This is a genomic window from Micromonospora sp. NPDC049523, assembly GCF_040676775.1.
In the GTDB taxonomy this organism is placed as follows: Bacteria; Actinomycetota; Actinomycetes; order Mycobacteriales; family Micromonosporaceae; genus Micromonospora_G.
The window spans coordinates 339,621-395,587 of sequence record NZ_JBFAPP010000006.1; the positions used below are offsets into that span (position 1 = coordinate 339,621).

The 55,967-nt window shown below is 69.6% G+C and carries 56 protein-coding genes, 1 pseudogene and 1 riboswitch (1 of these 58 only partly in view); of the genes and pseudogenes, 42 read left to right on the forward strand and 15 right to left on the reverse strand.

What is annotated here, in order from left to right; translation table 11 throughout:
- The 7 genes from egtC to AB0J90_RS12030 form a co-directional block, all read left to right on the forward strand.
- On the forward strand, positions 1-74 hold the 3' end of the coding sequence (egtC, locus tag AB0J90_RS12000) for an ergothioneine biosynthesis protein EgtC (RefSeq protein WP_363594906.1). Its footprint begins 676 nt before the window's first position; the window shows 74 of its 750 coding nt (coding positions 677-750); the start codon falls outside the window, past its left edge; its stop codon occupies positions 72-74.
- The gene (gene egtD, locus AB0J90_RS12005; RefSeq protein WP_363594908.1) at positions 71-1,036 is read left to right on the forward strand and encodes an L-histidine N(alpha)-methyltransferase; all 966 of its coding nucleotides are present in this window, start codon (positions 71-73) and stop codon (positions 1,034-1,036) included. Before egtC ends, egtD begins: the two co-directional genes overlap by 4 nt.
- Positions 1,037-1,285: 249 nt before the next feature.
- Complete coding sequence (locus AB0J90_RS12010; protein ID WP_363594911.1) at positions 1,286-1,873, forward strand: TMEM165/GDT1 family protein; 588 nt, start codon at positions 1,286-1,288, stop codon at positions 1,871-1,873.
- 100 nt (positions 1,874-1,973) lie between these two features.
- A complete protein-coding gene (locus AB0J90_RS12015) occupies positions 1,974-2,357 on the forward strand; it encodes a DUF1622 domain-containing protein (protein ID WP_363594913.1) in 384 nt (127 codons plus the stop codon).
- Positions 2,354-2,665, forward strand: coding sequence for a hypothetical protein (locus tag AB0J90_RS12020; RefSeq protein ID WP_363594915.1), 312 nt, complete (start codon positions 2,354-2,356; stop codon positions 2,663-2,665). Before AB0J90_RS12015 ends, AB0J90_RS12020 begins: the two co-directional genes overlap by 4 nt.
- A 136-nt stretch (positions 2,666-2,801) precedes the next feature.
- Complete coding sequence (locus AB0J90_RS12025) at positions 2,802-3,026, forward strand: hypothetical protein (protein ID WP_363594917.1); 225 nt, start codon at positions 2,802-2,804, stop codon at positions 3,024-3,026.
- Positions 3,027-3,203: 177 nt separating this feature from the next.
- Complete coding sequence (locus AB0J90_RS12030) at positions 3,204-4,730, forward strand: polysaccharide biosynthesis tyrosine autokinase (protein ID WP_363594919.1); 1,527 nt, start codon at positions 3,204-3,206, stop codon at positions 4,728-4,730.
- On the opposite strand, the gene AB0J90_RS12035 is transcribed toward AB0J90_RS12030, so the two are convergent.
- A complete protein-coding gene (locus AB0J90_RS12035; RefSeq protein WP_363594921.1) occupies positions 4,711-5,325 on the reverse strand; it encodes a low molecular weight phosphatase family protein in 615 nt (204 codons plus the stop codon). The two genes, AB0J90_RS12030 and AB0J90_RS12035, sit on opposite strands and share 20 nt — an antisense overlap.
- 277 nt (positions 5,326-5,602) lie before the next feature.
- Here AB0J90_RS12035 and AB0J90_RS12040 point away from each other — a divergent pair, with 277 nt between their 5' ends.
- The 5 genes from AB0J90_RS12040 (at position 5,603) to AB0J90_RS12060 (ending at position 10,755) form a co-directional block, all read left to right on the forward strand.
- Complete coding sequence (locus AB0J90_RS12040; protein WP_363594923.1) at positions 5,603-7,378, forward strand: DUF4012 domain-containing protein; 1,776 nt, start codon at positions 5,603-5,605, stop codon at positions 7,376-7,378.
- A gap of 14 nt (positions 7,379-7,392) precedes the next feature.
- Positions 7,393-7,992, forward strand: coding sequence for a hypothetical protein (locus AB0J90_RS12045; RefSeq protein WP_363594925.1), 600 nt, complete (start codon positions 7,393-7,395; stop codon positions 7,990-7,992).
- 178 nt (positions 7,993-8,170) lie between these two features.
- Positions 8,171-8,638, forward strand: coding sequence for an HAD domain-containing protein (locus AB0J90_RS12050; RefSeq protein ID WP_363594927.1), 468 nt, complete (start codon positions 8,171-8,173; stop codon positions 8,636-8,638).
- Between the two features lie 144 nt (positions 8,639-8,782).
- Positions 8,783-10,414 carry a sodium:solute symporter family protein gene (locus AB0J90_RS12055; protein ID WP_363595037.1) on the forward strand — a complete coding sequence of 544 codons (1,632 nt, stop codon included), beginning with the start codon at positions 8,783-8,785 and terminating at the stop codon, positions 10,412-10,414.
- A 14-nt stretch (positions 10,415-10,428) separates the two neighbouring features.
- Complete coding sequence (locus AB0J90_RS12060; protein WP_363594929.1) at positions 10,429-10,755, forward strand: hypothetical protein; 327 nt, start codon at positions 10,429-10,431, stop codon at positions 10,753-10,755.
- Between the two features lie 90 nt (positions 10,756-10,845).
- Here the strand turns inward: AB0J90_RS12060 and AB0J90_RS12065 are convergent, their stop codons facing one another.
- A complete protein-coding gene (locus AB0J90_RS12065; protein ID WP_363594931.1) occupies positions 10,846-11,253 on the reverse strand; it encodes a MerR family transcriptional regulator in 408 nt (135 codons plus the stop codon).
- Between the two features lie 83 nt (positions 11,254-11,336).
- Here AB0J90_RS12065 and AB0J90_RS12070 point away from each other — a divergent pair, with 83 nt between their 5' ends.
- Both AB0J90_RS12070 and AB0J90_RS12075 read left to right on the forward strand, forming a co-directional pair.
- Complete coding sequence (locus AB0J90_RS12070) at positions 11,337-12,239, forward strand: NAD(P)-binding domain-containing protein (RefSeq protein ID WP_363594933.1); 903 nt, start codon at positions 11,337-11,339, stop codon at positions 12,237-12,239.
- Positions 12,236-12,667, forward strand: a complete 432-nt coding sequence (locus tag AB0J90_RS12075) for a PPOX class F420-dependent oxidoreductase (protein ID WP_363594935.1) — start codon at positions 12,236-12,238, stop codon at positions 12,665-12,667. The genes AB0J90_RS12070 and AB0J90_RS12075 overlap by 4 nt, the downstream gene beginning before the upstream one ends.
- Before the next feature lie 139 nt (positions 12,668-12,806).
- Here AB0J90_RS12075 and AB0J90_RS12080 read toward each other — a convergent pair whose 3' ends face one another.
- A complete protein-coding gene (locus AB0J90_RS12080; protein ID WP_363594937.1) occupies positions 12,807-14,099 on the reverse strand; it encodes a cytochrome P450 in 1,293 nt (430 codons plus the stop codon).
- 621 nt (positions 14,100-14,720) lie between these two features.
- Here AB0J90_RS12080 and AB0J90_RS12085 point away from each other — a divergent pair.
- From AB0J90_RS12085 to AB0J90_RS12095, 3 genes are all read left to right on the forward strand, one after another.
- Positions 14,721-15,521, forward strand: coding sequence for an inositol monophosphatase family protein (locus AB0J90_RS12085; RefSeq protein WP_363594939.1), 801 nt, complete (start codon positions 14,721-14,723; stop codon positions 15,519-15,521).
- Positions 15,522-15,671: 150 nt separating this feature from the next.
- Positions 15,672-18,044, forward strand: coding sequence for a glycoside hydrolase family 95 protein (locus AB0J90_RS12090; RefSeq protein WP_363594941.1), 2,373 nt, complete (start codon positions 15,672-15,674; stop codon positions 18,042-18,044).
- A 260-nt stretch (positions 18,045-18,304) separates the two neighbouring features.
- Positions 18,305-18,907, forward strand: coding sequence for a hypothetical protein (locus AB0J90_RS12095; protein WP_363594943.1), 603 nt, complete (start codon positions 18,305-18,307; stop codon positions 18,905-18,907).
- Positions 18,908-18,942: 35 nt separating this feature from the next.
- Here AB0J90_RS12095 and AB0J90_RS12100 read toward each other — a convergent pair whose 3' ends face one another.
- Positions 18,943-21,093 (reverse strand): beta-L-arabinofuranosidase domain-containing protein, encoded by a 2,151-nt coding sequence (locus AB0J90_RS12100; RefSeq protein WP_363594945.1) that lies wholly within the window; start codon positions 21,091-21,093, stop codon positions 18,943-18,945.
- Positions 21,094-21,623: 530 nt separating this feature from the next.
- On the opposite strand from AB0J90_RS12100, the gene AB0J90_RS12105 reads away from it, so the two are divergent.
- On the forward strand, positions 21,624-22,334 hold the full coding sequence (locus AB0J90_RS12105) for a VOC family protein (protein ID WP_363594947.1): 711 nt from the start codon (positions 21,624-21,626) through the stop codon (positions 22,332-22,334).
- Here AB0J90_RS12105 and AB0J90_RS12110 read toward each other — a convergent pair.
- Positions 22,322-22,936 (reverse strand): SMI1/KNR4 family protein, encoded by a 615-nt coding sequence (locus tag AB0J90_RS12110; protein ID WP_363594949.1) that lies wholly within the window; start codon positions 22,934-22,936, stop codon positions 22,322-22,324. The genes AB0J90_RS12105 and AB0J90_RS12110 overlap by 13 nt on opposite strands.
- Positions 22,937-23,065: 129 nt before the next feature.
- On the opposite strand from AB0J90_RS12110, the gene AB0J90_RS12115 reads away from it, so the two are divergent.
- Positions 23,066-23,635: a dihydrofolate reductase family protein gene (locus tag AB0J90_RS12115; protein ID WP_363594951.1), complete on the forward strand. Its 570-nt coding sequence runs from the start codon at positions 23,066-23,068 to the stop codon at positions 23,633-23,635.
- Between the two features lie 330 nt (positions 23,636-23,965).
- Complete coding sequence (locus AB0J90_RS12120; protein ID WP_363594953.1) at positions 23,966-24,529, forward strand: NUDIX domain-containing protein; 564 nt, start codon at positions 23,966-23,968, stop codon at positions 24,527-24,529.
- On the opposite strand, the gene AB0J90_RS12125 is transcribed toward AB0J90_RS12120, so the two are convergent.
- Positions 24,526-25,614, reverse strand: a complete 1,089-nt coding sequence (locus AB0J90_RS12125; protein ID WP_363594955.1) for an XRE family transcriptional regulator — start codon at positions 25,612-25,614, stop codon at positions 24,526-24,528. The two genes, AB0J90_RS12120 and AB0J90_RS12125, sit on opposite strands and share 4 nt — an antisense overlap.
- Positions 25,615-25,948: 334 nt before the next feature.
- On the opposite strand from AB0J90_RS12125, the gene AB0J90_RS12130 reads away from it, so the two are divergent.
- The 3 genes from AB0J90_RS12130 (at position 25,949) to AB0J90_RS12140 (ending at position 26,971) form a co-directional block, all read left to right on the forward strand.
- Entirely contained in the window at positions 25,949-26,233 is a 285-nt protein-coding gene (locus tag AB0J90_RS12130; RefSeq protein WP_363595039.1) for a hypothetical protein, read from the forward strand.
- Positions 26,234-26,290: 57 nt separating this feature from the next.
- A complete protein-coding gene (locus tag AB0J90_RS12135) occupies positions 26,291-26,587 on the forward strand; it encodes a DivIVA domain-containing protein (protein ID WP_363594957.1) in 297 nt (98 codons plus the stop codon).
- A 150-nt stretch (positions 26,588-26,737) separates the two neighbouring features.
- Entirely contained in the window at positions 26,738-26,971 is a 234-nt protein-coding gene (locus tag AB0J90_RS12140; RefSeq protein ID WP_363594959.1) for a hypothetical protein, read from the forward strand.
- 99 nt (positions 26,972-27,070) lie between these two features.
- On the opposite strand, the gene AB0J90_RS12145 is transcribed toward AB0J90_RS12140, so the two are convergent.
- Complete coding sequence (locus AB0J90_RS12145; protein ID WP_363594961.1) at positions 27,071-27,472, reverse strand: YciI family protein; 402 nt, start codon at positions 27,470-27,472, stop codon at positions 27,071-27,073.
- A 197-nt stretch (positions 27,473-27,669) separates the two neighbouring features.
- Between AB0J90_RS12145 and AB0J90_RS12150 the strand changes: the two genes are divergently transcribed.
- The 16 genes and pseudogenes from AB0J90_RS12150 to AB0J90_RS12225 all read left to right on the forward strand — a co-directional run bounded on the left by AB0J90_RS12150 (position 27,670) and on the right by AB0J90_RS12225 (position 44,463).
- Positions 27,670-29,673, forward strand: a complete 2,004-nt coding sequence (locus tag AB0J90_RS12150; protein ID WP_363594963.1) for a beta-galactosidase — start codon at positions 27,670-27,672, stop codon at positions 29,671-29,673.
- Between the two features lie 37 nt (positions 29,674-29,710).
- Entirely contained in the window at positions 29,711-30,487 is a 777-nt protein-coding gene (locus AB0J90_RS12155) for a DeoR/GlpR family DNA-binding transcription regulator (protein WP_363594965.1), read from the forward strand.
- 167 nt (positions 30,488-30,654) lie between these two features.
- Positions 30,655-31,503, forward strand: a complete 849-nt coding sequence (locus tag AB0J90_RS12160) for an alpha/beta hydrolase (RefSeq protein WP_363595041.1) — start codon at positions 30,655-30,657, stop codon at positions 31,501-31,503.
- A gap of 126 nt (positions 31,504-31,629) precedes the next feature.
- Positions 31,630-32,793: an acyl-CoA dehydrogenase family protein gene (locus tag AB0J90_RS12165; RefSeq protein WP_363594967.1), complete on the forward strand. Its 1,164-nt coding sequence runs from the start codon at positions 31,630-31,632 to the stop codon at positions 32,791-32,793.
- Positions 32,790-33,872, forward strand: coding sequence for an acyl-CoA dehydrogenase family protein (locus AB0J90_RS12170; RefSeq protein ID WP_363594969.1), 1,083 nt, complete (start codon positions 32,790-32,792; stop codon positions 33,870-33,872). The genes AB0J90_RS12165 and AB0J90_RS12170 overlap by 4 nt, the downstream gene beginning before the upstream one ends.
- A gap of 120 nt (positions 33,873-33,992) precedes the next feature.
- On the forward strand, positions 33,993-34,826 hold the full coding sequence (locus AB0J90_RS12175) for an ATP-binding cassette domain-containing protein (protein ID WP_363594971.1): 834 nt from the start codon (positions 33,993-33,995) through the stop codon (positions 34,824-34,826).
- Positions 34,823-35,548: an ABC transporter ATP-binding protein gene (locus AB0J90_RS12180; RefSeq protein WP_363594973.1), complete on the forward strand. Its 726-nt coding sequence runs from the start codon at positions 34,823-34,825 to the stop codon at positions 35,546-35,548. The genes AB0J90_RS12175 and AB0J90_RS12180 overlap by 4 nt, the downstream gene beginning before the upstream one ends.
- Positions 35,549-35,597: 49 nt before the next feature.
- The gene (locus AB0J90_RS12185; RefSeq protein WP_363594975.1) at positions 35,598-36,476 is read left to right on the forward strand and encodes a branched-chain amino acid ABC transporter permease; all 879 of its coding nucleotides are present in this window, start codon (positions 35,598-35,600) and stop codon (positions 36,474-36,476) included.
- 47 nt (positions 36,477-36,523) lie between these two features.
- On the forward strand, positions 36,524-37,555 hold the full coding sequence (locus AB0J90_RS12190) for a branched-chain amino acid ABC transporter permease (RefSeq protein WP_363595043.1): 1,032 nt from the start codon (positions 36,524-36,526) through the stop codon (positions 37,553-37,555).
- A gap of 86 nt (positions 37,556-37,641) precedes the next feature.
- A complete protein-coding gene (locus tag AB0J90_RS12195) occupies positions 37,642-38,931 on the forward strand; it encodes an ABC transporter substrate-binding protein (protein WP_363595045.1) in 1,290 nt (429 codons plus the stop codon).
- A 418-nt stretch (positions 38,932-39,349) separates the two neighbouring features.
- Positions 39,350-39,762: pseudogene (locus AB0J90_RS12200) on the forward strand (ATP-binding cassette domain-containing protein); the annotation flags it as partial.
- Positions 39,763-39,842: 80 nt separating this feature from the next.
- Complete coding sequence (locus AB0J90_RS12205; protein WP_363594977.1) at positions 39,843-40,514, forward strand: class I SAM-dependent methyltransferase; 672 nt, start codon at positions 39,843-39,845, stop codon at positions 40,512-40,514.
- A gap of 245 nt (positions 40,515-40,759) precedes the next feature.
- Positions 40,760-41,557, forward strand: a complete 798-nt coding sequence (locus AB0J90_RS12210; protein WP_363594979.1) for an SDR family oxidoreductase — start codon at positions 40,760-40,762, stop codon at positions 41,555-41,557.
- Complete coding sequence (locus AB0J90_RS12215) at positions 41,554-42,573, forward strand: phosphotransferase family protein (protein ID WP_363594981.1); 1,020 nt, start codon at positions 41,554-41,556, stop codon at positions 42,571-42,573. Before AB0J90_RS12210 ends, AB0J90_RS12215 begins: the two co-directional genes overlap by 4 nt.
- Positions 42,573-43,790 carry an acyl-CoA dehydrogenase family protein gene (locus AB0J90_RS12220; RefSeq protein WP_363594983.1) on the forward strand — a complete coding sequence of 406 codons (1,218 nt, stop codon included), beginning with the start codon at positions 42,573-42,575 and terminating at the stop codon, positions 43,788-43,790. The genes AB0J90_RS12215 and AB0J90_RS12220 overlap by 1 nt, the downstream gene beginning before the upstream one ends.
- 64 nt (positions 43,791-43,854) lie before the next feature.
- Positions 43,855-44,463, forward strand: coding sequence for a TetR/AcrR family transcriptional regulator (locus tag AB0J90_RS12225; RefSeq protein ID WP_363594985.1), 609 nt, complete (start codon positions 43,855-43,857; stop codon positions 44,461-44,463).
- A 16-nt stretch (positions 44,464-44,479) separates the two neighbouring features.
- Here the strand turns inward: AB0J90_RS12225 and AB0J90_RS12230 are convergent, their stop codons facing one another.
- The 3 genes from AB0J90_RS12230 to AB0J90_RS12240 form a co-directional block, all read right to left on the reverse strand.
- On the reverse strand, positions 44,480-45,460 hold the full coding sequence (locus tag AB0J90_RS12230) for a LysR family transcriptional regulator (protein WP_363594987.1): 981 nt from the start codon (positions 45,458-45,460) through the stop codon (positions 44,480-44,482).
- Between the two features lie 43 nt (positions 45,461-45,503).
- A complete protein-coding gene (locus AB0J90_RS12235) occupies positions 45,504-46,238 on the reverse strand; it encodes an SDR family oxidoreductase (protein WP_363594989.1) in 735 nt (244 codons plus the stop codon).
- 196 nt (positions 46,239-46,434) lie between these two features.
- On the reverse strand, positions 46,435-46,833 hold the full coding sequence (locus AB0J90_RS12240; RefSeq protein WP_363594991.1) for an alpha/beta fold hydrolase: 399 nt from the start codon (positions 46,831-46,833) through the stop codon (positions 46,435-46,437).
- 68 nt (positions 46,834-46,901) lie between these two features.
- On the opposite strand from AB0J90_RS12240, the gene AB0J90_RS12245 reads away from it, so the two are divergent.
- Positions 46,902-49,694, forward strand: coding sequence for a LuxR C-terminal-related transcriptional regulator (locus AB0J90_RS12245; RefSeq protein ID WP_363594993.1), 2,793 nt, complete (start codon positions 46,902-46,904; stop codon positions 49,692-49,694).
- Between the two features lie 123 nt (positions 49,695-49,817).
- On the opposite strand, the gene AB0J90_RS12250 is transcribed toward AB0J90_RS12245, so the two are convergent.
- The 4 genes from AB0J90_RS12250 to AB0J90_RS12265 all read right to left on the reverse strand — a co-directional run bounded on the left by AB0J90_RS12250 (position 49,818) and on the right by AB0J90_RS12265 (position 53,366).
- Positions 49,818-50,609 carry an ABC transporter permease gene (locus AB0J90_RS12250; RefSeq protein WP_363594995.1) on the reverse strand — a complete coding sequence of 264 codons (792 nt, stop codon included), beginning with the start codon at positions 50,607-50,609 and terminating at the stop codon, positions 49,818-49,820.
- Complete coding sequence (locus tag AB0J90_RS12255; protein WP_363594997.1) at positions 50,606-51,559, reverse strand: ATP-binding cassette domain-containing protein; 954 nt, start codon at positions 51,557-51,559, stop codon at positions 50,606-50,608. Before AB0J90_RS12255 ends, AB0J90_RS12250 begins: the two co-directional genes overlap by 4 nt.
- 311 nt (positions 51,560-51,870) lie before the next feature.
- On the reverse strand, positions 51,871-52,731 hold the full coding sequence (locus AB0J90_RS12260; RefSeq protein ID WP_363594999.1) for a DUF4097 family beta strand repeat-containing protein: 861 nt from the start codon (positions 52,729-52,731) through the stop codon (positions 51,871-51,873).
- 83 nt (positions 52,732-52,814) lie between these two features.
- Positions 52,815-53,366: a hypothetical protein gene (locus AB0J90_RS12265; RefSeq protein ID WP_363595001.1), complete on the reverse strand. Its 552-nt coding sequence runs from the start codon at positions 53,364-53,366 to the stop codon at positions 52,815-52,817.
- 178 nt (positions 53,367-53,544) lie between these two features.
- Positions 53,545-53,619, forward strand: a riboswitch (S-adenosyl-L-homocysteine riboswitch).
- Between the two features lie 117 nt (positions 53,620-53,736).
- On the opposite strand from AB0J90_RS12265, the gene ahcY reads away from it, so the two are divergent.
- Complete coding sequence (ahcY, locus tag AB0J90_RS12270; protein ID WP_363595003.1) at positions 53,737-55,197, forward strand: adenosylhomocysteinase; 1,461 nt, start codon at positions 53,737-53,739, stop codon at positions 55,195-55,197.
- Positions 55,198-55,241: 44 nt separating this feature from the next.
- Here the strand turns inward: ahcY and AB0J90_RS12275 are convergent, their stop codons facing one another.
- Positions 55,242-55,370: a hypothetical protein gene (locus AB0J90_RS12275; protein ID WP_363595005.1), complete on the reverse strand. Its 129-nt coding sequence runs from the start codon at positions 55,368-55,370 to the stop codon at positions 55,242-55,244.
- A 74-nt stretch (positions 55,371-55,444) separates the two neighbouring features.
- Here AB0J90_RS12275 and AB0J90_RS12280 point away from each other — a divergent pair, with 74 nt between their 5' ends.
- Entirely contained in the window at positions 55,445-55,606 is a 162-nt protein-coding gene (locus tag AB0J90_RS12280; protein ID WP_363595007.1) for a hypothetical protein, read from the forward strand.
- Positions 55,607-55,967 lie beyond the last annotated feature (361 nt).

Below are 55,967 nucleotides of genomic sequence, written 5' to 3' on the forward strand. Positions count from 1 at the left end.
GGGTACCGGACGGCCAACTGGTCGTCGCCACCACCGAAGAGCTGCACCTGCGACCGATAGGAGAGTTGGCGTGACCGCGGATCCGTTGGAGATCTACCTGGAAGAGCGGGACCTGGCCCGAGCCCTGCGCGAGGACGTCCGGACCGGGCTGACCGCGCAACCGAAGTGGCTGCCGCCCAAGTGGTTCTACGACGCGCGGGGCAGCGAGCTGTTCGAGGAGATCACCCGGCTGCCGGAGTACTACCCGACCCGGACCGAGCGGGCGATCCTGGCCGAGCACGCCACCGAGGTCGCCCGGACCACCGGGGCGAAGACGCTGATCGAGTTGGGGTCAGGGTCGTCGGAGAAGACCCGGCTGCTGCTCGACGCGTTCACCCGCCACGGTGGGCTGGGCACGTTCGTACCGCTGGACGTCTCGATCAGCGCGCTGCGCCAGTCCACGGCCGAGATCGCCGAGGCGTACCCGGGTCTGCGGGTCCGTGGCCTGGTCGGCGACTTCACCCATCAGCTCGACCGACTGCCGACCGGTGGCAGCCGATTGGTGGCCTTCCTCGGCGGGACGATCGGCAACCTGCTGCCGGCCGAGCGTGCGGAGTTCCTCCGGTCGATGCGGGACGCGCTGGAGTCCGACGACTGGTTGCTGCTCGGGGTCGACCTGGTCAAGGACCCGGCGGTGCTCGTGCCCGCGTACGACGACGCGGCCGGCGTGACCGCCGAGTTCAACCGCAACGTGCTGTCGGTGATCAACCGGGAGTTGGGGGCGGACTTCGACCCGGCCGCGTTCGAGCACGTGGCGCTCTGGGACCCGGAGCACGAGTGGATCGAGATGCGGCTGCGGGCGCGCCGGCCGAGCCGGGTACGGGTACTGGACCTCGACGTGGACTTCGCCGAGGGTGAGGAGATGCGGACCGAGGTGTCCGCGAAGTTCCGGCCCGAGGGTGTCACCGCCGAGCTGGACTCGGCCGGTTTCCTCGTCCGCCGCTGCTGGACCGACGAGCGGCACCTCTTCGCGGTGGTCCTCGCCCAGGTGGTCTGAGCCGTACCGGCTTCATCTCGTACCGGGCCGGTGCGCTCGGCGGCCCGGCGCGCCGGTTCGGTACGAGATCGGCTAGGCTCGGATGCGCGAAGGGGAGTAGCTCCCAATGTCGTGGTCGACATACTGGTGCGCAAGCATCCGGCCACGCGGCCTCACCACGGTGAGGCGGGCGAGACCTTCGACCAGGCTGTTCAAGCCGGGTCGAGGTCGATCGCGCCCTGGACCCGGTCCCGACCGGGAAGGGTTTTCATGGAGGGCTTTTTTGTTGCCCTGGTGGTCAGCTTCGGCGTGATCTTCGTTGCCGAACTCGGCGACAAGTCACAGCTCATAGCCTTGACCTTCGCCACCAGGTTCAAACCGGTGCCGGTGCTGATCGGTATCACGATCGCGACCGCGCTGGTCCACCTGGCCTCGGTGGCGATCGGCTACGGGCTCGGTGCGACGCTGCCCACCGGCTGGATCGCGCTCGGCGCCGGTGTGGCGTTCCTCGGTTTCGGCGCGTGGACGCTGCGCGGCGACAAGCTGACCGAGGAGGAACGCGCCAAGGCCGAGCAGACCAAACGCTCGGCGATCATCGCCGTGTCGGTCGCGTTCTTCCTGGCCGAGCTGGGCGACAAGACGATGCTGGCGACGATCACCCTGGCCACCCAGTACGGCTGGTTCGGCACCTGGGTCGGCTCGACGGTGGGCATGGTCGCGGCGGACGCGTTGGCCATCCTGGTCGGCCGGATGCTCGGCCGCCGGCTGCCGGAGAAGGTCATCAAGTACGGCGCCGCGGCGCTGTTCGCGCTGTCCGGGCTCTGGCTGCTGCTCGACGGGCTGAAGGAACTGCTCTGATCCGTTCCGGCCTACTCGGCCCGGCGTGGGGTAACCGCCCTCGGGTGTGCCCCACGCCGGGTGGGCTGCGCGCCACGCCGGGCGGGCCGAGGGAGCCGGGTTGGCCGAGGAACTGCTGCGCGATGTCTCCGGTGTGCTGGTCACCGTGGTGGAGGCGGTCGGCGCGTGCGTGATCTTCGTCGGGGCGATCTGGGCGGCGGTACGTTTCGTCGTGCTGGCGGTACGCCACCGTAGCGCCGCGGTCTTCACCCCGATCCGGCTCTCGCTGGGGCGGTTCCTCACCCTCGGCCTCGAATTCCAGCTCGCCGCGGACGTGCTGCGTACCGCGGTCGCCCCGAGCTTCGACCAGATCGGGCAGTTGGCGGCCATCGCCACCATCCGGACCGCGCTGAACTACTTCCTGCGCCGCGAGATCGAACAGGAACAGCGCCAGATCGCCGGCCGTACACCACCCGCTGATCATCCCCACGGACCGCCGCCGTGATCCGGTCGCTGGCCATCAGTCTGATCACCGCGGCCGCCCTGCTCTCCGGGGTGGTCACGCTGCTGGGGGTCCGGTCCTGGCGTACCGCCCTGCGGTTGCTGCTGGACCTGCTGACCGCGGCCAGCCTGCTCCGGCTCGTCTCGGCCGAGCACTGGACCGACATCGCCACGGCGGGAACGATCGTGCTGTTACGTACGGTGATCGGTGCGGTGCTGGCGACCCCCGCCACCGGCGCCGGCCCGACCCGCCCGGCGCCCACCACCTCTCCCGACCGGCCTGGTCCGGCGCCGACGAGCCCGACCGGGTAACCGTGGCAATGCCCGGCGTTTGCCATCCCGCCGTCTTCGCCGTGCCTACCGTGAGTGGTGCTCGGGCCGGTCCGGCCAGGGCGTACGCGGCCGTGACCGACTGCGCGGGGCGGCCCGACGAACAGGGGGTCGAGCGATGAGCACACCGCCCGATGACGGGGCTCGCCACGACGAGCCGAACGAGTACGGCTTCGCCGGTGACCCGACGCTGCCGGAGCCGGAGCGCGTGAACCGCCCGGACGAGCTCGATGAGGCGGAGGAGGTGGCGGTACCCGGCGACGACTTCACCGAAGGTCTCAGCGAGTCCCTCGACAACGAGGAGTCGCACGACCCCCACCGTGGCGACGGCAAAGCCCGGTAGCAATATCGGCCGTGTTGGGCCGAATACGGGCACAAGGGCGGTTCAGTCCTCTACATTCGGTTCGGCGCTGAATACGGGCGGTATGGATCTTTTTCATACTGTCTGAGTTTCCGGGCGCACCGAATAGCCCGCACGCCGGATCAACCGTTAACGCCGCAGATAGGGAGGTCTGGCCTGATGGATCTGCGCACCCACCTTGCCGTCGTGCGCCAACGCTGGTGGCTCGTACTGGCGACGGTCATGGTCGGGCTCGGCGCCGCCGGTCTCGTCACCGTGCGTACCGAGCCGTTGTACACCTCGTCGGTGACGTTCTTCGTCACCACCCAGAGCCAGGGCGTGACCGACGCGTACCAGGGTGGCCTCTTCCTCCAGCAGCGGGTGAAGTCGTACGCCGACCTGCTCACCAGTGACCGGCTCGCACAGAGCATCGTCGCCGACGGGCCGGTGGGGCTCACCGCCGACGAGGTGCAGGCGCGGATCACCGCGCGGGTGGAGGCGAACACCGTACTGCTCCGGGCCACGGTCACCGACAGTGATCAGGCCCGGTCGTTGCGGCTCACCGAGTCGGTGGCGTCGCACTTCGTCTCGCTGGTCCAGCGGTTGGAGACGCCGCCCGGCGCCCAGGAACCACCGGTGAAGATCGAGACGGTGAGCGGTCCGCGGGTCAGCGCCGATCCGGTCTCACCCCGGCCAGCCCGCAACCTCGCCGTCGGCGGTGTGCTCGGCCTGCTGCTCGGCATCGCACTCTGTGTGCTGCGTGGACTGATCGACAACACCGTCCGCGACGGCGCCACCCTCCAGCAGCTCACCGGCAGTCCGCTGCTGGGTCAGATTCCCTGGGACGTGGAGGCGCTCACCTCGCCACTGATCGTCGGCGCCGCGTCGCAGTCGGCGCGGGCGGAGGCGATGCGCAAGCTCCGTACCAACCTGCGGTTCGTCGACGTGCACGAGTCGGCGCGGGTGATCGCGGTGACCAGCTCGGTCCAGGGTGAGGGCAAGACGACCCTCTCCTGCAACCTGGCCATCTCGCTGGCCGAGGCGGGCTGGCAGGTGCTGCTGGTCGACGCCGACCTGCGGCGGCCGAAGATTGCCCAGTACCTGGGGCTGGAGGCCGGCATCGGCCTGACCGACGTGCTGATCGGCGAGGTCGAGGTCGCGGACGTGGTGCAGCCCTGGGGCGACAAGTCGCTGCTGGTCCTGCCGGGCGGTTCGATGCCGCCGAACCCGAGCGAGTTGCTCGGTTCCAAGGGCATGGCCGACCTGCTGCGCGCGCTGCGCGAGTCGGCCGACATCGTCATCGTCGACACCGCCCCGCTGCTTGCCGTCACCGATGCCGCGGTGGTCGCGGTGCAGACCGACGGGGTCCTGCTCGCCACCCGGCACAGCAAGACGACCCGGGCGCAGGTGGCCACGGCCACCGAGGCACTGGAGGCGGTCTCCGCGCGGGTGCTCGGCTGCGTACTCAACATGGCCAAGGTGGCCAGGTCGGACAACTACCAGTACGAGATGTACCGGACTCTGGTGGCCGAGCCGCCACCGGCGCCGATCTCGGGTGTGCCGGCGACCCAGCAGGCCGACTGGACCGACACCGGCGTCGCGACGGCGCCGGTGGGCGGGCACGAGGACGAGCTGGGACCGCTGCGGGAGGATCCGCGGACGGTAGGGGCGACACCGACCCAGGAACTCAGCCGGATACCGCGATGAGTCCCACGGTCGGTCGCAGCGCGCGCTCGATTTCGCGTACGCAGTGACGGAACTCCGCGATCGGCAGGCCCACCGGGTCGGTCAGATCGTCGTCGTCGGGCCGGGCCGGAGGCTGCAAACCGGCCCGGGCCCGGCTGGCCGCCGCCACGGCCGCGTCGAGTCGCCGTACCGGATCCCGTTGCCCGGCCGGCACCGCCCCGCCCTGCTCGACCGCGCTGTCCTGCTCGACCGCGGCGGCGGCAAGCCGGGCGAACTGGCGCAGGGTGAACGTACGGCGCAGCGCGGACGGGGCCAGCGAGACGCAGGTGGTCCGCTGGGCCCTGGTCGCGGTGAGGATCAGCCCGGCAGCGCGGAGCTGCTCGGCGTGCAGTGGCCGGCTGCGGAACGCCTCCGGGTCGGTTCCGCGTTCGGCGGTGACCCGGGCGGCGTGCGGGTGCATCGGGTAGCCGGGCACCGCGTGCGTGCCGGCACTGGCAACCGGTACGGTCGCCGCCTCGCTGCCGAGCCGCTGCACCAGCAGTTCCCGGGCGAGGTACTCCGCCATGGGGGACCGGCACAGATTCGCGTGGCACACGATGAGCACCCCGCCGAGCATGTCTCCTCCTCGCTGCTCCGGCGTCACGGATGGCCGGTAGCCCACCGGGTGCAACGAGCGGCCGGCTGGCGCGACCTGCGGAAAACGGCCCTGATCGCCGAGCGCCACGCCGAGTGCGAGTTTTACTCACAACCCGCCACTTATGGGCTGTAAAAAGCCTGTACAACGGCGACGAAACGAATAAGCGTGCTATAGAGATCTGTAGCAATTACATCCTTATGGTCGTTTTGCCCAAACTATGGAGTGTGTTGGTGTGACGCAGGGCGAATCTGCCCCGATGCAACGCTCTCGACGCCGGTCCAGCCGGCCCCGGTCGCGAGTGGGGCTGCGCCGTACCCTGATCACCGTCCTGGTGGTCGCCTGCCTGCTGTTCCTCAGCGTCGGCTGGCTCGGGTTGCGCGGCTGGCAGGCTCGGGGTCACCTGCTCAGCGCCGCCGGCCTCGCCCGCGAGCTGGGCGAGCAGGTGCTCGCCGGTGACACCGAACAGGCCGCCCGTACCCTGTCCGCACTCCAGTCGCAGGCCGGCGCGGCCCGCTCCGCCACCGGCGACCCGACCTGGCGGCTCGCCGGTCACGCGCCCTACGCCGGTGACGACCTGGCGGCCGTACGGGACGTCGCCGTCGCCGTCGACGACCTCGCCCGGCACGCCTTCCCGTCGCTGCTCCGGTTGGACCTGGCCACGCTGGTGCCGAAGGGCGGACGACTCGACCTGACCCGGTTGCAGGCCGCCGCACCCGAGCTGAGCACCGCCGACACCGCCGTCCGGCAGGCCCGCGAACGGGTCGACGGGATTCGCTCCGCCGGCCTCCAGGCACCGGTACGAGACGCGGTCGAGCAACTGCGCGCCGAGTTGGACCGACTCGCCGATCTCACCTCCACCGCCCGCCACGGCGCGGTCCTGCTCCCACCGCTGCTGGGCGCGGGCGGCCCGCGTACGTATCTCGTCGCCTTCCAGAACCTGGCCGAACCGCGCTCGACCGGCGGCATCTTCGGCGCGTACGCGGTGATCCGGGCCGACGGCGGCAAGGTGCAGATCCTCAAGCAGGGCGCCGCCGCCGAGCTGGGCGGCTTCGACAAGCCGGTCAGCGAGCTCGACAAGGACATGCGGGGCCTCTACACCGACCTGCTCGGCATCTACCCGGCCGACGTGAACCTGACCCCGCACTTCCCGACCGCCGCCGCGCTGTTCCGCGAGATGTACCGGCGTCGGACCGGCACCGTGGTCGACGGCGTGCTCGCCACCGACCCGGTGACCCTGTCCTACCTGCTCGAGGCGATCGGCCCGGTGCCGGTGCCCAAGCACCCGACGCTGACCTCGGCCACCGCCGTGAAGACCCTGCTCTCCGACGCGTACGCGCGCATCGACGCGCCCAAGGACCAGGACAAGTACTTCGCCAACGCGGCGATGTCGGTCTTCGACGCCCTGCTCACCCGCACGGTCGACCCGCGCAAGCTGCTCGACGCACTGGACCGGGCGGTCGACGAACGGCGGATCCTGTTCTGGAGCGCCCACCAGCAGGAGCAGGACGACCTGGTCGAAACCCGCGTCGCCGGGGTCCTCCCGGAACACGAGACGGTGCCGACGGTCGGAGCCTTCCTCAACGACGGCACCGGGTCGAAGCTCGGTTACTACCTGACCCGTTCCGCCGAGCTGACCGTGGGCGGCTGCCGCCCCGACGGGCGGCGCGAACTCAAGCTGCGGCTCGCGATCGGTTCGACCGCGCCGAGCAAGGGCCTCAGCGATTCCGTACTCGGCCTGCAGCTTCCCGGAGACCCGTACCGCAACCGAGTGGTGGCCTACGTCTTCAGCCCGGTCGGCGGTACCCCGGTACGCGCCCGGCTCGACGGCGCGGCCACCCCGATCGGTGCCGGAATGGAACGCGGTCGCCGGGTCGCCGTACTCAGCGTCGACATCCCACCGGGCAAGACCCGGGAGCTGGAGGTCGACCTGCTGACCCCGGTGACCCGGACCGGCACCGCAGACCTGTGGCTGACGCCCGGCGCCACGCCCTGGACCACCCGTGTCAATCCTGCAATCACGTGTGAACAGTAGAGAGAGGATCCATCATGCGGCTCACCCGCATCGTCGCCTCGGCCATGGCGGCATTCGTCATGGCCGGCGCGCTTGCCACCATGACATCCAGCCCGGCGGCCGCCCAACCACAACCGCCCTACCCGCCGCAGCCGCCGGTGTTGACTCTGAGCGAGTCGGCCGTGGCGATCGGCGAGGAGGTCACGTTGTTCGGCCGGTTCTACGGGCCGAACGAGACCGTCGACATCGTCTTCACGCCACAGGCGGCGGCGGCCGGTGCCGTCGAGCGGACCACCGTCCGTCAGGAAAACGGTACGACCGTCGCGATGGTGCCGGTCGCGTACCCGTCGGGACCGCCGCCGGCGCTGGTCGCGGTGACCAACGCCCAGGGCGAGTTCCAGATCACGTTCGACGCGGACTGGAAGGGCACCTGGCTGATCACGGCGACCGGTCGTGAGTCGGGCCTGAGCGCGAGCGTCGTGCTGACCGTGGTGCCCCGTCAGCTCCCGGTCACCGGTAGCTCGCTCGGTCGTCAGCTCGGCGTCGGTGCCGGGCTGCTGCTCCTCGGTGTGGTCCTGGTCCTGCTGACCGTGGTCCGTCGCCGTCGCGGCGGTATGCGCGCCGGTACGGCCTGACCCGACCCGCGGGGAGGATGGCCGATCTCCCGTGGTGGCGTTGCACGCCTGAGCGCCGGTCGGACGAGCGAGAGCTTGTCCGACCGGCGCTCGCCCATGTCCGAACGCGTACGCAGTTGGTCCTGATGGCGGCTGTCGTGGCACCACTTCCGACGGCGGTCCGGCCACAATTGATCAGATGAACCGTCCCCTGCTGTTCCTCGACATAGATGGGGTGCTGAACCCGTTCGACGGCCCCTGCCCCGCCGGTTTCTCCGAACACGACCTGTTTCCCGGCGAAGAGTCCATCAGGATCAACCCCGGTCACGGTGCCTGGATCACCGAGCTGGCCGCCACCTTCGACGTCACCTGGGCGACCAGTTGGAACGACGACGCGAACCGCCTCCTCGCGCCGCTGCTGGGCATCCGCGCGTTGCCCGTACTCACGATGCCGCCGGTGCCGTTCCATCCGAACGCCAAGGTTCCGCTGATCGCCGCACTGGCGCAGGACCGGCCGACGGCCTGGATCGACGACGCGCACACCCACGAGGCCCGGACCTGGCGCGACAACCGCACCGCACCGACCATCCTGGTCGCCGCGGACCCGGCCGTCGGCCTCACCCGCGCGCACGTCGACCAGATCCTCGCCTGGTCCGCCAGCCTGTGACCGCCTGAACTCTCCCTACCGCACCGTGATCCACCCGACAGGAGTGAAAACTTCTCACCTCGGGTAGTAGCCGCCCCGCGCCGCCGGTGTGTGCGGTGCCGGTGAAGGAGAGGTGGCGGCGTGGATGGCGGCCTGAGACTGAACATGAACGCGCTGGATTACGCGATCCTGGCGCTCTACTTCGTCACGGTGCTCGGGGTGGGCTTCATGGCCCGCCGAGCGATCCGGAACAGTACCGACTTCTTCCTCTCCGGCCGGTCGCTGCCGGCCTGGGTCACCGGGCTGGCCTTCGTCGCGGCGAACCTCGGCGCGCTGGAGATCATCGGGATGGCCGCCAACGGCGCCCAGTACGGCATGATGACGCTGCACTACTACTGGATCGGTGCCGTACCGGCGATGGTCTTCCTGGGCATCGTGATGATGCCCTTCTACTACGGTTCCAAGGTCCGCAGCGTCCCGGAGTACCTGCGGCTGCGGTTCAACCGGCCGACCCACCTGTTCAACGCGTTGAGTTTCGCGCTGGCCCAGGTGCTGATCGCCGGGGTGAACCTCTACGCCCTCGCGCTGGTGATGCAGGCACTGCTCGGCTGGCCGCTCTGGCTGTCCATCGTGGTCGGCGCGGCGATCGTGCTGGCCTACATCACCGTCGGCGGGCTGACCTCGGCGATCTACAACGAGGTGCTCCAGTTCTTCGTCATCCTCGCCGGGCTGATCCCGATCACCGTGATCGGTCTGGTCAAGGTCGGCGGTGTCGACGGACTCTTCGACGCGGTGCGCGCCTCGGACCTCGGCGAGGCTGGGCTGCACACCTGGGCCGACACCGGCAGTTCCGCCAACCCGCTCGGTGCGAACTGGATCGGGCTCGTCTTCGGCCTCGGCTTCGTGCTCTCGTTCGGCTACTGGACCACGAACTTCGCCGAGGTCCAGCGGGCGCTGTCCGCGCGGAACATGAGCGCCGCCCGGCGTACGCCGATCATCGCCGCGTACCCGAAGCTGCTGATCCCGGTCGTGACGGTCATCCCCGGTCTGATCGCCCTGATCACCGTGCAGGGGCTCGGGGCGGAAAGCGGTGCGTTGCAGTACAACAACGCGATCCCGCTGCTGATGCGCGACCTGCTGCCCAACGGCGTGCTGGGTGTGGCGGTGACCGGGCTGCTCGCCTCGTTCATGGCCGGTATGGCGGCGAACGTCAGCGGCTTCAACACCGTCTTCACGTACGACATCTGGCAGTCCTACGTCCGGCGCGACCGTGACGACGACTACTACCTGCGGGTGGGCCGGATCGCCACCATCGGCGGTGTTGTCGTCGGCATCGGTACGGCCTTCATCGCGGCCGGCTTCAGCAACATCATGAACTACATCCAGACGTTGTTCTCGCTGTTCAACGCCCCGCTGTTCGCGACCTTCATCTTCGGCATGTTCTGGAAGCGGATGACCGCCTGGGCCGGGTTCTGGTCCCTGCTCGCCGGCACCGTCGGCTCGCTCGCCACGTACCTGCTCTACCTGGCCGACGTGCTCAAGTTCGACTCCGACCTGGAGGAGAGCTTCTGGGGCGCCGGGGTGGCGTTCGTCCTGGTCGCGATCGTCGCGGCGGTGCTGACGCCGTTCGGCGCGGCGAAGCGCGACGACGACCTGCGCGGCCTGGTCTACGGCCTGGGCGGGGTCGACCTCAAGGGCGACGTACTCGCCGGTGACGCCGCCTGGTACCGCTCGCCGCTGCTGCTCGGCGGCATCGCCCTCGCCCTGTCCGGTCTGCTCTACCTGCTGGTCCTCTGAAAGGGGTGGACACGATGCCCGAGAACACCGATCCGAGCACCGACACACTCGACACCACCGAGGCCGAGCGCCGCTCGGCCGCCGCCCGCCGGTTCGACCTGCGCCGGGTGATCGGTGGTCTGTTCCTGGCGTACGGCGTGATCGTCACCGGAATGGGCCTGTTCGACTCCGACGCCGAGATCGCCAAAGCCCAGGGCGTACGGATCAACCTCTGGGCCGGGCTGGCGATGCTGGTCTTCGGCCTCGCCTTCCTGCTCTGGCAGTGGCTGCGCCCGGTGGAGGCCCCCGACCCGTCGCCGACCGATCGGGACACCGACGCCCCCGACGCCCCCGCCCGATAACCCGCCCCCGGTCCCGGGACACCGGCCCGGTTGTTGCACCGCCGAATGGCGCCGCGTACGGATTCGCGGCGCCATTCGGCCGTGACCGGGTCACGCCGGAGACGACGCCACGGCGGTCGAGTCGCAGGCCGGGTATTCCCCGGAAGCCCGCTGTTCGGTGGTCTCGATGTAGTCGTGCAGCGCCTGTCGGGAGCGGGCGAGGGTGTCGATGCGTTCGTCCAGCCCGTGCAGGCGGGCCCGCAGGGTGTCCAGGAGATCGGGGCACGGTTCGAGTTCGGGGGCGGTGCCGGTGGCGCAGGGCAGCAGGAATCCGATGTCCTGGGTCGACAGCCCGGCTTCGAGCAGCTTCCGGATCTGGGTCACGGTCAGGATCGCGTCGGTGGTGTATTCGCGGTAGCCGCTGGCGCCACGGCCGGGCTCGAGCAGGCCCTGGGCCTCGTAGTACCGCAACTGATGTGCGTTGACGCCGGACCGTCGACTCAGTTCACCGATCAGCACTCTCGTTCCCCCTTGACCTTCATATCGGTGTGAACGTTGATGATTCTGCCAGCACCATCAATTCGACTCGATGGGAAAACACGATGCGAGACAGCGATGCCGGTCCTGGTCCGGTGACGGTCGTCGGCCTCGGTCTGATGGGCCAGGCGCTGGCCGGGGCGTTCCTGCAGGACGGACACCCCACGACCGTGTGGAACCGTACGGCGGCGAAGGCAGAGCACCTCGTCGCCCGGGGCGCGACCCTCGCCGACTCGGCCCACGACGCCGTCACGGCCAGCCCGCTCGTGGTCGTCTGCGTGTCGGACTACGACGCCGTACACGAACTGCTCGACCCGCTGGGCGACGCCCTCGCCGGTCGGGTCCTGGTGAACCTGACCTCGGGACCCTCGCTGGTGGCGCGGGAAACCGCCGAGTGGGCGGCGCGACTGGGCGTCACCTACCTCGACGGCGCGATCATGGCTGTTCCCGCCGGCATCGGTACGGCGGACGCCGCCATCCTCTACAGCGGGTCCCGTTCCGCCTTCGACCTGCACGAACCGGCCCTGAGAAGCCTCGCCACCGAAACGACGACATTCATCGGTGAGGACCCCGGCCTGTCGGCGCTGTTCGAGATGGCGATGCTCGGCGTGATGTGGGGCGTCCTGAACGGATTCCTCCACGGTGCGGCCCTGCTGGGCGCGGCGGGGGTGGACGCCACGGCCTTCGCCCCGATCGCGAAGATGGGGATCGGAACCGTGGCAGACTGGGTGCACGACTATGCGCGGCAGATCGACGACGGAGCCTATCCGGTGCTGGATTCGACCATCGACACCCACCTGGCCACGATGGAGCATCTCGTGCACGAGAGCGAGTCCCTCGGTGTCAGCGCCGAACTGCCGAGGTTCGTCAGGGCCCTGGCCGAACAGGCGGTGGCCGCCGGGCACGGCGGAAACGGTTACGCTGCGTTGATCGAGCAGTTCCGCACACCTTCGGGGGTACGAGCATGACCGCGACCCGGTTCGACCCGCGTACGTTGCTCGCCGCAAGCCGGCTCGGCGTGCTCGCGACGATCAAGGCGGATGGTCGCCCCCAGCTTTCCCCCGTCATGCCCTTCTACGATCGGCAGGCCGGTCTCCTCTACGTGTCGATGACGCAGGGGCGGGCCAAGACGGCGAATCTGCGCCGGGATCCGCGCGCCACACTGGAGGTCACCGGCCCGGACGGCCGCGAATGGGCCACCGCCGAGGGCATCGCGACCCTGACCGGCCCGGGAACCGACCCCCACGGCCCCGAGGTCGAGGCGCTGGTGGACTACTACCGCCTCGCCGCGGGCGAGCACCCGGACTGGGACGAGTACCGGTCGGTGATGGTGTCCGACCGCAGGGTGCTCATGGTGATGACCGTCGACCACGTCTACGGCGCCAGCATCCGTTGACGACGCGGGCTACCGGGACTATGCGTCGAAGAGTTCCGCGGTGAAGAAGTCACGGAGTTCGGCGACGGCCGAGCCCGGCTCGCCCTCGCACGAGGCGTTGCGCATCCTCGTGTCCTGGACGGCGGGCATCGTCCGGACGTCAACGGGTGATCGGTAGGAAGCGTGCCCGGAGCCCCGTCGGTGCGAGCCGGCCGAGGAACTCCGGGTCGGCCGTCTCGGCGTTCGGTGACTCGACGGTGAAGCGCTGGGCCAGCCGTGAGGTGGCGAGCGTGAGTTGCCGCATGGTCAGCGCCGAGCCCACGCAGACCCGGGGACCGGCACCGAACGGCAGATACGCCGCGCTGGGCGCCGGTCGTCCGGTCAACCAGCGGCCGGGGTCGAACTCGTCCGGTCGCTGCCACCACCGTGGGTCCCGGTGGATCAGGTACGGGTTGAGCAGCACGTCGTCTCCGGGGCGTAGCGACCACTGGCCCAGGGTGGTGGCCGTACTGGCGGTGCGGGTCATCAGCCACACGGGTGGGTATAGCCGGAGCACCTCCTTGACCACGGCTTCGGCCAGCGGGAGCCGCGCCGCCGGCTGGGCGTCACCGCCCGGCCCGCCCGCTTCGGCGCGCAGGTCGGCGGTCAGTCGGGGTTGGCGGGCCAACTCCCGGACGATCGAGGCGAGCGCGGCGGCGGGAACACCGTGGCCGCCCATCAGGATGCCGCGAAGTGTCGACATCACCGCCCGGTCGGTCATCCCCGGGTCGGCGGTGAGCAGCAGGGAGAGCAGGTCGCCGTGGGTGTTCCCGCTGCCGGAGGCGCGTCGCCGGGCGACGATCGCGGTCAGGGAGTCGATGGTGTGCCGGTGGGAACGGAAGAAGCGGCGGTTGCGTCGCAGCGGCAGCCAGGCGGGCAACTGGTACGACGTGCCGGAGAACGGTCGGGTGACGTCCAGGCTTTCGGCGAGAAGTTCGGGGATCTCGGCGGAGTCGGGACCGAAGCAGTATTCGGAGATCGACCGGGCGGTGAACGTACGCATCAGGGGGAGCACGTCACACTCGGCACCGGCCACCGAGTCGGTGACCTCGTCGAGGATCTCGACGGTACGGTCGTCCGCCGCGACGGAGTTGGCGTGGTTGAGCCCCGGCCACACCGTACGGCGCGCGGACATCCAGGAATTGCCCTGCCTGGTGGCCTGCTCGATGTCCCGTCGGGTGTCGAAGGGCGCCAGTTCCGTGACGAAGTCGCGGTTCGTACGGGCGAGCACGTCGTGCGTCAGGTCCGGGTCGATCACGAACACGGTCCGCTCGTCGTACGAGAAGACGTCGCCGTACTCGTGGTGGCAGCGCCGGAGGAACCCGATCCGGTCGTTGTCGTACGCCGGGATGTTGCCCATCAGCCAGTGCCCGCGCGGACCTGGCGGTCGACTTATCTCCTTGACGTGTGCCATCCGGGCCCCCAAGAGAGAATCACAGGATCCCCGGGCGGGGATCCTGTGATCACTGTTTGTCGGTAGTCGTGATGGGAGTGGTTCCTGGCAGTGCCAGGGCGCAGGTCTAGTTGCCCTCGTAGCCGTAGAACCAGTACGGGTAACGTCCGCTGACCTGGGGCTTACCCACCAGGCGAGCCGCCACGTGACGCAGCATCCGGGTCATGAGCACCTCCTACATCGATAGGGGACGATCATCTGAGCGGATCGTGTCATAGGGAGTTGTGCCCGGGCAACGGGTCGCGACGCGAGCCGCGACGGTGGGGAAGCCTGGCGAATCGCCTCCCGAGACGACCCCGGAAACACGGCGGTGAAGTGGCCGCGACCGCCTTGCGTCGGGGGAGAGTGCCCTGACCGGCGAGTACCCGGGTGGTGCCGCCACCCGGTGGCCACCCGCACGACCGCCGCCGTCGATCACCACGACCGTCGTCGAGAGCACATGGCTCCAAAAAGGACTATCCCGCTGACGCAGGCATCACCGTACGCATCAGTACAAGATCGTGTGGGGCGTCCGGTGCCCCGGATGTGGCGGCTCTGTCGCTCCGGAGGTCTGCACCGGCTTTGCCCCGATATGCTGCACGAATGATCAACTCGTATACGGGAAGTGACGATGTCGATGTCGGCGTGGCGATGGCCGCGGCGGCTGCCGGCGCGAACGTGGTGCGTGACATGTACGGCCAGCGGCTCAGCCGGATCGACAAGGGTGCCGGGGACTTCGCCACGGCTGCGGACGTGGCCGCCGAGCAGGCGATTCTCGACGTCATCCGTGCCCAGCGGCCTCACGACGCGGTGCTCGGCGAGGAGGGCGGCCAGCAGGGCGCGGCTGACTCCGTACGTCAGTGGTTGGTGGATCCCCTGTGCGGCACGCTGAACTACGCCGTCGGCAACATGCTGGTGGCGGTCAACGTGGCGCTGCGTGACGGGGCGGCGGCGGTGGCCGACCCGTTCAGCGGCGAGGTCTTCTTCACCGACGGTGGGACCGCCCTGGTACGGCACAACGGTCTTGACGCACTCCTGTCGCCCACACCTGACACCCGCCTGGTCGACGTCAACCTGGACCCGCCGTTCCCGAACGCACCCGGATTCCGGGCCGTGGACCTGCTCGCCCACCCCGGTTTCGTGGCCCGGTTCCGGCCCCGGGTCGTCTCCACGACGCTCGCGCTGACCTGGGTCGCTGCCGGCAAACGCGCCGCGTACGTCACCGACGGTGGTGACCTGTCCGGGAGCGTGCACTTCGCCGCGGGCATCGCGATCTGCCGGGCCGCCGGCTGTGTGGTCACCGGAATCGACGGCGCCCCGATCGGGCCGGCGGGCCGAGGGCTGGTGGTCGCCGCCGACGCCGATACCCACAGCGAGCTGATGTCCCTGATCCGCCGCCGCTGAGGCCCGGGACGACGGCTGTTGACATCCCCGAACGACCGACATAATTTATGAAAACATCGGATTGATGATGGCCCACGTTACCTGCTGGATGGCGGAAAGTCCGGATCCAGGCGGTAGAGATCCGATGAATGTGTCGGAAGGGAAACCACCGTGCTCGAATCGTCCCGTCGTGACTTCCTCCGCCTGACCGGTGCGGCCGGGGCCGGTCTCGCGATCGCCGGCGCCCGGCCGTTCGCCGCGCACGCCGCACCGGCCCGTCCCACCGAAGCCACACTGGTCCCGGAGGCCCAGGTCACCACGCTCTGGTACCGCACACCAGCCAAAGAGGACCAGATCATCCGGGAGGGCCTGCCGATCGGCAACGGCCGGCTCGGTGCACTGACCGGCGGCAACCCCGCCGACGACGTCGTCTACCTCACCGACGGCTCGTTCTGGACCGGTGGACGCAACGACACCCTGCAGAGCGACGGCCAACTCCCGTACGACGGGAACGGCTTCGGCAGCTTCGGCCTGCTCGCCCAGGTACGCGTCGCGCTGACCGGCCACAACCCGCAGACGTACACGGACTATCGCCGCACTCTCGACCTCAGCAACGGAATCGTGTCGGTGAGCTACCGGATCGGGAAGGCGCACTACCGGCGCGAGGTCTACGCCAGCCACCCGGACGACGTGATCGTCCTGCGGCTCACCCAGTCCGGCGGCGGCAGCCACACCGGTTCCGTGTCCCTGGTCGGCACCCACAGCGAGACCACCACGGCCGCCGGCAGCCAGGCCAGCTTCGCCGGCACGCTGCCCAATGGCCTGAGGTACGCGGCGGCGGTCACCGCGATCGGCTCCGGCGGCCGGATCGGCACCGACGGTTCCAAGGTCACCTTCGAGGGCTGCCGGGAACTGCTGGTGGTGATCTGCGGCGGCACCGACTACTCCCGGGACGCGGCGAAGAACTTCCGCGACCCGGCGGTCGACCCGCTCGCGCTCGCCCGTACGAAAATCGCCTCGGCCGCTCGGGTCCCCGCAGCCGGCCTGCTCGCCACGCACGTCGCCGACTACCGGCGGCTCTACGACCGGATGCGGTTGCGCCTGGGCGAGTCGACGCCGGTGCAGCGGGCCCTGGATACCTGGTCGCGGATCGCCGTCCGCTACACCGACCCGACCACCCCCGACCCGGAACTGGAAGCGATGTACGTCCAGTTCGGCCGGTACCTGAACATCACCGGCTCCCGTGACCGGCTGCCGATGAACCTCCAGGGCATCTGGGTGCACAACAACAACCCGGACTGGTTCGGCGACTACCACACCGACATCAACATCCAGATGAACTACTGGTTGGCCGACCCGGCCGGGCTCGGCGAGACCGCGCACGCCCTGGCCGACTACTGCGTGTCCCAGTTGCCGGTCTGGACCGATGTCACCCGACGGCTGTACAACGACCCCCGCAACCGTTTCCGCAACAGCAGCGGAAAACTGGCCGGCTGGGCGGTCGCGTTCTCCACGAACATCTACGGCGGCAGTGGCTGGGTCTGGCACCCGTCCGGCAACGCCTGGCTGTGCAACTCGCTGTGGCGGCACTACGAGTACAGCCTGGACCGCGCGTACCTGGAGAAGATCTACCCGGTGCTCAAGGGTGCGGCGGAGTTCTGGCAGTCCCGGCTCATCCCGACCACGGTCACCGAGCCGGACGGTACGACCCGCGAGGTGCTGGTCGACGACAACGCCTGGTCACCGGAGCACGGCCCGGACGCGAAGGGCATCACGTACGCGCAGGAACTCGCCTGGGACCTGTTCCAGCAGATCAAGGTCGCCGCCGAGGTGCTCGGCCGGGACCAGGACTTCGCCGCCGAGGTCACCGACCTCCAGTCCCGGCTCTACCTGCCCCGGGTCAGCCCGAAGAGCGGCTGGCTCGAGGAGTGGATGACCCCGGAGAACCTCGGCGAGACCACACACCGGCACCTCTCCCCGCTGATCGGCTTCTACCCCGGCGACCGGATCAACACCGACACCAGCCCGAAGGAACTGGTCGACGGCGTACGGGCGTTGCTCACCGCGCGCGGCATGGACAGTTACGGCTGGGCCTGCGCGTGGCGGTCGCTGTGCTGGTCCCGGCTGAAGGACGCGGAGAACGCGTACCAGCTCTACCTGACCGTGTTGCGGCCGTCGATGAACAACGGCAACGGCACCTCGGCCAACCTGTTCGACATGTACAGCCAGGGCAGCTACACCATCTTCCAGATCGACGCCAACCTGGGCGGAGCCGCCGCGGCGCTGGAGATGCTGCTCTACTCACGACCCGGTGTCATCGAACTGCTGCCCGCGCTTCCGGACGCCTGGGCACCCAGCGGTGAGGTGACCGGCGTCGGCGCCCGAGGTGGCTTCGAGGTGGATCTCGCCTGGCGCAACGGCAAGGTGACCAGCGCGACGATCCGCAGCGTCGGCGGCACCGAAACCGAGGTACGTGCGGGGAACTGGCGGCGTCGGATCACCCTCGAGCCGGGGCGGTCCGTCACCCTGACCCCCGGCCGCTGAGTCGTCGTCACCCGATGGGCCCACCACGATCGTGAGGGGTTCGGCTCCCGCCGGCCGAACTCCTCACGATCGTGCAAACCACCTAACGGCGTCAGCCTGGGACCGGATCATGTCGTCGGTCTGCCACCGATCTCGGTGCCATTCGCATTTATGTCATGTTGGCTGGCACCTATGTGCCCGTTTTGCTGATAGGTCGTGCCTTGCTGCCATGATGAAGTGGTGCCCTCGATGTTCCTTTGGGCAATGAAAGGCTGGCGCGGGTGAGTGAGTTCGCTGAGCACGTGCGGCAGGAGATGGTACGCCAGCGGGAGCAGCAGGAAGCGAGTCGGGTTGCCGACGAAAACGATCGCAAACTACATGCGACGCGCGTGGATTCGACCCTTGAGTTGACTCGAAAGATCGTTGGCGAGCTTCGCAATCACCGGGTCGAGATGGACGCCAGTGTTGTGCGGCGGGTGCAGGAAGAGCGGTTCAGAACGACGATATTCGGAAGGAAGGTTCCAGCCGGCCACGACTGGGTGGATGAGCGGCTCGCCGAGGGGTGGTGGATCCTTCGCGAGGAGCGCGCCGACCCGGATTCACGGACAGCGGAACTGATGAGCGGGACGTATATCGTCCTCGCGTCCACGGGCGACGTATGGTACTACGATATCGATGGCACCTACGTACTCCTGGATCGGGTGAAGCGATCCCACCCCGGGAAGGATGCGTCGCAAGCTGATCAGTTGGAGTGGGTGACGTACAAGAGCGCGCTCGGCCGTATCTGGGGAAATCTTGATCGAGGGTTGACCCGGCTTCTTGTAGACAACGGCATAGACGTCGACTTCCTGGACGAGGAGGTGGGGAGGGAGAGCGCCGATTGAGTGGGTGCATCGTCCCCCATTCCCTGACTTGCGTCTCAAGGGCGGAGCGCGTCTTCGGCGTCGGTGGCCGCGGCGAGGATGGCGGTTCGTTCCTCGCGGGTGAAGACACCTTGGCGTACCCAGTTCGCGGAGGCGGCGGTGACCGTCTTCATGAACTCCTGGTGGCTGCCGAACGGGGCCTGGGCCCAGACCAGGTCCAGGAACGTCTGACCCTCACGCTCCTTGTTCACCACCCCCGAGTCGTACGTCGCGAAGACGACCGTCGGTTCCGTACGCCGGAAGTAGATGTGGTGGGCCTGGGTGTCCCCGATGTAGAGCGGGCGCAGGGTGTGGCCGTTGGTGGTGAACGTGCCGGACGTGCCCGACTCGAACGCGGGGGAGATGTCCCCGTCGAGCTTGACCTGCCGGTAGAACGAGAACTCCCGGTACTCCCGCTCCTGGCTCAGCGCCGCCAGCACCACCGGCCCGTGGAACACGGTCTGGGTGTCGGCCCGGTCGAGCGCCTTCTCCACCCGCAAACCGAACGGCATCGAGATCCGGATCGTGTCGCCGGTCTGCCACATCCGCCGCAGCCGCAGGTACGTTCCCGGCGTCTTCGGCCCCAACCGTTCCTGACCGTTGATCCACACCTGGAAGTTCTTCGCCCAACTCGGCACCCGCAGCAGGATGTCGAGCTGTGCCTTGCCGGTGATGGTCAGCCTGCTCTCCTGCTGCCGGGGAAAGTCGGTGGTCTGGGTGACCGTGATCCCCTTCTCGGCCCAGTTCAGGGTCGAGCCGACGAACAGATTGACGTAAAGCGAGCCGTTGTCCGCCGACCGGAAGTAGACGGACTCCTGGTACTTGGTGTGGTTCTCCAGACCGGTTCCGCCGCAGCAGGTGCCGGTGTTGCCGTAACCGCGTACGTTGCCGGGGCTCAGTGGGAGGAAGTAGACGACGTTCGGGTTGCTGGTGCTGTCGGCGTCGCGGCGGGACCCGAGGATGTGGTTGACCAGGGTCCGCTCGTAGTAGTCCATGTACTTCGGGTCAGGATCGTGGAAGAACAGGTTCCGCGCCACCTTCAGCAGGTTGTACGAGGTGCAGGTCTCGGCCCCGCTGCCCGCGATCGAGTTGGCGATGTTGCCCCGAGGCTGGAACAGCTCCGCGTTGGTGTTCGCGGGCAGACCCTCACTGGCCGGCCACGTGCCGCTGGTGCCGCCGTGGGCGTACATCCGGTGCGGGACCACCATGTTCCAGAAGTTCTCGGCGGCGGTGTGGTAGTCCGGCTCGTTCGACCGGTCGAAGACCCGCAGGTAGCCGACGAACTGCGGGACGTGGGTGTTCGCGTGCAGCCGGGTGAGGATGTCGTGGTCCTCCACGCACGCACCGAAGAGAGCCTGTCGGTTGTCGAAGCACTTCGCCGTGGTCAGGTAACGCTCGTCGCCGGTGATCGCGTGCAGGTCGGCCATCACCTCGTTCATGCCGCCGTACTCGCCGGCGATGTAGATCGCCCACATCCGGTTGAGCTGTTCGCGGGGGAGGACCGAGAGTCGACTGTGCACCCAGTCGCCCATCCGGGTCACGATCTCCAACGCCTGCTCGTTCCCCACCAGCAGGTACGCGTCGAGCAACCCGCGCATGATCTTGTGGCAGGTGTAGTACGGCGCCCAGATCGTCGGGTAGGTCGCGAACGACTCCAGCCGGACGAACTGAGTCTCCGGGTACGCGGCCAGGAAACCAGGATGGCTCGCCTGCCCAGTGGCCGCGATGGCGTCCTGACACCTGCCCAGCTCGGTGACGATGTAATCGATCTTGTCCCGGTAGACCTGCTCGCCGGTCGACGCGTACGCCTGGGCGAACATCGTGATCAGATGCCCGCTGAAGTGCCCGCGCAGGTTGCCGGTGGCGTCGTCCCAACCACCCGGCGGTGACGAACCCTCCGGGGTGGGCAGCCCGGCCGTCACCCGGAAGTTGTGCAATACCCGGTCCGCCGAGTACGCCGTCGCCAGGTTCAGTACGCGCGCACGCTTCTCGGCGAAGACCGTACCGCTGGCAAGGGTGACCTGGTCGAGAGCGAACGGCTTCACCACCCAGCTCGGATTCTGGTCCAGGAACCCGGCCTCCGGCGAGCTGGCTGCGAGGGTCGACGTGTCGGAGTCCGGTGCGGCCTGCGCCGCGCTGCCGAGTTGCGGAGCGACGAACGCTCCCACTGTTGCGGCGCTGCCGACTTTCAGCAACCCGCGCCGATCGATAGCTGGACGTGCTGGCGTCACGGTCTACCCCCTGGCATCAGAAGACTCATAGTTAGCGCTAACATCGACGCCGGTACGGCGTTCACCGTGTTAAGCGCTTGTTTCCAGCAACCTAACGCCATCGATGCGTACACCCCACCGAACACCTGTAGAAACTTCGACACTCCTCGTTGAACACCTGCTGAAGTCGTGCCTGCCGGTGCTGTCCGTGCCTGGGTGCTGGCTGTGCTGGTGGAGGTGCCTCAGGTGAGTTGCTGGGCTGGACTGTCTTAGTGAAGTTCACGCGTGGGGGCTCGACGTGTTCACGTGAACATCGCGTATGGGTTGTGCTCCCCGTGACCGCCCCTCCTGCTGTCCACGCCTCCTGGGGTGGGTTCTCCATGATCAGGGAGAGTTTGGCTCGCTATAGCCGGCCGAACTCTCCCTGATCAAGAAAGGGGCGCGGCGTGGGTTGACTCTCGGGTGGGCTGAGACCTGATGCTTGCGGGGTGGAAGACAGGGAACTTCTCAACATTGGCGCGTTTGCGCTGGTCAGTGGCTTGTCGATTGCGGCGCTGCGGCACTACGACGAGATCGGGCTGTTCAAGCCGGCTCGCGTCGACCCCGACAGCGGCTACCGCCAGTACGCGCACGACCAGGTGGAGCAGGCCCGACTGATCTGTGGCCTACGCGCGGTCGACCTGCCCATCGACGAGATCAGGGCGCTGCTGGCGGGGAGCCGTGAGCTTGTCCCGCCGGCTCTCGACGCTCACCGCGAGCGGCTCGTCGCCCAGGTGCGCGAGCTGTCGCAGCGGGTGGTGGCGGTGGACGAGTTCATCGAGAAGGGAGAGCTGATGCCCGCCCTGCAAACCGTGCATCCCGCGCAGATCAGGATCGGGGTGACGGACGTACGGGCTGCGGCAAGCTTCTACACGAAGGCGTTCGATGTCGTCTTCAACGAGGCGATCGGCTCGCTACAGTTCGGCACCCACCACAGTGAGCGGTTCTTCCTCATCACCCTGGAGGAGGCCGCTCCCGACTCGACCGACCGTGGCCGTGCCCACTTCGGGCTGCTGGTGGAGGACGTCGACGCAGCCCACGCCCGAGCACTCGCCGCCGGGGGAGCCGAGGTGCAACCCCCGACCGACTTCACCTGGAAGCCCCGCGCCTCCTGCGTACGCGACCCCAGCGGCAACCTCATCGACCTCTACCAGGGCTGATCAGAGGCAGTCGACCCAATGACACTGCCTTCCGTGGCGTCGAACCATGACTTGTTCGCGGTCCAGTGTCTGACCCATCCCATGAAGCCTGGATCAGCGGTGGTGTAGCCGAACTCCGCGCCGAAGGGCGCGGCGCCTTCGCCGCTGATGTTCCAGATGTGCCCTCGGTGCGGTCCGCTCACGATCAGGTGCCAGTACATGCCGCATCCGTCGGTGCCCAACACGATCGACCCGTCGTTGAAGACCGGCTCACGGAGCGCTTCGACCTCCTCCGACGGCCTGGGGTCGTCCTCCCACAGCCACATCGAGGTCAGCGGGAAGGGTCGGCTCAGCACGCGCTCCGGCCGGTCGTCGCCCCAGTCGTCGGGCAACTCCGCCAGCCCGACCAGCCCGAACTCCGGTGGCCCGGAGTCCGACCCGTCGGAGATCTCCGCGACGAATGTCCGGTAGGGCTCGGGCAGGACAATGCCCTGCGCGCCCTCGAATTCGCGTACAGCGGCCCAACCCAGTGCCGACGTACCACCGTCGTCGACCTGGAAGGCCTCGCGGAGCACCGCGACATCCTCAGGGTCGGCATGATCGTTATTCACACGCGTATACATACCATCTGCGGTCTGGGTCGCAGCGCGACGGTGCTGAGTAGGTGGCGGGCGCCGATGAGAAATAGCGCCGACAGTAGTCTGAGCACGGTCCGGTGAAACGCGCTGCGCGCATCAAGGGAGAGCAACGAGATGAGACCACTTCGATACTCGATCAACGTCACACTCGACGGCTGCTGCCATCACGAGGCAGGGCTCGCCCCCGACGAGGAGTCGATGCGCTACTGGACCGCTGAGATGGAACGAGCCGATGCCCTGCTGTTCGGCCGGGTGACCTACGAGATGATGGAGTCGGCGTGGCGGCGGCCCGCCACGGGCACGTGGCCTGACCGGATGGGCGAGTGGCAGGTCCCGTTCGCCGAGACCATCGACCGGGCGAAGAAGTACGTCGTGTCGAGCAAGCTGAGCGGGGTCGATTGGAATGCCGAGCTGGTACAAGGCGACTTGGGGCAAGCGGTTCAGCGGCTCAAGCAGGAGCCAGGCGAGGGCCTGTTCGTGGGTGGCGTGACGCTCCCCCTGGCGTTGGCAGATCTGGGACTGATCGACGAGTACGTGTTCCTTGTGCAGCCGATCCTTGCCGGACACGGGCCGATGTTGCTCGCCGGTCTGCGCGAGCGCATCCAGCTCGAGCTCGTGGATCGCCATGAGTTCCGGTCGGGGGTGGTTGCAGCGCGATACCGGCCCACGCGAGTAACAGCTTGACGTGATTCGTCCTGGCACATTGGCGGCTGCCTGCGACGGAACGACGGTTCTCGCGCCTGATGCGAGGGTTCGCCCAGCCCCCAGCCAAGATGGTCCAGCGACGGACGAGCCGTGCGACGTAGAGAGCGTGCGACCCGCTGACGAGGGAGTGGCGATCCTCCTCTGGTGACGTCTGTTCGGAGTGAATGAGGAACGCTTAGCATCGTCAGGGGCGGTTTAGGAGTCGTAGGCGTTTGACGACTTGGAGGGTATTTCCTGCTCGGGCTCGGTTGGTTTGGGGCGCTCAGTACGCGAGCTGAGCAGATGTCGACGAAGCGGTAGCGTCGGACCATGACCGATGACAGCCCAGACTCGATGCGTTGGCGGGTCTACGGTGAACGGACTATCTACGAGCACCGGTGGGTACGTCTGCTGCTGGCAGACGTCCAGCCACCGGGAGGTGGTGAGCGGTTCGAGCATCATGTGGTCAGGCTGTTCCGAGCTGTCGTCGCCGTGGTCATGGACGACCACGACCGGGTGCTGATGCTGTGGCGGCACCGGTTCGTCTCCGATCAGTGGGGTTGGGAACTGCCTGGCGGTGTCGTGGATGACGCTGAGGACGAAGCGGTCGCGGCAGCGCGAGAGGTCGAGGAAGAAACCGGGTGGCGCCCAGGCCCCATGCACCGCCTGGTGTCCTACCAGCCGATGACTGGGATGGTCGATTCGCCGCACGCAGTCTTCTTTGCGCGAAACGCCCAGTTCGTTGGTCCGCCGAGCGATCCCCAGGAGATCGGCCGGGTCCAGTGGGTGCCACTCGCTGCGGTACGGGATCTAGCGGCGAAGCAGGAGCTTCTAGGCTCCGGGACCTTGATCGGTCTGCTGCACGTGCTCGCCTTTGGCCCTCCGGCAGACTAGTTGGCCTTTGTGAGGGACAACGTCAGGTGGTCGAGCCGTCGCCGGTGTCGGAGAGATCCCGTCCGGTTTACGAGCATACGGGCTTGTCCCGCCTGGCGTCGCGCTTCGCCAAGCTCACCGCTGGTGTAGTAGGCCTGCCCGAGATCGATGCGGAGACCAGCCTGTGCTCTCGCGAACGTGGGGTCGAGGCGGTCCAGCGCACTATGCAGGTCGGCCAGGGCGCCTGCGTCCCCGAGCTGCGCCAGCGCGTTGCCTCGCCACCTGGCGAGGTGGCTCTCGTTGAGGAAGACGCCGGGTACGTCCGCGTCACGGGATTCCGCGCCGGATGGTAGCGCGGCTGAAGCCTGATCCAACGCCGCCCGGCACGCCGAGTCATCGCCGCTGATCGCGCTCATCTCGGCTTCCGCCGCCGCCAGCCATGCTAGGAGTCGTGCGGGGGATTTACCGTGCGCAGACTTCCGGGCTTCTCGGATGAGTTGTACCGCAAGATTCGCGCGACCCGCGTCAACCAGCACGTAAGCCTGCTCGCCCATGGCGTGGGCAAGCAATGCGGGATTCTCTGCCTCAGCAGCAGCACGGCGTGCGGTTTCGTAGTGCCGCCAGGCTCGATCTACGGCACCGACGTCCAGCGCTTGCCACCCGGCGAGGGTTGAGGCGCTGGCCAGCACCTCTGCGACGGGCCGCCTGGCAGTCGGTAGTACCGCATAGGCAAGCGCGTTCTCAAGGGTTGCGAGATGCGCGTTCATTCGGTCAACAAGAATGGCTGCTCCGAGCTGGCGGTCCATCCTCCGGAAGAGTTCGGTCTGTTGGACGAGAGTGTCGATCATCAGCAAGTCGATGGCGGTTGCTGTCTCGATCCTGTCGGCCAGCTCCGTGTATGCCTCGTCGAGCGAGGGAAGTTCATGCTCGGGGTCCACAGCGAACAGCTCGCCATCAGTCTGCCCGAACACCTCCCGCAATACCGCGCGGTATTCCGGGCCGACCGCCCGGCGACTGTTCTCCCACTCAGAGATGTAGACCTTCAAGCTAGCGGTCGTGACGGTCGGCTGTCCTGCTGCGGCTAGGCGGCGTTCGATCTCATGCACTAGCCGGCTTTGTGACCAGCCGCGGGACAGCCGTGCGTCCCTGATTCGGCTCGACAACTCATGCCTCCTCAGCGTGCAACTCGGTTGGCTTCTCACGGATAAGCATGCCCTGTTGGTTTGATAAATCACAGGGGTTAACACCTAGCTGTTAATAGCGATGACCTATCGCGACAGTGTCAGGCGGAGTTTGCTCGATACAACAGGTACTCACGGTGACGTGCCTGGTCAACGACGACGGATTGGTGTCCTGGGCTGTCGTAGCTGCGGTGATTTTTCGGGCGCTGGCAGCTCTGGTCGGTGCCCGTCTGACGATCGAACAGGGGTTGTCGTGGGTATGCCCGAACCGGGTGACGTGTTGGGGGTGGGAGCGCCCGCTTCGGTCCAGTTCGGTGGTGACAGCGCGATCACCTTCCGGGTCACGGTCGTTTCGAAGCAGCCCACGTACGACGGCTGGATCTGGCTGACCGGATACGTACTCAACCGGAAGGGCGAGGCGACGGAGAAGCGCGAGATTTTCGTACAGCTCGACGGCCTGCGTCTGCTCGCCCGCCCCCACAGGCCGACCCAACTGACCAGCCAACGCGCAACCCCAACCACGACCACCCGCACCCGCCGCTGACCGTCTCCCGTCCGGCGCCGGTACGCCCCGACGAAGCAGCTAGACCAAGAAGGAGAAATGAGAATCGTGACCTCGGCCGTAGGAGTCTCCCGGGTGGTCCAACGACTCACCCGGTTGCGACCCGAGCAGGTTCGGCTCACCCGCTTTCGGCGTACCCGGATCGGGCGTCGCGGACTGGCCGAGGAGCAGGTGTACGCCTTCGTGCGGCGGGTGACGGACGAGTTGGTGGCGCGGGAGGCGACCGAGGCGGCGTTGCGGGAGGAGAACCTTCGGCTCAAGGAGGCGCTGCGCGCCTGGCACACCGAGCAGGCGCGACACCGACCGGTGAACACGGGTCGCTGGACTGAACGGTAACGGAAGGCGACGGGATCGTGGCGAAGATCGTGAAGCACGGGCGCGTACGGCGGTGGTGGAGGCCGTGGCGGGTGGCGTGTGCGTGCGGCTGGCCGTACTACCCCTGTTATTACGTACGCCAGCGGCAGGCCAACCGCGGGGCCGGCGGCGATGGCTGACCAGCCCGCGTTGCACGGCCCGTCGCGTCCCGACTGGGCGTGCATCGCCTGCGGCACGCCCTGGCCCTGCGTGATGAGGCGGCGCCAGTTGAAGGAGCTGTGCCAGTGCGAGCCCGACGTTCTGCGCCGCTATCTGACGCCCTACCTCCAGGTCGCCCGGATCGAGTTGACCGAGCTGACGGCCGAGCAGCTCGATGACCGCTTCCTCGGGTGGTTTGGCGAGTAACGGTCAGATTCTGTGGCAGGGAGGCGGGGCGGGCACGCCGAGGACCTGCGGCGCCAACTCGCGCAGCAGGTCCTCGGTGCGGGGGGCGATGGTCAGCCCTCACAGCTCCTGCGGTGGGGCGGACAACACCGGGCGCACCTTGATCGGCATGTTGAGCGGACGTCCGCCGGGGCCGGGTGCGGTGGAGATGTACGCGGCCAGGTCCACCGCCCGTTGCGGGCTGTCGCAGTCGACGATCCAGAAGCCGGCGAGGAACTCCTTCGTCTCGGCGAACGGGCCTTCGGTGACCACCGGCGTCCCGCCCTCACTGGAACGGACGATCCGGGCCTGCTGCGGGCCAGCGAGTCCCTGCCCGTCGACCCACTCGCCCGCGGCGGTGAGCTTGCCGTTGACCTCGCCCATGAACGCGATGTGCGCCTGGACCTCTTCCGGGGTCCAGTTCTCGATGCCCGGGAAGTCCGTTCCGGCGGCGCTGAACTGCATCAGCAGCATGTACTTCATGGTTTTGCTCCTCACGGCTGCGCACCATCTTCGGTGCTCTCACCCTGAGGTAGAAGCAGCCAGCACCGTTCTCGACATCCCGACGAAAAACCTTTCCACCGAGAATCCACATGGATAAACACGAACAGCCAATGGAGCGCTCCTCGATGTTGGAACCTGTTGACTTCGGTGACCTGCGGGGTGCACCCTCAGCTCTCATGCGGCAATGGCACGGTGACGGCATCTTCTTCGGCGGCGACTACAACCCCGAGCAGTGGCCCGAGCAGACCTGGTCGGAGGACGTCGAGCTGATGCGCCGGGCCGGGGTCAACCTGGTCTCGGTCGGCATCTTCTCCTGGGCCCTGCTGGAGCCCACCCCGGGCCGGTTCGAGTTCGGCTGGCTGGACCGGGTGCTGGACCTCCTCCACGACGGCGGCATCCAGGTCGACCTGGCGACCGCCACCGCCAGCCCGCCACCGTGGCTGGCCCGGGCGCACCCGGAGACGCTGCCCCGCCAAGCCGACGGCACGATCCTCTGGCCGGGCGGACGGCAGGCGTACTGTCCCAGCTCACCGGTGTTCCGCGAGCGGTCGCTCGAGGTGGTGCGGGCGGTCGCCGGCCGCTACGCCGAGCACCCCGCCGTGGTGATGTGGCACGTCTCCAACGAGCTGGGCTGCCACAACGTGCACTGCTACTGCGACGTCAGCGCCGAGGCGTTCCGGGGCTGGCTACGCGAGCGCTACGGCGACCTGGACCGGCTCAACGCCGCCTGGGGCACCACGTTCTGGAGCCAGCGCTACGGCGACTGGGCCGAGATCAACCCTCCGCGTACCGCACCCACCTTCGCCAACCCCACACAGCAGCTCGACTTCCTGCGCTTCTCCTCCGACGAACAGCGCGCCCAGTTGCGCGCGGAACGCGGAGTGCTCGCCACGCTGGTCCGTCAGCCGGTCACCACCAACTTCATGATCGGTACGGGCATCAAGCACCTGGACTACCGGTCCTGGGCCGACGATGTGGACCTGGTGTCCAACGACCACTACCTGACCGCGGCCGACCCGCAGCCGCATCTCGGGTTGGCGCTTGCCGCCGACCACACCCGGGGAGTTGCCGGTGGTGATCCGTGGCTACTGATGGAGCACTCCACCAGCGCGGTCAACTGGCAGCCGCGCAACGTGGCCAAGCTGCCCGGGCAGCTACGCCGCAACAGCCTCGCGCACGTCGCCCGTGGCGCCGACGGGGTGCTGTTCTTCCAGTGGCGCGCCTCCCGGGCCGGCGCCGAGAAGTTCCACTCCGCGATGGTGCCGCACGCGGGACCGGACACCAAGGTGTTCCGCGAGGTCTGCCAGCTCGGCGCCGACCTCAAGGCGCTGGCCGAGGTACGCGGCAGCCGGGTCGAGGCCGACGTGGCGATCCTGTTCGACTGGGAGGCGTGGTGGGGCGTCGAGTTGGATTCGCACCCCAGCGTCGACGTCCAGTACGCCGACCGGTTGACCGCCCTGCACCGAGCGCTCTGGCGGTCCGGCGTGACCGCCGACATCGTCCACCCGTCGGCGGACCTCGGCGGCTACCGGCTGGTCCTGGCGCCGACCCTCTACCTGGTCCGGGACGCCGACGTCGCGGCATTGCACCGGTATGTCGAGGGCGGTGGTACCGCGGCGGTCACCTACTTCAGCGGCATCGTCGACGAGAACGACCACATCCGGCTCGGCGGCTACCCGGGCGCGTTCCGGGAGTTGCTCGGCGTACGCACCGAGGAGTTCTTCCCGCTGCGCGAGGGCGAACAGGTCCGGCTCGACGACGGCAGCACCGCCGACGTGTGGACCGAGTGGCTGCACGCCGACGGTGCCGAGGTGCTCGCGTCGTACACCGACGGGCCCTTGCCGGGCGTGCCGGCGTTGACCCGGCACCGGGTCGGCGACGGCGCGGCCTGGTACGTCGGCACCCGGCTGGACGAACCGGCCACGGACCGGCTGGTCGCCCGGCTCGTGGACGAGGCCGGGGTGCGCCCGGCGGCGCCGGTCCCGTCCGGAGTGGAGGTGGTACGCCGCCGCGACGACGACCGGAGCTGGCTGTTCGCGATCAACCACACCGACGCGGAGGTACGGCTCCCGGCGACCGGCACCGAGTTGTTGACCGGGGCGCGATGCGCCGGTGAGCTGACGTTGGCGGCCGGTGACGTGGCGGTCGTCCGCGAGGATCGGACCGGCGACCCGGCCTGATCCCGACGACAGTCACCGCGCGAAGGAGACTTCCCCCATGCTCGCCCAGCAGCGGCAGACCGCGATCCTCAACCTGATCCGTCAACGCGGCGGAGTACGGGTGAGCCACCTGGTCAGTCGATTCGGCGTGTCCGACATGACGATCCGGCGCGACCTGGAGGCGCTGGCCGAGCGTGGCCTGGTGGACAAGGTGCACGGCGGTGCGACGCTCGCCGGGCCGGGTTCGGCCGAAGAACCCGGCTTCGCCGCGAAGTCGGTCCGCCAGCAGGCGGAGAAGCGGGCCATCGCCGAGCGGGCCGCGCGGATGGTGGAGCCGGGGATGGCCGTCGCGCTCTCCGCCGGCACCACCACCGCCGCGCTGGCCACCCTGCTCTCCGACGTACCGGGGCTGACCGTGGTGACCAACTCGATTCCGGTGGCCGACGCGCTCTACCAGAATCCGCGCGCCGACCAGACGGTCGTGTTGACCGGCGGCATCCGTACCCCGTCGGACGCGTTGACCGGCCCGGTGGCCGAGGCGGCGATCAGCGCGCTCAACGTCGACCTGCTCTTCCTCGGCGTGCACGGGCTCAGCCCACGAACCGGGTTCACCACGCCGAACCTGCTGGAGGCCGGGGTCAACCGGTGCCTGATCGGCGCGGCCCGTCGGCTCGTCGTGCTCGCCGACCACACCAAGTGGGAAACCATCGGCATCGCCACCATCGCCCCGCTGGGGGCCGCCGACGTACTGATCACCGACGTCGGGCTGTCCGGGGACGCACGCACCACGATCGGCGAGCAGGTCGGAGAGCTGGTGGTCGTCGAGCCCGCCTGACGAAACCCTTACCGGCAACAGACTGGTGATTTTGCCGATGCGTGGCCGGTCCGGCACGTCAAACACTGGTGCACGTCGATATGACCCCGACGAAAAGGGAGTACACCGACGTGCGATCACACACCTCCACCCCCGCCCCCACCCGTACGAGATCCGCTCTTCTCGGGCTGGCCCGGTTCGCCGCGGCCGCGACCCTGGTCGCGACCGGCCTTGTCGCGGTGCCGGGCGCCGCCCAGGCCGCCGGCCCGTACGAGCGTGGTCCGAACCCGACCAACGCGATCCTCGAAGCCAGCCGTGGCCCGTTCGCCACCTCCTCGCAGAACGTCTCCTCGCTGGTCAGCGGGTTCGGCGGCGGGGTCATCTACTACCCGACCAGCACCAGCGAGGGCACCTTCGGCGCCGTCGCGATCTCGCCCGGCTTCACCGCGAGCTGGTCGAGCATCAGTTGGCTCGGGCCTCGGATCGCCTCGCACGGCTTCGTGGTGATCGGCATCGAGACGAACACGATCTACGACCAGCCGGCGAGCCGGGGCCAGCAACTGCTCGCCGCTCTTGACTACCTGGTCGAGGACAGCTCGGTGCGGACCCGGATCGACCCGAGTCGGCTCGCCGTCGCCGGTCACTCGATGGGCGGTGGCGGCTCGCTGGAGGCGGCTCGCAGCCGTCCGTCGCTCCAGGCGGCGGTTCCGCTCGCCCCGTGGAACGCGACCAAGAGCTGGTCGACGCTGCGGGTGCCGACGCTGATCATCGGTGGTGAAAGCGACACGATCGCCCCGGTGTCGTCGCACTCGGTGCCGTTCTACAACAGCATCCCGGCGTCGGCGGAGAAGGCGTACCTGGAGCTGAACAGCGCCAGCCACTTCTTCCCGCAGACCACCAACACGCCGACCGCGAAGCAGGCGGTGGCCTGGTTGAAGCGGTTCGTCGACGACGACACCCGGTACGAGCAGTTCCTCTGCCCGGGACCGTCCGGCACGGCGATCGAGGAGTACCGCAACACCTGCCCCAGTTCCTGATCGCCACCACCGGCGGCGGTTGGCCCACGGCCGCCTCCGGTGGCGACCGCGACCGCGCCGGGCTTCCGTCCGGCGCGGTCGTGCGTTTATATTGCACCAACGATGCAAATACATGAGGAGAGAAGCGTGGGCGACGACTTCGCTGCCGCTGACCGGCTCCGCGACCGGGTCGCCGCGTTCCTCGGGCAGCACGACCCGCACGGCGACCGGATCGAGTTTCTGCGGGCCCGGTTCGACGCCGGCCTGGCCTGGGTGCACCACCCGATCGGACTCGGCGGCCTGGACGTGCCCCGGCACCTGCAACCGGTGGTCGACGCCGCGTTCGTGCTGGCCGGCGCACCGGACAACCAACCCCGCCGTAACAGCATCGGCCTGGGCATGGCCGCGCCGACCCTGCTCCGGCACGGCACCCCGGACCAGCACCACCGCTTCCTGCGGCCACTGTGGACCGGCGAGGAGATCTGGTGCCAGCTTTTCAGCGAGCCGGGCGCCGGGTCCGACCTGGCCGGCGTCACCACCCGGGCGGTACGCGACGGCGACGACTGGCTGGTCACCGGGCAGAAGGTGTGGACCTCGATGGCACACCAGGCGCGCTGGGGGATCCTGCTCGCCCGTACCGATCCTGAGCTGCCGAAACACCGGGGAATGACGTACTTCGTCTGCGATCTTTCCGCACCGGGCGTGCAGGTGCGACCACTGCGGCAGCTCACCGGGGAGGCCGAGTTCAACGAGGTGTTCCTGACCGACGTACGACTGCCCGACTCGCTGCGGCTCGGCGCGGTGGGGGAGGGCTGGCAGGTGGCCCGGACCACGCTGATGAACGAGCGGGTCTCGATCGGCGGCGCCCCGATGGCCCGCGAGGGCGGCATGATCGGGCTGCTCACCCGTACCTGGCGGGAGCGGGCCGATCTGCGTACGCCGGGCCGTCACGACGAGATCCTGCGCCTCTGGGTACGCGCCGAGGCAGCTCGCCTCACCGCGCTGCGACTGCGCCAGCAACTGGTGGCCGGCGAGCCCGGCCCGGAAGGCTCGGCGGTCAAGCTCTCCTTCGCCGGGCTGGCCCAGGCGATCAGCGGCACCGAGGTCGAACTGCTCGGCGCCGACGGGCTGCGACACGACGACTGGTCGCTGCGCAGCCCGACCGAACCGGACCTGCTCGGCCGGGGTGCCACCTACCGCTACCTGCGGGCACGGGGCAACTCGATCGAGGGCGGCACCTCGGAGATCCTGCGCAACATCATCGCCGAGCGGGTCCTCGGCCTGCCGGCCGAACCTCGGGTGGACCGATGACGAACCTGCGCTACGACGACACCGAAGAGGCGCTGCGTGCGACCGTACGGGCGCTGCTCCGGGCACACAGCCCGTGGTCGGCGGTGCTGGCGCGGGTCGACGGGGCCGAGTCGTACGACCCGGGGTTGTGGCGGCGGCTCGCGGTCGACCTGGGGCTCGCCGGGTTGGCCGTACCGGAGGCGCTGGGCGGGGCGGGCGCGGGTTTCCGCGAGGTGGCGGTGGTGCTCGAAGAACTCGGGCGGGCTGCCGCGCCGGTGCCGTACCTGGGTCACGCGGTCGCCGTACGCGCGCTGCTGAGCTGCGTCGAGACGAAGCTGCTGAGCGAGTTGGCGGCCGGTGAGCAGATCGCCGTGCTGGCGGTTCCGTTCGCCACCCCACCCGGACCGCTTCCGGAGCACGTGGTCGTCGACGGTGGGGACCTCACCGGGACCATCGTCGGGGTCGCGGACGCGCTGCCGGCGGGTCTGCTGCTGGTGCCGGCGACGGACGGACTGTACCTGGTGGAAGCGGGCGGGCCGGGGGTGTCGAGGGTGCCGGTGGTCTCGCTCGACGCCACCCGGCAGCTCTGCGACATCGCGCTCGACGCTGCACCGGGCCGGCGGATCGCGACAGGTCACACCGCGATCGGAGCCGTCACCGACGCGCTCACCGCGGGTGCCGCACTGCTCGCCGCCGAGCAGGTCGGGGTTGCCCAGTGGTGCCTGGACACCACGGTCGAGTACGTGAGGCAACGACACCAGTTCGGTCGGCCGGTCGGCTCGTTCCAGGCGGTCAAGCACCGGCTCGCCGACGTGTGGGTGGGTGTGACCGAGGCCCGGGCGGTGGCCCGGTACGCGGCCGACTGCCTGGCCAGCGACTCCGTCGACACCCCGGTGGCGGCGGCACTGGCGCAGGCGTACTGCGGGGAGGTGGCGGTGACGGCGGCGCAGGAGTGCGTCCAGTTGCACGGTGGGATCGGCTTCACCTGGGAGCACCCGGCGCACCTGTATCTGAAGCGGGCCAAGAGCGCGGCGATCGGCTTCGGCACCGCCGACCGGCACCGGGCAAAGCTCGCCACTCTGGTTGACCTGCCCGGATGACCGATGTGTAAACGGCTTAGCTACTGCTAAGTAACAAGTACGCATCGAAGGTATTGACGCCAGGTTTCGGAAACGTACACTCCGAGTGTAATTAGTTCGGAGGCCGGACGAGGGATGTTGATGACGGAGCACGGGCTCGCGTTGCACGGCATCGGGGTGCGCTTCGGTGGGCTCACCGCCCTCGACGACGTCTCGCTACGAGTGCCCGCCGATCGGGTCGTCGGCGTGATCGGTCCCAACGGCGCCGGCAAGACCACCCTGTTCAACGTGGTCTGCGGACTCGTCCAACCGTCGAGCGGCACGCTGACCCTCGACGGGCGACCGCTGCGCCCCCGCCCGCACCGGCTCACCCGCCTCGGCATCTCCCGCACCCTGCAGGGCGTCGGGCTCTTCGCGGGCCTGACCGTGCTGGAGAACGTGATGGCGGGTGCGACCAACTCGGCCAAGGCCGGCTTCGCGTCCGCCCTGTTCGGGCTGCCGCGCAGCGATCGTGACGAGCGCAGGCTGCGCGAACACGCCCTGACCATCCTGGACGGACTCGGCGTCGCCGACCAGGCCGGCGCCGCCCCGGGCACGCTGCCCTTCGCCGTACGCAAAAGAGTCGCCCTCGCCCGCGCGCTCGCCGCCCGACCCCGGCTGCTGCTGCTCGACGAACCCGCCGGTGGCCTCGGCGCCGACGACATCGACGAACTCGGCACCCTGATCCGGGACCTGCCCCGCCGCACCGCTCATCCGTGCGCGGTGCTGCTGGTCGAGCATCACATGGACCTGGTGATGGCGGTCTGCGACGAGATCGTGGTGCTCGACTTCGGCCGGGTCATCGCCGCCGGACCACCCGCCGTGATCCGGGACGACCCGGCGGTCACCGAGGCCTACCTCGGCGCCGAGGTCGAGGACACCGCCGACGCCAGGCCCGATGCCGGCGTCGAGGCGGAGAAGGGGGCGGTCGCGTGAGCGCCGACGACGCCCTGCTGAGCGTACGTGGACTGGTCGCCGGCTACGGTGCCGCGCCGGTGCTGCGGTCGGTGGACCTGACCGTCGCGCCCGGCACCATCGCCGCCGTCCTCGGTGCCAACGGTGCCGGCAAGACGACGCTGCTGCGTACGCTCTCCGGGCTGGTCCGGCCGACCGGCGGACAGATCCTCTTCGACGGCGACGACCTGCGCGGCGTCCCGGTCGAACAACTCGTCCGACGGGGGCTCGCGCACGTGCCGGAGGGGCGCGGCGTGGTCGCCGAACTGACCGTGGACGAGAACCTGCGCCTCGGCGGGCTCTGGCGACGCGACCGGGCCGACGCCCGGGTGGCCCTCGACGAGGTCTACGACCTGTTCGAACCGCTCACCCGACGGCGACGCCACGCCGGCCACCAGCTCTCCGGCGGCGAACGGCAGATGCTCGCGCTCGGCCGCGCCCTGGTCGGCCGACCCCGGCTGCTGCTGCTCGACGAGCCGTCGCTCGGGCTCGCACCCCGGGTGACCGCCCAGATCATGGCGCTGCTGCGGCAGCTTCGTGACCGTACCGGGCTCACCGTGCTGCTGGTCGAGCAGAACGTACGCAGCGCGCTGTCCGTCGCCGACCAGGGCGTGGTGATGTCGCTCGGGAAGATCGCCATCGCCACCAGCGCGGCCGGACTGCGCGACGACGCCGACCTGCGGCACGCGTACCTCGGGTTCTGACCGGACCCCGCGTCACCCCCCACATCGGACAGCTCGGAGGGAGGAATCTTTGGACCGCTTCGTTTTTCTCACGTTCGACGGCCTGGCCCGGGGAGCGGTGTACGCCGCCTTCGCCCTGGCCCTGGTACTCATCTGGCGTGCCGCCCGCATCGTCAACTTCGCCCAGGGGGCGATGGCGGTCGCGACCGCGTACGTCGCGCACAGCGTGTCGGTCGCCACCGGCTCCTACTGGCTCGGCTTCGTCGCCGCGCTCGCCGCCGGACTGGTGCTCGGTGCCGTGGTGGACCTGACGGTCATGCGTTTCGTCAGCCACACGTCACCACTCAACGCGGTCATCGTCGCCCTCGGGCTGGTCCTGGTCATCCAGGCCGTCCTCGGCATCGTGTACGGCAACGAGTTCCTGCCCGCACCGGCGCCGTTCGACCGTACCGCGCTCACCATCGGCGGGCTGGTCCTGCTCGCCCCGTACGACCTGTTCGTCTTCGCCGCGGTCGGCGCGGTGGTCCTCGGCCTGGCCTGGATGTTCGGCCGGACCCCGGTCGGCCTGCGGATGCGGTCGGCGGCCTTCGCCCCCGAGGTGTCCCGGCTGCTCGGCGTCAACGTCGGCGGCATGCTCACCCTCGGCTGGGCGCTCGCCGCCGGAGTCGGCGCACTCGCCGGCATGCTGGTCATCCCGACCGAACTCGGGCTGCACCCGCACGCCATGGACCTCGTCTTCGTCTCCGCGTTCACCGCAGCGGTCGTCGGCGGGCTGGACAGCCCACCCGGCGCGGTCATCGGCGGGCTGGTGGTCGGGCTGCTGCTCTCCTACGTCAGCGGGTACGTCGGCGGCGACGTCACCCCGCTCGCCGTCCTCGCCCTGCTGCTGGTGGTGCTGCTGACCCGGCCGGGCGGCCTCTTCTCCGGTGTCGCCGCGAGGCACGTGTGAACGCGCCGACGCAGGTCGCCGCGCCCCCGGTGGCGCGCAGGTCCGCGGTGCTGGGGCGGTCGACACTGCTGCGTCACCTCGGCATCACCCTGGTCGCGGCGCTGCTGCTGCTGGCCGCCACGTACGGGCTGGAGCCGTTCCGTAACTTCCAGCTCGCCACGGTAGCCGCGTACCTCTGCGCCACCGCCGGGCTGACCGTACTCACCGGACTCAACGGGCAGCTCTCCCTCGGGCACGGTGCGCTGATGGCCACCGGTGCGTACACCGTGGCGCTGACCCAGACCCGGATCGCCGACAGCGGCGCCACCTCCGGCTGGCTGCTCGCGGTGTCGCTGCTGACGGCGGTGCTGGTCACGGTCGCCGTCGGGGCGGTCATCGGACTCGCCGCCGCCCGGCTGCGCGGCCCGTACCTCGCCGGTCTGACCCTGGCCGTCGCGGTGGTCGTGCCGGCGGTGGCGATCACCTTCGACGAGATGTTCGGCGGCGAACAGGGCCTGTCGGTGCCGGTCGAACCACCACCGCTCGGGCTCGGCCCCTACTTCCCCTACGAACGCTGGCAGGCCTGGCTGGCCGGTGCCGTCACCCTGCTGACCATGCTCCTGTTGGCGAACCTGGTCCGCAGCCGGTTCGGCCGCTCGCTGCGGGCCGTACGCGACGACGAGATCGCCGCCCGTCTCGCCGGGATCCACGTCGCCCGGACCCAGGTGCTCGCGTTCGTGGTCAGCGCTGGTTGCGCCGGCCTCGGCGGCGGGCTGCTCGCGGTGCTGGCACAGAGCGTGTCACCGGGGGCGTTCTCGCTGACCCTGTCGCTGTTCCTGCTGATGGCGATCGTCATCGGCGGCCTCGGCAGTCTCGCCGGGGCGGTCTGGGGCGCGGTGCTGTTGGTCGCGCTTCCCGACCTCACCCACTCGCTGACCGAACTGTTCACGCTGTCGCCCGCCGTGGCACAGCGGTGGGAGGGGAACCTTCCGCTGGCGATCTTCGGAGTCACGTTGATCGTCGTCATGATCGCCGCTCCGGGCGGCATCCAAGGGCTGCTGACCCGGATCGGGCGTGCGTTGCCCCGTCGGCGGCGCTGACCGGCACCGCCCGTACCACTCACCGCACCAGCACACACACCACCGTCAGACAGAACCGGACCGAGAAAGGTCGGTGCCTCCCCATGATGCAACGCAGCATCGTACGACGCGGTCTCGTGATCGCCACTTCGCTCAGCCTGCTCGTCACCACCGCCGGGTGCAGCGACGACGGTGATTCCGGTGGCGGCGGGGCACCCGTGCCCGGCGTCACCGACACCGAGATCGTGCTCGGTACGCACATGCCGCTGACCGGGCCGGCGGCGGCCGGCTACTCGAGCATCGCGCCGGCGACGAAGGCCTACTTCGACTACGTCAACGCCAACGGCGGGGTGCACGGTCGGAAGCTCACCTACAAGATCATGGACGACGGGTACAACCCCGCCAACACCCAGCAGGTGGTCCGGCAGCTCGTGTTGCAGGACAAGGTGTTCGCCGTGGTCAACGGCCTCGGCACCCCGACACACACCGGGGTGCTCGACTTCCTCAAGACCAACCGGGTGCCGGACCTCTTCGTCGCCTCCGGCAGCCGTAGCTGGGACCAGCCGGAGAAGTACCCGTCGACGTTCGGGTACAACACCGACTACACCGTCGAGGGCAAGATCCTGGCGAACTACATCAAGACCGACCTCGCCGGGCAGAAGGTCTGCTTCCTCGGCCAGGACGACGACTTCGGCCGCGACAGCCTGGCCGGGGTGGAGAAGATCCTCGGCGCCGGTACGGTCGCCGCCAAGCAGACGTACGTCACCAGCAACACCAACGTCGCCCCGCAGATCGGCGCGTTCAAGGCGGCCGGCTGCCAGGTCGTCGTGCTGGCCACCGTACCGGGCTTCACCGCGCTGTCCATCGGCACCGCGGCCCGGCTCGCGTTCAAGCCCCAGTGGATCGTCTCCAACGTCGGCGCCGACTACGACACCCTCGCCAAGTCGCTCGGCGCGGCCGCACCGCTGCTCGAAGGTGTGGTCGGCTCGAACTACATGCCGATGGACAACGACGCGGCGAACCCGTGGATCCAGCTCTTCACGAAGGTCAACAAGGAGCACAACGGGGACGCGCCGTTCGACGGCAACACCGTCTACGGCATGTCGGTCGGTTACCTGACCGTGCAGGCGTTGCTCGCGGCCGGCAAGGACCTGACCCGCGAGTCGCTGCTCGCGGCCGTGGAGAAGGGCGGCTTCCAGGGGCCGGGCCTGGCACCGCTGCGGTTCTCCAAGACCGACCACTCCGGGTACGGCGGCGCGCGGCTGAGCAAGGTCACCGGCGGGGTGCAGAGCTACTTCGGTGCGACGTACGAGACGGACGAGGCGGACGGACCGGTGAAGGAGTACACCGTGGCGCCGGCCGCACCACCGGCGAACGGCATCCCCGCCGCTTCCTGACGGTTGCCCCGCCCGCTGTCGGGGCGCACGAAGTCGGTAACTGGCCTCTTCCCTGTCCAGGGGAGGAGGCCAGTTTGCTGTTGCGGGAAGCCGACCAGTGTGTGCCCGGCGCTCGGTCCCGGATAGGTGAATCCATCCGGTGGATCGGACCGTCCTCATCGGGATACTCCGCCGTCGAGCAGAGTGTGTAGGAATAGGTCTGAAGAACGGCGGTGGAGGCGTCTCTTCCCGTACCTTCGGGTCCTCGGTGACGAGGTCAGGGAATCCGACCGACAGGGGTGCCGCGACGATAGGGAGGACGATGTCCCGGTCGGAAAGCGGCCCTCCGATAACTGCGACACATAGAAAAGGAACCGATCTCGGATGTCGACGGAGATCAGGCCGTTCGGTCAGTGCCGTTGATCCTCAGGTCCGGAGGTCCCACGTGACAGCATGATCCGGGACCTGCCGTACGGCTACGAGACGCTGCTGGACCGTACGTTCGCCAACGGGCAGGACCTCTCCGGCGGGCAGTGGCAGCGGATCACGGCGGCGCGCGGCTTCCTCCGGGAGGCCGAGCTGCTGATCATGGACGAGCCGTCCTCGGCGCTGGACCCGCGCGCAGAGGACGCGCTGTTCCAGGCGATCCGGGACCGGCAGGGCCGGGCGACCACGATCCTGATCACGCACCGGCTGGCCAACGTACGGCACGCCGATCGGATCTTCGTGCTGCACGACGGCGCCCTGGTCGAGTCCGGTACCCATGACGCGCTGGTCTCCGCCGGCGGCCGGTACGCCGAACTGTTCGCGTTGCAGGCCGCCGGCTACCGCGCCACCGATCCGGGCTCGTAGATTCGGTTCAGGTCTGTGACGTCGACGCGCGAAGCGTCAGGATTGCTCGTGAGTCGCTGCCGGGGATCGACCGATACGAAGTGACGGACAGCGGCACGCGTAGCGTCGTCACCATGCCTGCCCTGCACTGGTTCTTTCGCTTCGTGTACGACCGCGAGAGCGCGGCCTGGGCGCGGCGACGCGACGAGCCGGAGCATCGTGACCTGGTCGAGCGGACCGCCGATGAGCTCGCGAACGTCGTCGCACCACCCGGACCTGTAGCCGACCTCGGTTGTGGGCCTGGAGCGCACGCGCTCGCACTCGCACGGCGCGGTTACGACGTCGTCGGTGTCGACGGGTCACCTCGCATGGTCGAGGTCGCGCGGACACGAGCCAGGCGCGACGAGGTCGCCGCCGCATTCGACGTGTACGACCTCAGCGCGCCGCTCCGTTTCGCGGACGCGTCGCTCGCAGGTGTCCTCGCGATCCTCGTCCTACAGCACCTCCCGCATCCCGCGGCCTTCCTCGCCGAGATCCGGCGCTGCCTCCGGCCGGGAGGGCACCTGTTGATCACTGCTCCCGCTCGCGACAGCAGGTCGCCCACTTCCCAGAAGCCGTACTGGCGGCTGCGCGCAGCGTGCTATCACCTCGTACCCGGCGTCGTCCGCTTCTACGACACGAACTCCCTCCCTCGTTTGGTCGAGGAGCAGGGCCTGACCGTCGTCGAGTGCAACGGCGAGCCCGGTCGCGTAAGCGTGTTGGCTCGCGCGTAGCGGCTCCCGCCGAGAGTGCCCCACCCCGACACCGGCCGCCAGATCGCCCGCATCCGGTGACCATGCGTGACCGCCAGGGTTAGACGACGGGCGAACTCACGCCGAGGAAAGCGAACTCACGCCAAGAAAGCAGCGACGGCGACGTCCGGCGTACGGCGTTGACGGGTCGATGGCGCGGCTCCTAGTATTAGCACTGTGAATGCATATTCTGTCGACCTGTCGGTTCGGTCAGTCAGCCGGTCCTGGTGAGCTCCGCCGGACTCGACCTGGCCGGTGCCGGGGTGGTCGTCACCGGAGGCGGTTCCGGCATCGGTGCCGCGCTCGCCACCCGGTTCGCCGCCGCCGGTGCCCGGGTGATCGTCAACGACCTGGACGCCGAGGCCGCCCGTGCGGTTGCCGACCGGATCGGTGGACACGCCGTCCCGGGCGACGCCGCGGACCGGGCCGAGGTGGGCCGGCTGGTCGACACCGCGTACGAACGGCTCGGTCGGGTCGACCTGTTCTGCGCCAACGCCGGGGTGGCACCCGGTGGCGGGGTCGATGCCGAACTCGACGACTGGGATTCCGCCTGGCGGGTGAACGTACTCGCCCACGTGCACGCCGCCCGCGCGCTGCTGCCGTACTGGCTGCCGGTGGGGCGGGGACGGCTGGTGCTGACCGTGTCCGCGGCCGGGCTGCTCACCCTGCTCGGCAAGGCACCGTACTCGGTCACCAAACACGCGGCGATCGGCTTCGCTGAATGGCTGCGCGCCACGTACGCCCACCGGGGCATCACCGTGCAGGCGCTCTGCCCGCAGGGTGTGCGTACACCCATGCTCGCCAGCGGCGAGGGCCCCACCGCCACCCTGCTCGACGCCGACGCGCTCGAACCCGAGCAGGTGGCGGACTGCGTGCTCGCGGCGCTCGACGGCGACGGGTTCCTGATCCTGCCGCACCCGGAGGTCGCCACCTTCTACGCCCGACGAGCCGCCGACCCGGACCGGTGGCTGCGCGGGATGAACCGCGTACAGCAGGGGCTCGACGCGGCGGCCGACGGACGGTGAGCGGCCCACGGTCGACGGCCGACCCGCAACCCGGCGGGTCGCTGCCCGGTCTCGACCTGCGCCGGTTGCGCGGCTACCTCGACCGGGAGGCGCCCGACCTGGTCGACGGCCCGCTACGCGGCGGGGTGCTCGCAGGCGGCAAGTCCAACCTCACCTACGAGGTGACCGACGGCCGGACCCGTCTCGTGGTACGTCGACCGCCGCTGGGCCACGTGCTCGCCACCGCACACGACATGGGCCGCGAGTACCGGGTGCAGCGGGCCCTCGCGCCGACCCCGGTGCCGGTGCCGCAGGTGCTGCTGCACTGCCCCGACGCGGACGTCATCGGCGCGCCGTTCTACCTCATGCGCCACGTCGAGGGACGGGTCTACCGGGTGCCGGCGGAGCTGACCGCGCTCGGTCCGGCCGCCGTGGCCGGGCTCGCCCGGTCGCTGGTGCACACCCTCGCCGACCTGCACGCCGTCGCACCCGACAGCGTCGGGCTCGTCGACTTCGGCCGCCCGGACGGGTTCGCCGCCCGGCAGGTACGCCGGTGGAAGACCCAACTCGACGCCTCCCGCAGCCGGGACCTGCCCGGCATCGAGGAACTGCACGACCGGCTCGCCGCCGCCGTACCGGTGGCCGGTGCCGCCACCGTCGTGCACGGTGACTTCCGGTTGGACAACACGCTGGTCGGACCGGACGGTGACATCCGCGCGGTGCTCGACTGGGAGATGTCCACCCTCGGCGACCCGCTCACCGACCTCGGCCTGCTGCTGGTCTACTCGGCCCGGCTGCACGCCCCCGGCTGGCCCGCCCCCGGGGACCTCGCCGCCGCGTACGCCGACCGCACCGGCCGGGATGTACGCGACCTGGGCTGGTACGTCGCCTTCGCCTCGTTCAAGCTCGCCGTGATCCTCGAGGGCGTGCACTACCGCTACGTACGTGGACAGACCGTCGGCGCCGGCTTCGACCGGGTCGGCGAACGGGTCCCGCCGCTGATCGCACAGGGCCTGAGCACGCTGGGAGAGAGCTGATGGACTTCGGCCTGGACGACACCACGGTACGGATGCGCGGGCGGCTGCTCGACTTCATGACCGAGCACGTCTACCCGGCGGAACCGGAGTTCGCGCGACAGGCGCGTACCGGTGAGCCGTGGACCAGACCACCGGTGGTCGAACGGCTCGCCGCCGAGGCCCGTCGGCGCGGGCTGTGGAACCTGTTCCTCCCCGGTGAGCGGGGCGCCGGCCTGACCAACCTCCAGTACGCCCCACTCGCCGAGATCACCGGCCGCAGTCCCGGCCTGGCCCCGGCCGCCCTCAACTGCGCCGCCCCCGACACCGGCAATATGGAACTGCTCGCCGAGTTCGGCACCGCCGAGCAGCGCGAGCGCTGGCTGATGCCGCTGCTCGACGGACGGATCAGGTCCGCGTTCGCGATGACCGAACCCGACGTGGCCTCCTCCGACGCCACCAACATCGCCACCCGGATCGAGCGGGACGGCGACGACTACGTGATCAACGGCCGGAAGTGGTTCGTCACCGGGGCGATGAACCCGCGTTGCGAGATCGTCATCGTGCTCGGGCGTACCGACCCGGACGGGCCGCGTCACCGTCAGCACAGCCAGATCCTGGTGCCCCGCGACACGCCCGGCGTGAACATCCGCCGGGGTATGACCACGTTCGGTTACGACGACGGCGACCACGGTGGACACGCCGAGATCGACTTCGTTGACGTACGGGTCCCGGCCGGCAACCTGGTCGGAGCGCCCGGCGACGGATTCGCCATCTCGCAGGCCCGGCTCGGCCCCGGCCGGGTGCACCACTGCATGCGCCTGATCGGCATGGCCGAACGGGCGCTGGAGCTGATGTGCCGGCGGGCCGGCGCGCGGCAGGCGTTCGGCGGACCGCTCGCTGACCAGGGTGTGATCCAGGACTGGATCGCCGAGTCGCGGGTGCGCATCGAACAGGCCCGGCTGCTGGTGCTCAAGACCGCCTGGCTGATGGACACCGTGGGTAACCGGCACGCGCACACCGAGATCCAGGCGATCAAGATCGTGGTCCCGCAGGCGGTCGAGTGGGTCATCGACAGGGCCATCCAGGTGCACGGCGCGGCCGGGGTCAGCCAGGACTCCCCGCTGGCCCAGATGTGGGCACGAGCCCGGACGATCCGGTTCGCCGACGGCCCCGACGAGGTACACCGCCGCTCGCTCGCCCGGCGGGAACTGCGCCGCCACCTGCCGGTGGCCCCATGACCGCTGGCTACACTCTGCATGCGTGATCTTGCCCCAGGTGTCGGGGCGGAGGAGGAGTGGCGAGATGGGCCAGGCCGACGTACCGGCTCGGGTCGACGGGCGGACCGCGCGCGCGGAACGTACCCGGGCGGCGATCGTCGAGGCGCACCTCGCGCTCATCTCCGAAGGGGACCTACGGCCGACCGGTGAACGGATCGCCGACCGGGCCGGGGTGTCGCTGCGTACGCTCTGGACGAACTTCAAGGACATGGAGACGCTCTTCGAGGCCAGCGGGGAGCGCCTGCTGCAGGAGCAGGACGCCGCGTACCGGCGGATCTCACCCGACCTGCCGCTGGCCAAGCGGGTCGACGCCTACTGCCGACAGCGTGCCCGGCTGCTCCAACTGATCACCCCGTCGGCGCGGGCCGCGCAGATGCGCGAACCGGTCTCCGCCCAGTTGCACCTCAACCGGCTCAAACACATCGACCGGGTACGCGACGAGGTGCTCGACCTGTTCGCCGCCGAACTCGACCGGGCCGGCGCCGGACGGGACGAACTCGTCAACGCCCTGGTGGCGGCGAGCATGTGGCCGGCCTGGTCGATGCTGCGCGATGGTCTCGGGCTCGGTGTCGACAAGGCCCGCGCGGTGATGACCCGTACGGTGCGGGCGCTGCTGACCGAGTCCAAGGTCTGAACCGGCGCGGCGGCGCTCAGCCCGGCAGGGTCAGGTGGTCGTCCACCATGGCCATCAGCGCGGCGGTGGCCGAGCTGATCCGGCGTTGCTCCGCCGTCGCCAGGTGCAGCGACCACTCCAGCGACTGGTCGGTCACCGGCAGCGCCTTGCACAGCGGCGTGCGTGGCACGGTGTGCGTCGGCAGGATCGTCACGCCGAGGCCATGACTGGCGAAGTCGGCCGCCACCCCCACGTCGGTCACCTCCATGCCGATCACCCGTTCCAGCCCGGCGGCCCGGAACGCGGCGTCGTTGGCGGTGCGGTTGGCGTACCCGAGCGGGTAGTCGATGAACGGCTCGTCGGCCACCTCGGCCAGGGTGACCGAATCCTGCCGGGCCAGCGGATGATCGGTCGGTACGACCACCACCTGCGGGATCCGTACCAGCAGGCGGGTTTGCAGGTGCGGGAACGGCCGGCCGCCGACGCCGAGGAAGGCGACGTCGACCTCGCCGTCGACCAGTGCACGGGCCAGTCCGGCCGAACCGTCCCAGGTGGCCGCCCGCAAGCGCAGGCGTACGCGGGGGTGGGTCCGGTGGAACTCGCCCAGCAGACCGGCGAAGTCGATGCCGCCGACGCCGGTCAGGCAGCCGACGGCAACCGAGCCGTGCAGCTCCCGGCCCACCTCGTTGACGGCGTCGCGGGCAGACTGGGCCGCGTCGAGGGTCGCCCGCGCTCTGGGCAGCAGCGCCTCTCCGGCGTCGGTCAGGGAGAACCGCTGCGCGCTGCGCTCGAACAGCACCGCGCCGAGTTCGCGTTCCAGCGCGGAGATCGCCGACGAGACGGCGGACTGCACCACGTGCAGCCGGCCCGCCGCGCGGGTGAAACTGCGTTCCGCCGCGACCGCGACGAAATACTCCAGATGCCTGAGTTCCACTCCGCCAAGGATCACATACTCCGACGGCCGGTTGGCCCGTACCCGGGGCGACCGTCGGCCGCCCCGCTCCGTGGTCTCGCTCATCGTGGACTCCGGGAACCCGCTTCGGGGGGTGCGGGCCGGTGGGTCAGATGGCGCCGCCGTTGGCGTACAGCACCTGGCCGTTGATCCAGCGGGCCGGACCGGCGAGGAAGGCGATGATCTCGGCGATGTCCTGCGGGGTGCCGAGGCGCTCCAGCGGCGGCTCGGCCGCGATCCGGCTCACGGTCGCCTCGTCCTTGCCGTCGAAGAAGAGCCCGGTCGCGGTCGGGCCTGGTGCGACCACGTTCACAGTGATGTCCCGACCGCGCAGCTCGCGGGCCAGGATCAGGGTGATCGCCTCCACCCCGCCCTTGCTCGCGGCGTAGGCCGTGTAGCCGGGCCGGGCGAACCGGCTGATCGAGCTGGAGACGTTGACTATCGCGCCACCGGGGCGCAGCCGGCGGGCGGCCTGCTGGTTCACCACGAAGGTGCCGCGCAGGTTGGTCCGGATGATCCGGTCCAGCAGGTCGAGGTCGAGATCGACCAACGGGCTGACCGGCATGATGCCGGCCGCGTGGACCACCACGTCGATGCCGCCGTACGTGCGCTCGGCCGTGTCGAAGAGCGCGGCGACCGCGGTTTCGTCGGCCACATCCGCCTGTACGGCGATCGCGTCGCCGCCCTTGGCGGTGATCGCGGCGACCGTGCTGTCCGCGTCGGCCTTGTTGCCGGCGTAGTTCACCACGACGGCGTACCCGTCGGTGGCCAGCCGCTCCGCGCTCTCGCGGCCGATGCCACGGGAGCCGCCGGTGATGATCGCCACGCGCTGGGGGGTGTCCATGGTTGATGCTCCTTGAGCCGGGGGCCAAGCTGTCGAGCCAAGCTTGACTCTCCGGCAGCATCAGATCCAACGGATCATTCCGATGATCAACATCTCCCTGAGAGATGGACCGGGTGCAGCATCCGACGTGGATGCGGGGTGAGGTGCGGCAATGGGACAACCCATCGGTTCGGGCGGCCCTCTCGGGATGGCGGGATCAGGCCGTCAGGAAGTCGACGATCGCCAGGGCGAAACCCGGATCGCGTACGACTCCGAGGTGGTCGCCCGGCAGTACGAGCAGCTTGCCGTCGGTGATCGCGTCGATCCGGTCGACGTCCAGCAGGTCGACCAGGGCGGCGAGGTCGCGGGCCATGGCGGCTTCGCCGTACCGCGCGGGGTCGTGGGGCTTGCTCGACGCGCCGTGCCCGCGCGCGTCCGGGGCGACCACCCAGCGCCCGGCGGTGGTGAGCGCGGCGACCACCCCCGGCCCGACGAAGTTGGTGCTGGCGTCGACCACGAAGCCGTGGTGCAGCACGACGGGTGGGGTGCCGTCCGGGGTGCCCCACCGTTGGTAGGCGATCTCCACGCCGTCGAACGACCGAAATCGATGGACCATCAGGTCACCAGCCTCTTTCCAACTCGTTACTCATAGGTAACACTGAGCCTATGGTTACTGCATCAACAGTGCAAATAACCACCCTCCATGGCCGGACCGTCGAACGGCACGCGGTCGTGGGCCTGCTCGACCGGGCGGCCCGGGGCAACGGCGGCGCACTGCTCTTCCACGGTCCACCGGGCATCGGTAAGACCGCCCTGCTCGGCTACGCCAGGACCGTTGCCACCGACGTCACCGTGCTGGCCGCCACCGGCCTGGCCGAGGAGACCGGGCTCGCGTACGCCGGGCTCCAGCGCCTGGTCGAACCGGTGCTCGACCACGCCGCCGCCCTGCCCAGCTCGCTCGCCCGGGTGCTCGCCCAGGCCGTCGCCGGCGCCGGCTGCCCCGCGTCGGACCGGTTCGCCCTGTCCATGGCGGTACACGCCCTGCTCGTCGCCGCCGGCCGGGACCGGCCGGTGCTCTGCACCGTGGACGACATCGACCTGCTCGACCCACCGTCCACCGACGCGCTGACGTTCGCCGCCCGGCGACTGCGGGACCAACCGGTCGCCGTCCTCTTCGGCGCCGGACCGGACACCGCGCTCGGCGGCATCCCGGCCCGGCACCTCGACGGTCTGGACGACACCACCAGCGTCGAACTCCTCGCCGACCTGCTACCCGAGCCGCCGCCCGCCCGGGTGGCAGCCGCCCTCGTCGCGCTCGCCGCCGGCAACCCGCAGGCACTCGCCGACCTGGCCGCCGCGCTCACCCCGGCGCAACGCCGGGGCGAAGAACCGCCACCCGCCACGCTCGCCCCGGACAGCGTGCTGCGCAGGCGCTACCGCCGACGCCTGGCCGGGTTGCCACCGGACACCCGCTGGCTGTTGCTGCTCGCCGCGCTCGACCCCGAACTGGACGCGTCCACCCTGGTCCGGGCCGCCCAGGCATCCGCAATGGTGATCGACGCGCTCACCCCGGCCGAACTGTCCGGGCTGGTCCGGGTCGAGACCCACCGGGTCCACTTCGTCCACCCCCTGGTACGGGCCATCGTGCACGACGAGGCGCCGCTGGCCCGACGGCGTACCGGGCACCTGCGACTGGCCGGGGTCCTCGACGGTGAGCGGGAGCGGCTGCGCCGCGCGGTCCACCTCGCCGCCGCGGCGGTCGGCCCGGACCCGCACCTCGCCGCCGAACTCGAACGGGCCGCCGCCAGCGGCGGAGGGGGATACCTCACCGCGTCGGTCGCGTTGGAGCGGGCCGCACAGCTCACCCCCGAACCGGTCGCGGCGGCGACCCGACTGGTGACCGCCGCCCGCTACGCCTGGCTCGCCGGCCGCCCTCGGCGCGCTCGGGAACTGCTCGGTGGCCTGGTCGGCGGGCCGGTAGGGCGGCAGGGGGTACCGTCGCCCGACTCGCTCATCCCGGAAGTGCCCGGAGCCGTCACGGTCGGGCCGGAGCTGCTCGGCACGATCCAACTCCTGCGCGGCGAGATCGAACTGCGCGCGGGATCCGCCGCCGTGGCGATCGAGATCCTGCTGGCCGCCGCGGACCTGCTCGCCGAACACCGGCCCGACCTCGCCCTCACCGCCCTGGTCCGGGCCGGCGAGGCGGCCAACTTCACCGGCGACGACCGCCGCTTCGACGAGCTCACCCAGCGCGCCACCGCGCTGCGCCACCCGGTGCGGTCACCCGCCACCGAGTTGATGTTCGACCACGTCGTCGGCTTCGGTGCGATGCTTCGCGGCGAACACCACCTGGCCGTACCGGCGTTGCGTCGGGTGGTCGCGCTCGCGACCCGGCTCGACGACGCGGCCGCGCTCGCGGTGGCGAGTGCGGACAGCCTGTTGCTGGCCGACGACCAGGCCGCCCACCGGTCGGCCAGCCGCGCCGCCGAGCTGGCCCGCACCACCGGGCAGGTCGCGTTGCTGCCCAGGGTGTTGGAGCTGAGGGCGTGCGCCGAGTACTGGCTCGGCCCGGACGAGGCGGCGACCGAGACCGCCCGGGAGGGACTGCGTACGGCACGGGACACCGGGCAGGACAACTGCGCCGCCACCCACCTGGGCCTGCTCGCGGTCTTCGCCGCCATCGCGGGCGACCACCCGGCCTGTGACCGCTGGCTGGGGGAGCTGGGGGAGGGGCCGGACGGCGAGAGTCGACCCCGGGCCCTGGGCCAGTGGGCGCTGGGCGTACTCGACCTGACCGTCGGCAGGTGCGACGACGCGCTCACCAGGTTGGCCGGGCTCGCCGACCCGGTCACCGGGCACGGCCAGATCCTCATCCAGATGATGGCCATGCCGTACCTGGTCGAGGCAGCCTCCCGGTGCACCGACCCCGCACCCGCGCTCGCCGCGCTGGCGGTCTTCGACGACTGGGCGAACGACACCGGTGACCCCGCCCGCCGTGCCATCTCGGCCCGGTGCCACGCCCTGCTGGCGCCGCGCGGCAGCGAGGAGGCGGAGGCGGCGTTCCGTACGGCGCTGCTGCTGCACCCCGCCGCCGGCTCGGAGTTCGAGCGGGCGCGTACGGAACTGCTGTTCGGCAAGGAACTGCGGCGCAGCCGGCGGCCCCGCGACGCGCGGGAGTACCTGCACAGCGCGTGGGAGTCGTTCGTGCACCTGGGCGCGCAGGTGTGGGCGGCGCAGGCGAGTGCCGAGTTGCGGGCGGCAGGGGAGGCGGTCGAGGCGTCGGCGGTGCCGGTGAGCGGGGCGCTGACCGCGCAGCAGTTGCAGATCGCCCGGCTGGTGGCCGAGGGCGCGACCAACCGGGAGGTGGCCGCCCGGCTGTTCCTGTCCACCCGTACCGTCGACCACCACATGCGCAACATCTTCAGCCGGCTCGGCATCCGGTCCCGGACCGACCTGGTGCGCGTCATGTCGTCGTAGCCGGCGGCTCGTGCTTCCCGACGGCCGGGGACGGCACGATGGCCCGTGCCGGGTCACCGGACGGGCCACCGTGCTAGTTGCGTGCTTGCGACAGCGTCTCCACCGAGCCTGGTCGCGACGCGGTCACCTGGCCGGGTCCCGGTTGTAGGACCGCAGCGCCCACAGGTAACCGAGCACGGCGATGGCCACGCACCAGGCGGCGGCGATGAGGGCGTTGTTGCCGATCGGGCCTCCGGTCAGCAGCCCGCGCACGGTCTCGATGACCGCCGTGAACGGCTGGTACTCGGCGAACCAGCGCAGCCCGGCCGGCAGTGAGTCGGTGGGTACGAATCCGCTGCCGAAGAAGGGCAGGAGCAGCAGGGCGGAGGGGGCGTTGCTGGCGCTCTCGACGCTCTTGGCCGCCATGCCCAGGCCGACCGCCAACCAGGTGACCGCGACGGTGATCAGCATGAGCACGCCGATCGCCGCCACCCACTCGACCGGGCCGGCCGAGGGCCGGAAGCCGAGCAGCAGTGCGAACCCGACGACAACCACGATGGCGAGCATCGTCTGGATGACGGCGCCGACGACATGTCCGGTCAGTACGGCCGCGCGGGAGATCGCCATCGTACGGAAACGGGCCACGATGCCCTCGGTCATGTCCATGGCGACCGAGATCGCGGTGCCCTGCGCCGTACCGGCCACGGTCATCATCAGGATGCCGGGGACGACGTACCGCAGGTACTCCGCCCGGCCACCCGACGTGCCGCCGAGCCCCGCGCCGAGGGTGCCGCCGAAGACGAAGACGAACAGCAGGAGGAACACCAGCGGCCCACCGATCACGAACATCGTCAGGGCCGGGTAGCGCACCATGCGCTTGAGGTTGCGCCGCAGCATGGTCGCCGAGTCGTGGGCGGCGTAGGAGAGGGTGGTCATCGTACGAACTCCGTCTTCTGGTCGGCCTGTCCGGTGAGCGAGAGGAACACGTCGTCGAGATCGGGGGTGTGCAGCGTGAGGCCGTCGACCTCCACCGCCTCACGGTCGAGTTGGTCGAGTACGGCCCGCAGGGCCCGGAAGCTGCCGTCGGTCGGCACCCGCAGGGTGAGGTTGGAGTCGTCCCGGGTGGACTCGACGAGCCCACGGGCGGCGCGGTCGAGCCCGCTCGCGTCGGCGAAGCGCAGCTCCACGTGGCCACCGGGGACCAGGGCCTTGAGCTGGCTCGGTGTCCCCTCGGCGACCAGCTTGCCGTGGTCGAGTACGGCGATCCGGTCGGCGAGTTGGTCGGCTTCCTCGAGGTACTGCGTGGTCAGGAAGATCGTCGTCCCACGGGCGACCAGGTCGCGGATGATCTGCCACATGGTGCGACGGCTGCGCGGGTCGAGGCCCGTTGTCGGCTCGTCGAGGAAGATGACCCGAGGGTTGCCGACCAGGGTCATCGCGAGATCGAGCCGGCGACGCATACCGCCGGAGTAGGTCGAGGCGGGCTTCCCGGCGCTTTCGACCAGGTCGAACCGGTCGAGCAGGTCGGCGGCGAGCCGGCGTCCCGCAGGGCGGCCCAGGTGACGCAGGTCCGCCATCAGCAGCAGGTTCTCCTCACCGGTGAGCAGGTTGTCCACCGCCGAGAACTGCCCGGTCACCCCGATCACGCCGCGTACGCCGTCCGGGTCCCCGGTGAGGTCGTGGCCGACGATCCGTATGTTCCCGCCGTCGGCGCTGATCAACGTGGACAGGATCTGCACCATGGTGGTCTTGCCGGCGCCGTTCGGACCGAGCAACGAGAAGATCGTTCCCTCGGGTACGTCCAGGTCGATGCCGTCGAGCACGACCTGCTTGCCGAACGACTTACGCAGTCCGGCGACCGCGATCGCCGATCCGGGTGTGGTCATCTCATCTCCTTGTGGTTTGCGAGGTGGTGCTGCCGTGTCTGGGCAGGCGCCATCGCCCGGCGTCGGGCGCCAGGTCTGGTTCGACTGCGGTGGGAAGCTCGGTCGACGAGCCGGAAAGCGGTGCGGACGGCGGTGGCACGGGCGCACCGGTGCCGTCGTTCGCCCCGGACGGGCGAGCATGTGGGAGAGCCGGAGGAAACGCGGCGCGGGATCGTCCTCGCGAGGCGAAGCGAGGTCGGGTGGGGCGGGGTCGGGGCAGGTGGCCGGGTGGTGCAGCGCTTCCGGCCGTGGCGGTCAGGGCCGGGCGCGGGTCACTCGGCGGGGACGGTGGTGGAACGGCGGATCAGGATGCCGCCGGCGTAGGTGCGGGCGCGTACCTCTACGGTCTCGTCCGACGTGCCGGGGCCGTCGGAGGTGTCGAGTTCGTTGCGAACCCGGCCGGACACGGACTTCACGTCGAGCCAGGCGGCCGTACCCCTGCGGATGCCGACCTCCAGGTCACCGGAGGCGGACTCGATCACCACCGAGCCGCGTACGACCTCGCCGATGCGGACGTTGCCGTTCGCGGTCTTGGCCGTCACGGGACCGAGTGCCCGGTCGACGGAGATGTCACCGTTGGCCGCGTTCGATCGCAGGTCACCGGTGACCTCGCCGATGGTGATGTCACCGTTGGAGTTCTTGATCACCGCTCGACCGGCGATCCCGCGGATCTCCACGTCGCCGGAGTGGGTGGTGACCTCGGTGTCGCCCGTGGTGTGGCCCACCGTGATCCGACCGCTGCTGGTGTGCGCGTGCAGCGCGCCGGTACGGTCCAGCCCGATGTTGCCGAGACTGGTCTTGAACCGGCACTCGCCGAGCCGACCCTCGGTGTCGAAGTCCGCCAGCGAGGCGTAGGCGCGCACGTCCGAGCCGGTCGGCAGCTCGACGGTCAGGTCGACCGACCCGACCTTGTTGCTGAAGAGCGTACGCAGCTTCGGTGCCTTGACCAGCAGCTTGCCGTCGGTGAACTCGACCCGCGTCTGCTCGGCTGCCTTCACGTCGAGCTCGTTGGAACGGTCGTTCGGCTGGACCTCGACCACCGTCTCGCCGCGGTCGTTGGCGGTGATCCGGGCGCGGCCGACAACGAGGTCGATCGTCGCGGAGATGGGGCCCGGGGTTTCGAAACTAGGCATGGCGGTGCCCTCCTGATGGGTCTGGTGGATGTCTTACGAGGTGGCGGGGTTGGAGCAGTGATGTGACGGATGGCGATCCGTGGCTAGCGGACCCAGCCGGTGTAGTGCTGTCCGGCCCAGTTGTTCTGCCGCTCGGGCTGGCGGTCGCGTTCCTCCTTCGCGAGCGAGGCGGCGGCGACCCGGACCAGCCAGGCGTTGACCGAGAGGCGTTCCCGACCGGCGGCCTCCTCGATCCGGGTCTTGAGCTGCTCGGGCAGGCGGAAGTTGATCCGCGAGACGGCGCCGTCGTCGGCGTCCGGCGCGGGGGTCGGTGCGGCGGCCGTCCGGGGCTCGGTCGGGCTTTCGTACGCGTCGAAGCTGTCCCCGGGCAGATGTCCCGGCGCCAGTGCGGCCGGTGGTGGCGCCACCACGAACTCCGGCTCGCCGCCCCGCAGGCGGAGGTCCACGGAGCCCGGTGCGAGGTCGCGGGTGATCTCGTCCGCCGCTGCCGACAACGCGTCGAGCAGGGTGAGCCGGACGGCCGACTCCAGCGGCGCGGTCAGGCGCTCGGCGAGGGCGCGGGCGTCGTCGCCCCCGGCCTCGGCGGCGACCGCGAGCTGCCGCCGCAGGTTGTCGACGTACTGCGTGATGTCCATGGCACCATCATGGCACCACGATGGCGCCATGGCAAGCCACATCTGGCGCCGCTGGCGCCGGATGGCGCACTGTTGGCGCCAACATGGCATCAGGCGGTGCCAGGTGCCGTCGAGCTGGCGCCACCCGGTAGCGGTTCCGATCGCGTTATGATGTGCGGGCGCCCCACGGGGCGCGGCCCGGGTCGAGAGGCGCTGCGACGGATTCCATCCGCCACGCTCGATCTGTGGCCAGACACAAGGGCGCCTCCGAGCAGGAGGTGCCCTTTTTGGCATCTTCTGCCGCGCTGCGGGCTACCACCGTCGCGGCGCCGTACCGGTGCGGACCCCGTCCCACCGACCTCCAGCATCACGGAGTACGGAAGAGGAATCCATGAACGCACGACTGCAAGAGATCAACGGTGTCGAATTCGCGGTGGCGGACCTGTCGCTCGCTGCAGCGGGACGGCACCAGATGCGCCTGGCCGAACACGAGATGCCCGGCCTGATGGCGATCCGGCGGGAGTTCGCCGACGCCCAACCACTGCGCGGAGCACGGGTCGCGGGCTCACTGCACATGACCGTCCAGACCGCCGTGCTCATCGAGACCCTCGTCGCGCTCGGCGCCCAGGTCCGCTGGGTCTCGTGCAACATCTTCTCTACCCAGGACGAGGCCGCCGCCGCGGTTGTCGTCGGCCCCGGTGGCACGGTCGAGGCGCCCAGCGGTACGCCGGTGTTCGCCTGGAAGGGCGAGACCCTGGAGGAGTACTGGTGGTGCACCATGCAGCTGTTCGACTTCGGTGACGGGCAGGGCCCGAACATGATCGTCGACGACGGGGGCGACGCCACGCTGCTCGTACACAAGGGTTTCGAGTACGAGAAGACCGGTGCCGTGCCGTTGCCCGACGAGGACGACCACGTCGAGTACAAGCTCATCCTGCAGACCCTCGCCGACAGCCTGGCCAGCGACAACCAACGCTTCACCCGGGTCGTCGGCCAGATGCGCGGCGTCACCGAGGAGACCACCAACGGCGTCGGTCGGCTCTACCGGCTGGCCCGCAGCGGCCAATTGCTGTTCCCGGCCATCAACGTGAACGACTCGGTGACAAAGTCGAAGTTCGACAACAAGTACGGCATTCGCCACTCGCTCGCCGACGGTCTCAACCGCGCCACCGACGTGATGCTCGGCGGCAAGCTCGCGGTCGTCTGCGGCTACGGCGACGTCGGCAAGGGCGCGGCCGAGTCGCTGCGCGGTCAGGGAGCGCGGGTCGTGGTCACCGAGATCGACCCGATCTGCGCGCTACAGGCCGCGATGGAGGGGCTCCAGGTCGTCGAACTCGAAGACGTGGTGTCGACCGGGGACATCTTCATCACCACCACCGGCGGCACCGACATCATCATGGCCGAGCACATGGCGAAGATGAAGCACAACGCGATCGTCGGCAACGTCGGCCACTTCGACCTCGAGGTCGACATGGCCGGCCTGGCCCAGACTCCGGGCATCGAACGGGTGGAGATCAAGCCGCAGGTGCACGAGTGGCGCTTCCCGGACGGACACTCGATCATCGTCCTCTCCGAGGGCCGGCTGATGAACCTCGGCAACGCCACCGGCCACCCGAGTTTTGTCATGTCGAACTCGTTCACCAACCAGGCGATGGCGCAGATCGAGCTGTTCACCAAGCCCGGTGAGTACGCCAAGGACGTCTACGTACTGCCCAAGCACCTGGACGAGAAGGTGGCCCGGCTGCACCTCGACGCGCTCGGCGTACGCCTGACGACCCTGACCAAGAAGCAGGCCGACTACCTCAGCGTCGACGTCGAAGGCCCCTACAAGGCGGACCACTACCGTTACTGACCCGGCGGAGCCCGCTCCGGGAGCCGTCGAGGCTCCCGGAGCGGTCAGGTCGCCTGGAGCGTGAGTGCGGTGCCGACCGTGTTCGGCACGAACGCGTCTCCGAAGCGGGCCGCCATCGCCCGCTGCGCTCGCCACCCGGTGCAGTGGGCGGGAAGGAGTACGGAGGGCGCCATCTCGCCGAGGTCGGTCAGGACCCTCGGGATCAGCGCGGGCCACGCGGATCGGGGGCCCCGAGTTCGTCAAGGCGATGGAGTACGTGCAGAGCGCGGAGTTCTTCCCCGGCAGTCGACCGCTGCGGGGCAGCGCGGGTGTGCCGGGACATGGCGGATGTCCGGCTGCGCCTGATCCGTCGCGAACCGGCCCCTCCCGGGTCGTGCCGACCGAGCTGGTCGTACGCGAGTCCGCCTGAGTGACCGGGACGATCTCGCTTGTGGAGGATCGACCGCAAGTTACCGGTAATGCCCTGGAAGCACGGCCTGGTCTACCGGCCTCGTTTCGGTGCTCCCGTCGATCGTCGCCCGTCGTGTCGTGCCTGTTCACGTCGGCCTCCGGCGGGGAGACCGCGCCGGGCGGTAGCTCCACCCGCCTCACGACCAACGCCCAGCAGCCATTGATAGTTTCTGAAACTTTCCGCTAACATCGACCCACGCAACTGTTCTGTATGATCCAGAAGATGACGTGCCAGGCATGTTGGCGCTGCCTGCCCATGTCGCCTGATGGATGGTCAGAAGACGCCAGGTCGATGCTGTAGCGGTTTGCCCCTCCGGGCG

What these genes read in the sequence shown, in the direction of transcription:
- AB0J90_RS12010 (WP_363594911.1), top strand. Translation starts at nt 1,286, where the DNA reads ATGGAGGGCTTTTTTGTTGCCCTGGTGGTCAGCTTCGGCGTGATCTTC.
- AB0J90_RS12025 (WP_363594917.1), top strand. Translation starts at nt 2,802, where the DNA reads ATGAGCACACCGCCCGATGACGGGGCTCGCCACGACGAGCCGAACGAG.
- AB0J90_RS12030 (WP_363594919.1), top strand. Translation starts at nt 3,204, where the DNA reads ATGGATCTGCGCACCCACCTTGCCGTCGTGCGCCAACGCTGGTGGCTC.
- AB0J90_RS12035 (WP_363594921.1), bottom strand. Translation starts at nt 5,325, where the DNA reads ATGCTCGGCGGGGTGCTCATCGTGTGCCACGCGAATCTGTGCCGGTCC.
- AB0J90_RS12040 (WP_363594923.1), top strand. Translation starts at nt 5,603, where the DNA reads ATGCAACGCTCTCGACGCCGGTCCAGCCGGCCCCGGTCGCGAGTGGGG.
- AB0J90_RS12045 (WP_363594925.1), top strand. Translation starts at nt 7,393, where the DNA reads ATGCGGCTCACCCGCATCGTCGCCTCGGCCATGGCGGCATTCGTCATG.
- AB0J90_RS12050 (WP_363594927.1), top strand. Translation starts at nt 8,171, where the DNA reads ATGAACCGTCCCCTGCTGTTCCTCGACATAGATGGGGTGCTGAACCCG.
- AB0J90_RS12055 (WP_363595037.1), top strand. Translation starts at nt 8,783, where the DNA reads ATGAACGCGCTGGATTACGCGATCCTGGCGCTCTACTTCGTCACGGTG.
- AB0J90_RS12060 (WP_363594929.1), top strand. Translation starts at nt 10,429, where the DNA reads ATGCCCGAGAACACCGATCCGAGCACCGACACACTCGACACCACCGAG.
- AB0J90_RS12070 (WP_363594933.1), top strand. Translation starts at nt 11,337, where the DNA reads ATGCGAGACAGCGATGCCGGTCCTGGTCCGGTGACGGTCGTCGGCCTC.
- AB0J90_RS12075 (WP_363594935.1), top strand. Translation starts at nt 12,236, where the DNA reads ATGACCGCGACCCGGTTCGACCCGCGTACGTTGCTCGCCGCAAGCCGG.
- AB0J90_RS12080 (WP_363594937.1), bottom strand. Translation starts at nt 14,099, where the DNA reads ATGGCACACGTCAAGGAGATAAGTCGACCGCCAGGTCCGCGCGGGCAC.
- AB0J90_RS12085 (WP_363594939.1), top strand. Translation starts at nt 14,721, where the DNA reads ATGATCAACTCGTATACGGGAAGTGACGATGTCGATGTCGGCGTGGCG.
- AB0J90_RS12110 (WP_363594949.1), bottom strand. Translation starts at nt 22,936, where the DNA reads ATGTATACGCGTGTGAATAACGATCATGCCGACCCTGAGGATGTCGCG.
- AB0J90_RS12115 (WP_363594951.1), top strand. Translation starts at nt 23,066, where the DNA reads ATGAGACCACTTCGATACTCGATCAACGTCACACTCGACGGCTGCTGC.
- AB0J90_RS12120 (WP_363594953.1), top strand. Translation starts at nt 23,966, where the DNA reads ATGACCGATGACAGCCCAGACTCGATGCGTTGGCGGGTCTACGGTGAA.
- AB0J90_RS12130 (WP_363595039.1), top strand. Translation starts at nt 25,949, where the DNA reads ATGCCCGAACCGGGTGACGTGTTGGGGGTGGGAGCGCCCGCTTCGGTC.
- AB0J90_RS12135 (WP_363594957.1), top strand. Translation starts at nt 26,291, where the DNA reads ATGAGAATCGTGACCTCGGCCGTAGGAGTCTCCCGGGTGGTCCAACGA.
- AB0J90_RS12140 (WP_363594959.1), top strand. Translation starts at nt 26,738, where the DNA reads ATGGCTGACCAGCCCGCGTTGCACGGCCCGTCGCGTCCCGACTGGGCG.
- AB0J90_RS12145 (WP_363594961.1), bottom strand. Translation starts at nt 27,472, where the DNA reads ATGAAGTACATGCTGCTGATGCAGTTCAGCGCCGCCGGAACGGACTTC.
- AB0J90_RS12150 (WP_363594963.1), top strand. Translation starts at nt 27,670, where the DNA reads ATGCGGCAATGGCACGGTGACGGCATCTTCTTCGGCGGCGACTACAAC.
- AB0J90_RS12155 (WP_363594965.1), top strand. Translation starts at nt 29,711, where the DNA reads ATGCTCGCCCAGCAGCGGCAGACCGCGATCCTCAACCTGATCCGTCAA.
- AB0J90_RS12170 (WP_363594969.1), top strand. Translation starts at nt 32,790, where the DNA reads ATGACGAACCTGCGCTACGACGACACCGAAGAGGCGCTGCGTGCGACC.
- AB0J90_RS12175 (WP_363594971.1), top strand. Translation starts at nt 33,993, where the DNA reads ATGACGGAGCACGGGCTCGCGTTGCACGGCATCGGGGTGCGCTTCGGT.
- AB0J90_RS12195 (WP_363595045.1), top strand. Translation starts at nt 37,642, where the DNA reads ATGCAACGCAGCATCGTACGACGCGGTCTCGTGATCGCCACTTCGCTC.
- AB0J90_RS12220 (WP_363594983.1), top strand. Translation starts at nt 42,573, where the DNA reads ATGGACTTCGGCCTGGACGACACCACGGTACGGATGCGCGGGCGGCTG.
- AB0J90_RS12225 (WP_363594985.1), top strand. Translation starts at nt 43,855, where the DNA reads ATGGGCCAGGCCGACGTACCGGCTCGGGTCGACGGGCGGACCGCGCGC.
- AB0J90_RS12230 (WP_363594987.1), bottom strand. Translation starts at nt 45,460, where the DNA reads ATGAGCGAGACCACGGAGCGGGGCGGCCGACGGTCGCCCCGGGTACGG.
- AB0J90_RS12235 (WP_363594989.1), bottom strand. Translation starts at nt 46,238, where the DNA reads ATGGACACCCCCCAGCGCGTGGCGATCATCACCGGCGGCTCCCGTGGC.
- AB0J90_RS12240 (WP_363594991.1), bottom strand. Translation starts at nt 46,833, where the DNA reads ATGGTCCATCGATTTCGGTCGTTCGACGGCGTGGAGATCGCCTACCAA.
- AB0J90_RS12250 (WP_363594995.1), bottom strand. Translation starts at nt 50,609, where the DNA reads ATGACCACCCTCTCCTACGCCGCCCACGACTCGGCGACCATGCTGCGG.
- AB0J90_RS12255 (WP_363594997.1), bottom strand. Translation starts at nt 51,559, where the DNA reads ATGACCACACCCGGATCGGCGATCGCGGTCGCCGGACTGCGTAAGTCG.
- AB0J90_RS12260 (WP_363594999.1), bottom strand. Translation starts at nt 52,731, where the DNA reads ATGCCTAGTTTCGAAACCCCGGGCCCCATCTCCGCGACGATCGACCTC.
- AB0J90_RS12265 (WP_363595001.1), bottom strand. Translation starts at nt 53,366, where the DNA reads ATGGACATCACGCAGTACGTCGACAACCTGCGGCGGCAGCTCGCGGTC.
- ahcY (WP_363595003.1), top strand. Translation starts at nt 53,737, where the DNA reads ATGAACGCACGACTGCAAGAGATCAACGGTGTCGAATTCGCGGTGGCG.
- AB0J90_RS12275 (WP_363595005.1), bottom strand. Translation starts at nt 55,370, where the DNA reads ATGGCGCCCTCCGTACTCCTTCCCGCCCACTGCACCGGGTGGCGAGCG.
- AB0J90_RS12280 (WP_363595007.1), top strand. Translation starts at nt 55,445, where the DNA reads ATGGAGTACGTGCAGAGCGCGGAGTTCTTCCCCGGCAGTCGACCGCTG.